The organism is Mesorhizobium comanense (genome assembly GCF_005503535.1).
Lineage (GTDB): Bacteria > Pseudomonadota > Alphaproteobacteria > Rhizobiales > Rhizobiaceae > Mesorhizobium > Mesorhizobium comanense.
Window position 1 is genome coordinate 1 of the sequence record NZ_SCNN01000031.1, and the last position, 54982, is coordinate 54982.

At 64.6% G+C, this 54982-nt stretch carries 58 protein-coding genes (1 of these 58 cut by a window edge); 28 read left to right on the forward strand and 30 right to left on the reverse strand.

Translation table 11 applies throughout. The annotated features are described in order from the left end of the window. Nucleotides 1-258 precede the first annotated feature (258 nt). The gene (locus FFS37_RS31555) at nt 259-1230 is read left to right on the forward strand and encodes a DUF3137 domain-containing protein (protein ID WP_171026502.1); all 972 of its coding nucleotides are present in this window, start codon (nt 259-261) and stop codon (nt 1228-1230) included. Nucleotides 1231-1242: 12 nt separating this feature from the next. Here the strand turns inward: FFS37_RS31555 and FFS37_RS31560 are convergent, their stop codons facing one another. Beyond that, nucleotides 1243-1737, reverse strand: coding sequence for a YegJ family protein (locus FFS37_RS31560; protein ID WP_137934865.1), 495 nt, complete (start codon nt 1735-1737; stop codon nt 1243-1245). Nucleotides 1738-2174: 437 nt separating this feature from the next. Here FFS37_RS31560 and FFS37_RS31565 point away from each other — a divergent pair, with 437 nt between their 5' ends. Next, nucleotides 2175-2417: a DUF1344 domain-containing protein gene (locus FFS37_RS31565; RefSeq protein ID WP_137934866.1), complete on the forward strand. Its 243-nt coding sequence runs from the start codon at nt 2175-2177 to the stop codon at nt 2415-2417. A 404-nt stretch (nt 2418-2821) separates the two neighbouring features. On the opposite strand, the gene FFS37_RS31570 is transcribed toward FFS37_RS31565, so the two are convergent. The 3 genes from FFS37_RS31570 to FFS37_RS31580 form a co-directional block, all read right to left on the reverse strand. Further along, nucleotides 2822-3343, reverse strand: a complete 522-nt coding sequence (locus FFS37_RS31570; protein WP_137934867.1) for a hypothetical protein — start codon at nt 3341-3343, stop codon at nt 2822-2824. 164 nt (nt 3344-3507) lie between these two features. Beyond that, nucleotides 3508-4635: a hypothetical protein gene (locus FFS37_RS31575; RefSeq protein WP_137934868.1), complete on the reverse strand. Its 1128-nt coding sequence runs from the start codon at nt 4633-4635 to the stop codon at nt 3508-3510. A gap of 6 nt (nt 4636-4641) precedes the next feature. Then, nucleotides 4642-4842 carry a hypothetical protein gene (locus tag FFS37_RS31580; protein ID WP_137934869.1) on the reverse strand — a complete coding sequence of 67 codons (201 nt, stop codon included), beginning with the start codon at nt 4840-4842 and terminating at the stop codon, nt 4642-4644. An 853-nt stretch (nt 4843-5695) separates the two neighbouring features. Between FFS37_RS31580 and FFS37_RS31585 the strand changes: the two genes are divergently transcribed. Further along, on the forward strand, nt 5696-6634 hold the full coding sequence (locus FFS37_RS31585; RefSeq protein WP_137934922.1) for a diacylglycerol/lipid kinase family protein: 939 nt from the start codon (nt 5696-5698) through the stop codon (nt 6632-6634). A 253-nt stretch (nt 6635-6887) separates the two neighbouring features. Here the strand turns inward: FFS37_RS31585 and FFS37_RS31590 are convergent, their stop codons facing one another. From FFS37_RS31590 to FFS37_RS31600, 3 genes are read right to left on the reverse strand one after another with little or no spacing between them, the layout of a single operon-like run. Continuing rightward, nucleotides 6888-7805, reverse strand: a complete 918-nt coding sequence (locus tag FFS37_RS31590) for an NAD(P)-dependent oxidoreductase (RefSeq protein ID WP_137934870.1) — start codon at nt 7803-7805, stop codon at nt 6888-6890. Next, the gene (locus tag FFS37_RS31595; protein ID WP_137934871.1) at nt 7802-9016 is read right to left on the reverse strand and encodes a mandelate racemase/muconate lactonizing enzyme family protein; all 1215 of its coding nucleotides are present in this window, start codon (nt 9014-9016) and stop codon (nt 7802-7804) included. The genes FFS37_RS31590 and FFS37_RS31595 overlap by 4 nt, the downstream gene beginning before the upstream one ends. Then, nucleotides 9013-10629, reverse strand: coding sequence for a GMC family oxidoreductase (locus FFS37_RS31600; RefSeq protein ID WP_137934872.1), 1617 nt, complete (start codon nt 10627-10629; stop codon nt 9013-9015). Before FFS37_RS31600 ends, FFS37_RS31595 begins: the two co-directional genes overlap by 4 nt. 206 nt (nt 10630-10835) lie before the next feature. On the opposite strand from FFS37_RS31600, the gene FFS37_RS31605 reads away from it, so the two are divergent. From FFS37_RS31605 to FFS37_RS31615, 3 genes are all read left to right on the forward strand, one after another. After that, nucleotides 10836-11777, forward strand: coding sequence for a phosphoribosylaminoimidazolesuccinocarboxamide synthase (locus FFS37_RS31605; RefSeq protein WP_137934873.1), 942 nt, complete (start codon nt 10836-10838; stop codon nt 11775-11777). A 372-nt stretch (nt 11778-12149) separates the two neighbouring features. Beyond that, a complete protein-coding gene (locus FFS37_RS31610) occupies nt 12150-12545 on the forward strand; it encodes an acyl-CoA thioesterase (protein WP_137934874.1) in 396 nt (131 codons plus the stop codon). A 113-nt stretch (nt 12546-12658) separates the two neighbouring features. After that, nucleotides 12659-12841, forward strand: a complete 183-nt coding sequence (locus tag FFS37_RS31615; RefSeq protein WP_232375845.1) for a hypothetical protein — start codon at nt 12659-12661, stop codon at nt 12839-12841. A gap of 6 nt (nt 12842-12847) precedes the next feature. On the opposite strand, the gene FFS37_RS31620 is transcribed toward FFS37_RS31615, so the two are convergent. Next, on the reverse strand, nt 12848-13216 hold the full coding sequence (locus FFS37_RS31620; RefSeq protein WP_171026503.1) for a winged helix-turn-helix transcriptional regulator: 369 nt from the start codon (nt 13214-13216) through the stop codon (nt 12848-12850). A gap of 91 nt (nt 13217-13307) precedes the next feature. Here FFS37_RS31620 and FFS37_RS31625 point away from each other — a divergent pair, with 91 nt between their 5' ends. After that, on the forward strand, nt 13308-13913 hold the full coding sequence (locus FFS37_RS31625) for an NADPH-dependent FMN reductase (protein WP_137934876.1): 606 nt from the start codon (nt 13308-13310) through the stop codon (nt 13911-13913). 142 nt (nt 13914-14055) lie between these two features. Here FFS37_RS31625 and FFS37_RS31630 read toward each other — a convergent pair whose 3' ends face one another. From FFS37_RS31630 to FFS37_RS31640, 3 genes are all read right to left on the reverse strand, one after another. Continuing rightward, nucleotides 14056-15072, reverse strand: a complete 1017-nt coding sequence (locus tag FFS37_RS31630; protein WP_137934877.1) for a zinc-dependent alcohol dehydrogenase family protein — start codon at nt 15070-15072, stop codon at nt 14056-14058. A gap of 81 nt (nt 15073-15153) precedes the next feature. After that, entirely contained in the window at nt 15154-15624 is a 471-nt protein-coding gene (locus tag FFS37_RS31635) for a cyclophilin-like fold protein (RefSeq protein ID WP_137934878.1), read from the reverse strand. A gap of 4 nt (nt 15625-15628) precedes the next feature. Then, nucleotides 15629-16810, reverse strand: coding sequence for an MFS transporter (locus tag FFS37_RS31640; protein ID WP_137934879.1), 1182 nt, complete (start codon nt 16808-16810; stop codon nt 15629-15631). 161 nt (nt 16811-16971) lie between these two features. Here FFS37_RS31640 and FFS37_RS31645 point away from each other — a divergent pair, with 161 nt between their 5' ends. Continuing rightward, nucleotides 16972-17865 (forward strand): LysR family transcriptional regulator, encoded by an 894-nt coding sequence (locus FFS37_RS31645; protein ID WP_137934880.1) that lies wholly within the window; start codon nt 16972-16974, stop codon nt 17863-17865. A gap of 50 nt (nt 17866-17915) precedes the next feature. Here FFS37_RS31645 and FFS37_RS31650 read toward each other — a convergent pair whose 3' ends face one another. Beyond that, on the reverse strand, nt 17916-19172 hold the full coding sequence (locus tag FFS37_RS31650; RefSeq protein ID WP_210240499.1) for an RNA polymerase sigma factor: 1257 nt from the start codon (nt 19170-19172) through the stop codon (nt 17916-17918). Then, a complete protein-coding gene (locus FFS37_RS31655; RefSeq protein WP_137934881.1) occupies nt 19169-19573 on the reverse strand; it encodes a YciI family protein in 405 nt (134 codons plus the stop codon). The genes FFS37_RS31650 and FFS37_RS31655 overlap by 4 nt, the downstream gene beginning before the upstream one ends. A 183-nt stretch (nt 19574-19756) precedes the next feature. Between FFS37_RS31655 and FFS37_RS31660 the strand changes: the two genes are divergently transcribed. Then, nucleotides 19757-20683: a DMT family transporter gene (locus tag FFS37_RS31660; protein WP_137934925.1), complete on the forward strand. Its 927-nt coding sequence runs from the start codon at nt 19757-19759 to the stop codon at nt 20681-20683. A gap of 19 nt (nt 20684-20702) precedes the next feature. Here the strand turns inward: FFS37_RS31660 and FFS37_RS31665 are convergent, their stop codons facing one another. Next, nucleotides 20703-22013, reverse strand: a complete 1311-nt coding sequence (locus FFS37_RS31665; RefSeq protein ID WP_137934882.1) for a hemolysin family protein — start codon at nt 22011-22013, stop codon at nt 20703-20705. Between the two features lie 251 nt (nt 22014-22264). Beyond that, nucleotides 22265-22972, reverse strand: coding sequence for an LssY C-terminal domain-containing protein (locus tag FFS37_RS31675; protein WP_137934883.1), 708 nt, complete (start codon nt 22970-22972; stop codon nt 22265-22267). A gap of 139 nt (nt 22973-23111) precedes the next feature. On the opposite strand from FFS37_RS31675, the gene FFS37_RS31680 reads away from it, so the two are divergent. Then, nucleotides 23112-23801 carry a gamma-glutamylcyclotransferase gene (locus FFS37_RS31680; RefSeq protein ID WP_210240500.1) on the forward strand — a complete coding sequence of 230 codons (690 nt, stop codon included), beginning with the start codon at nt 23112-23114 and terminating at the stop codon, nt 23799-23801. Here FFS37_RS31680 and FFS37_RS31685 read toward each other — a convergent pair whose 3' ends face one another. The 3 genes from FFS37_RS31685 to FFS37_RS31695 form a co-directional block, all read right to left on the reverse strand. Further along, nucleotides 23802-24608 carry an extensin-like domain-containing protein gene (locus FFS37_RS31685; RefSeq protein WP_137934884.1) on the reverse strand — a complete coding sequence of 269 codons (807 nt, stop codon included), beginning with the start codon at nt 24606-24608 and terminating at the stop codon, nt 23802-23804. Nucleotides 24609-24802: 194 nt separating this feature from the next. Beyond that, nucleotides 24803-25870 carry an extensin-like domain-containing protein gene (locus tag FFS37_RS31690; RefSeq protein ID WP_232375846.1) on the reverse strand — a complete coding sequence of 356 codons (1068 nt, stop codon included), beginning with the start codon at nt 25868-25870 and terminating at the stop codon, nt 24803-24805. Nucleotides 25871-26215: 345 nt separating this feature from the next. Then, on the reverse strand, nt 26216-26641 hold the full coding sequence (locus FFS37_RS31695) for a DUF3775 domain-containing protein (RefSeq protein ID WP_137934885.1): 426 nt from the start codon (nt 26639-26641) through the stop codon (nt 26216-26218). 154 nt (nt 26642-26795) lie between these two features. Here FFS37_RS31695 and FFS37_RS31700 point away from each other — a divergent pair, with 154 nt between their 5' ends. Next, nucleotides 26796-27341: a tetratricopeptide repeat protein gene (locus FFS37_RS31700; protein WP_137934886.1), complete on the forward strand. Its 546-nt coding sequence runs from the start codon at nt 26796-26798 to the stop codon at nt 27339-27341. 259 nt (nt 27342-27600) lie between these two features. Further along, nucleotides 27601-28074 (forward strand): transcription elongation factor GreA, encoded by a 474-nt coding sequence (greA, locus tag FFS37_RS31705; RefSeq protein WP_137934887.1) that lies wholly within the window; start codon nt 27601-27603, stop codon nt 28072-28074. Between the two features lie 247 nt (nt 28075-28321). Here the strand turns inward: greA and waaC are convergent, their stop codons facing one another. The 3 genes from waaC to rfaD are packed head-to-tail and all read right to left on the reverse strand — an operon-like array spanning nt 28322 to nt 31226. Next, the gene (gene waaC / locus FFS37_RS31715; protein ID WP_137934888.1) at nt 28322-29299 is read right to left on the reverse strand and encodes a lipopolysaccharide heptosyltransferase I; all 978 of its coding nucleotides are present in this window, start codon (nt 29297-29299) and stop codon (nt 28322-28324) included. Continuing rightward, nucleotides 29296-30303: a lipopolysaccharide heptosyltransferase II gene (gene waaF, locus FFS37_RS31720; RefSeq protein WP_137934889.1), complete on the reverse strand. Its 1008-nt coding sequence runs from the start codon at nt 30301-30303 to the stop codon at nt 29296-29298. The genes waaC and waaF overlap by 4 nt, the downstream gene beginning before the upstream one ends. Beyond that, entirely contained in the window at nt 30276-31226 is a 951-nt protein-coding gene (gene rfaD / locus FFS37_RS31725) for an ADP-glyceromanno-heptose 6-epimerase (protein WP_137934890.1), read from the reverse strand. The genes waaF and rfaD overlap by 28 nt, the downstream gene beginning before the upstream one ends. Before the next feature lie 144 nt (nt 31227-31370). Here rfaD and FFS37_RS31730 point away from each other — a divergent pair, with 144 nt between their 5' ends. From FFS37_RS31730 to FFS37_RS31755, 6 genes are all read left to right on the forward strand, one after another. Continuing rightward, nucleotides 31371-31607 (forward strand): type II toxin-antitoxin system Phd/YefM family antitoxin, encoded by a 237-nt coding sequence (locus tag FFS37_RS31730; RefSeq protein ID WP_137934891.1) that lies wholly within the window; start codon nt 31371-31373, stop codon nt 31605-31607. Then, nucleotides 31600-32013 (forward strand): hypothetical protein, encoded by a 414-nt coding sequence (locus FFS37_RS31735; protein ID WP_232375847.1) that lies wholly within the window; start codon nt 31600-31602, stop codon nt 32011-32013. Before FFS37_RS31730 ends, FFS37_RS31735 begins: the two co-directional genes overlap by 8 nt. Before the next feature lie 41 nt (nt 32014-32054). Continuing rightward, the gene (locus FFS37_RS31740; protein WP_137934892.1) at nt 32055-32687 is read left to right on the forward strand and encodes a LysE family translocator; all 633 of its coding nucleotides are present in this window, start codon (nt 32055-32057) and stop codon (nt 32685-32687) included. Between the two features lie 110 nt (nt 32688-32797). Next, the gene (gene rfaE1, locus FFS37_RS31745) at nt 32798-34288 is read left to right on the forward strand and encodes a D-glycero-beta-D-manno-heptose-7-phosphate kinase (protein ID WP_137934893.1); all 1491 of its coding nucleotides are present in this window, start codon (nt 32798-32800) and stop codon (nt 34286-34288) included. 7 nt (nt 34289-34295) lie between these two features. Then, nucleotides 34296-34868: a D-sedoheptulose-7-phosphate isomerase gene (locus tag FFS37_RS31750; protein ID WP_137934894.1), complete on the forward strand. Its 573-nt coding sequence runs from the start codon at nt 34296-34298 to the stop codon at nt 34866-34868. Continuing rightward, entirely contained in the window at nt 34861-35514 is a 654-nt protein-coding gene (locus FFS37_RS31755) for a D-glycero-alpha-D-manno-heptose-1,7-bisphosphate 7-phosphatase (RefSeq protein ID WP_137934895.1), read from the forward strand. The genes FFS37_RS31750 and FFS37_RS31755 overlap by 8 nt, the downstream gene beginning before the upstream one ends. A 3-nt stretch (nt 35515-35517) precedes the next feature. Here the strand turns inward: FFS37_RS31755 and FFS37_RS31760 are convergent, their stop codons facing one another. Together FFS37_RS31760 and FFS37_RS31765 are read right to left on the reverse strand one after the other, a co-directional pair. Continuing rightward, on the reverse strand, nt 35518-36312 hold the full coding sequence (locus tag FFS37_RS31760; RefSeq protein ID WP_137934896.1) for a glycosyltransferase family 2 protein: 795 nt from the start codon (nt 36310-36312) through the stop codon (nt 35518-35520). Between the two features lie 272 nt (nt 36313-36584). Beyond that, nucleotides 36585-37064, reverse strand: a complete 480-nt coding sequence (locus FFS37_RS31765) for an Lrp/AsnC family transcriptional regulator (protein ID WP_137934897.1) — start codon at nt 37062-37064, stop codon at nt 36585-36587. A 253-nt stretch (nt 37065-37317) separates the two neighbouring features. Here FFS37_RS31765 and trxB point away from each other — a divergent pair, with 253 nt between their 5' ends. Beyond that, on the forward strand, nt 37318-38292 hold the full coding sequence (gene trxB / locus FFS37_RS31770; protein WP_137934898.1) for a thioredoxin-disulfide reductase: 975 nt from the start codon (nt 37318-37320) through the stop codon (nt 38290-38292). Nucleotides 38293-38382: 90 nt separating this feature from the next. Beyond that, on the forward strand, nt 38383-39279 hold the full coding sequence (locus tag FFS37_RS31775; RefSeq protein ID WP_137934899.1) for a LysR family transcriptional regulator: 897 nt from the start codon (nt 38383-38385) through the stop codon (nt 39277-39279). A gap of 80 nt (nt 39280-39359) precedes the next feature. Here FFS37_RS31775 and FFS37_RS31780 read toward each other — a convergent pair whose 3' ends face one another. From FFS37_RS31780 to FFS37_RS31790, 3 genes are all read right to left on the reverse strand, one after another. Continuing rightward, nucleotides 39360-39857 carry a methyltransferase family protein gene (locus FFS37_RS31780; protein WP_137934900.1) on the reverse strand — a complete coding sequence of 166 codons (498 nt, stop codon included), beginning with the start codon at nt 39855-39857 and terminating at the stop codon, nt 39360-39362. A gap of 729 nt (nt 39858-40586) precedes the next feature. Then, nucleotides 40587-42638: an elongation factor G gene (locus FFS37_RS31785; protein ID WP_137934901.1), complete on the reverse strand. Its 2052-nt coding sequence runs from the start codon at nt 42636-42638 to the stop codon at nt 40587-40589. A 185-nt stretch (nt 42639-42823) separates the two neighbouring features. Continuing rightward, nucleotides 42824-44353 carry a putative bifunctional diguanylate cyclase/phosphodiesterase gene (locus tag FFS37_RS31790; RefSeq protein WP_137934902.1) on the reverse strand — a complete coding sequence of 510 codons (1530 nt, stop codon included), beginning with the start codon at nt 44351-44353 and terminating at the stop codon, nt 42824-42826. A gap of 244 nt (nt 44354-44597) precedes the next feature. On the opposite strand from FFS37_RS31790, the gene FFS37_RS31795 reads away from it, so the two are divergent. Beyond that, nucleotides 44598-44993 (forward strand): (R)-mandelonitrile lyase, encoded by a 396-nt coding sequence (locus FFS37_RS31795; protein ID WP_137934903.1) that lies wholly within the window; start codon nt 44598-44600, stop codon nt 44991-44993. 18 nt (nt 44994-45011) lie between these two features. On the opposite strand, the gene FFS37_RS31800 is transcribed toward FFS37_RS31795, so the two are convergent. Next, nucleotides 45012-45632, reverse strand: coding sequence for a TetR/AcrR family transcriptional regulator (locus tag FFS37_RS31800; RefSeq protein ID WP_137934904.1), 621 nt, complete (start codon nt 45630-45632; stop codon nt 45012-45014). Nucleotides 45633-45790: 158 nt separating this feature from the next. Between FFS37_RS31800 and FFS37_RS31805 the strand changes: the two genes are divergently transcribed. Further along, a complete protein-coding gene (locus FFS37_RS31805) occupies nt 45791-47305 on the forward strand; it encodes a DHA2 family efflux MFS transporter permease subunit (RefSeq protein ID WP_232375848.1) in 1515 nt (504 codons plus the stop codon). Nucleotides 47306-47376: 71 nt separating this feature from the next. On the opposite strand, the gene FFS37_RS31810 is transcribed toward FFS37_RS31805, so the two are convergent. Next, on the reverse strand, nt 47377-48579 hold the full coding sequence (locus FFS37_RS31810; RefSeq protein ID WP_137934929.1) for a pyridoxal phosphate-dependent aminotransferase: 1203 nt from the start codon (nt 48577-48579) through the stop codon (nt 47377-47379). A 266-nt stretch (nt 48580-48845) separates the two neighbouring features. On the opposite strand from FFS37_RS31810, the gene FFS37_RS31815 reads away from it, so the two are divergent. The 4 genes from FFS37_RS31815 (at nt 48846) to FFS37_RS31830 (ending at nt 52700) form a co-directional block, all read left to right on the forward strand. Then, entirely contained in the window at nt 48846-49742 is an 897-nt protein-coding gene (locus FFS37_RS31815; RefSeq protein WP_137934906.1) for an EAL domain-containing protein, read from the forward strand. Beyond that, on the forward strand, nt 49739-50587 hold the full coding sequence (locus tag FFS37_RS31820; protein WP_137934907.1) for an EAL domain-containing protein: 849 nt from the start codon (nt 49739-49741) through the stop codon (nt 50585-50587). Before FFS37_RS31815 ends, FFS37_RS31820 begins: the two co-directional genes overlap by 4 nt. A gap of 305 nt (nt 50588-50892) precedes the next feature. Beyond that, nucleotides 50893-51498 carry a glutathione S-transferase family protein gene (locus FFS37_RS31825; protein ID WP_137934908.1) on the forward strand — a complete coding sequence of 202 codons (606 nt, stop codon included), beginning with the start codon at nt 50893-50895 and terminating at the stop codon, nt 51496-51498. A 5-nt stretch (nt 51499-51503) separates the two neighbouring features. Then, nucleotides 51504-52700 carry a phosphotransferase family protein gene (locus tag FFS37_RS31830; RefSeq protein ID WP_137934909.1) on the forward strand — a complete coding sequence of 399 codons (1197 nt, stop codon included), beginning with the start codon at nt 51504-51506 and terminating at the stop codon, nt 52698-52700. A gap of 227 nt (nt 52701-52927) precedes the next feature. Here the strand turns inward: FFS37_RS31830 and FFS37_RS31835 are convergent, their stop codons facing one another. Then, nucleotides 52928-53140 carry a cold-shock protein gene (locus tag FFS37_RS31835; protein WP_137934910.1) on the reverse strand — a complete coding sequence of 71 codons (213 nt, stop codon included), beginning with the start codon at nt 53138-53140 and terminating at the stop codon, nt 52928-52930. Nucleotides 53141-53415: 275 nt separating this feature from the next. Here FFS37_RS31835 and FFS37_RS31840 point away from each other — a divergent pair, with 275 nt between their 5' ends. Continuing rightward, nucleotides 53416-53745, forward strand: a complete 330-nt coding sequence (locus FFS37_RS31840) for a hypothetical protein (protein WP_137934911.1) — start codon at nt 53416-53418, stop codon at nt 53743-53745. A gap of 10 nt (nt 53746-53755) precedes the next feature. On the opposite strand, the gene FFS37_RS31845 is transcribed toward FFS37_RS31840, so the two are convergent. Beyond that, nucleotides 53756-54325, reverse strand: a complete 570-nt coding sequence (locus FFS37_RS31845; protein WP_137934912.1) for a methylated-DNA--[protein]-cysteine S-methyltransferase — start codon at nt 54323-54325, stop codon at nt 53756-53758. 183 nt (nt 54326-54508) lie between these two features. Here FFS37_RS31845 and FFS37_RS31850 point away from each other — a divergent pair, with 183 nt between their 5' ends. Next, a protein-coding gene (locus FFS37_RS31850) for a lytic transglycosylase domain-containing protein (protein ID WP_137934913.1) crosses the window boundary here: on the forward strand, nt 54509-54982 show its 5' portion. It continues 504 nt past the right edge of the window; only the first 474 of its 978 coding nucleotides appear in the window; its start codon is at nt 54509-54511; its stop codon lies off the right edge, out of view.

Consider the following 54982-nt stretch of genomic DNA (forward strand, 5'->3'; position numbering starts at 1 on the left):
GGGGAAAGGTTGAGGGGCGGTTGGGCGCGATTTTCCCTTCTCCCCCTGTGGGAGAAGGTGGATCGGCGCGATAGCGCCGAGACGGATGAGGGGTGTTCCAGCGGAGTGAGACGTTGGTGTTCCCTGGAACACCCCTCATCCGTCACCTTCGGCGACACCTTCTCCCACAAGGGGAGAAGGGAGGTCGCGCCTGTTGCTTGCGGCTGGCGACTTTCCCTTGAATGCAGCTATCATGAGCCGATCAAGGCTTGCGGGGAGATGGCGGTGGAAACGGCGGATTTCATGCCCGGAGAGGCCGTCATCGCCGGCATCCGCCGGGATATCGAGGCTTATGAGGCGCGCAGGGCTTCGGTCGTTCGGCAAGTGCGCTGGCGGGTGCCGCTGTTCGTCGGCCTGGTGCTGGTGGCCGTGGCGCTGATCGCCTGGCTGTTCAACAAGGCCGCCGACCCCCACGAACAATGGGTTTCGACACCACATGTCTTTCTCTACATACTTGGCTTCGCGGCTTCGATCCTGGTGTATTTCCAGGCCATGAAGCCGGCGGCCCGGCTGCAGCAATCGTTCCGCGACACGTTGCTGCCCATCATCTTCGGCTTCGTCAGGGATTTCGGCTACCGGCATGGCGAAAGGCCGAACTCCTTCGACCGGCTGCCGCGCGAGGCGGTCGGGCCGTTCAACCGGCAATCCTTCGACGATGTCATCTCGGGCCGCTACGACGATTTTCCGTTCGAACTCTACGAAGCCGAATTGCGGGAAGGGACGGGCAAGGGCTCGTCCACGGCCTTCAAGGGCGTCATCGTCGCCTTCGAGGCGGTCGAGCCGTTCCCGGGCATATTGGTGGCGACACGGCGCAGCAACGCGGTGGTCAGCTTCTTCCGCGGCATGTTCGCCAGCAGGATGCAGGAATTGTCGAGCGGCGAGCCGCTGCTCGATGCGGCCTACGAATTCCGCAGCGACAATGTCGAGGCGGCGAGGCCGCTGGTGACGGGGCGGCTGGCGCAGGCGCTGAAATGGCTGGGCGAAACATGGCGCGACGATCCGGCGCGCGTCGCGCTCAACGGTGGCGACGGCTTCCTGCTCCTGCCGCAGGCCAACGATTTCTTCGAGCTGCCGCCGATTTCGGTGCCGCTGGACTACCAGACCCATGTGGCGCCGATGATCTCGGACATGGGAGCCATGCTGGCAACGGCGGCGCTGGTGCGCAAGGTTGGTGCGAAGGGCGGGGGTTAGCCGGCGTCCTTCTCAGCAATCGAAGCCGTATTTGTCGCGCATGTGGTCCGCCTCTTCCTTCGATATTCTTTGGAACATCACACAGACGGTGAAGCTGCCGACCTGTCGTCCGTCGCGGGTATATCCCCAGTCGGAAATGTCTTCCCTGCTGAATTCTATGTTCTGGCCGAGGACGACGTTGCGCACTTCTTCCGGCTGGTTCGCCAATATGCCGACAAAGCCGGTTTTGGTGCGCCGGAACGGGATCACCCAGAAATGTTCAGTGACATGCCCGTCGCGCACCTTGACCTTCAATTTGAACCTGTCCGTGCCGGAGGGCGGCGCTTCGGCCAGGGCCAGGAATTCATCCAGGCCGGCGAGCGCATGCGCCGTCGCCGCCGTCATTTCAGGATCGCCGGGAGCAAAAATAACCGTCTTGTCGTCACCCGGGTCGGCGCCTTGCGCGCCTGCCAATTCCGGAGCCAGCACCAGCATCAGCGATATGATGGTTCGGACTGCAAGTTTCATGGCTGGCCCCTCGTCGTGACGGTTTGCACCATCCTGCATCTATCCCGAATTTGCAACCATGGCGCGAGTCTTTGTTGGCATTCCGGGATAGCGGTTGAGCCGATCCATGAAACAAAACTTGTATCGATGGAAAGTCGGCAGGCGGTTTCGTGATGCAAGCCGAGGCAATTGCGGCGGCTGCATGATGGCCGCGAGGCGTCCGCCGCAATCGGCTAAACGACTCTTTTCGTGGAAGAACTGCACGCGTCGAGGCAAACCGTGTGCCTGGAAAGAGTGTCGGCCATAGGCAATGTGTCGGAATTAAGCCGCTGATTTTCTTGCTAAAATTCACCCAATGTGATTTGCGGGAGAGCAGGCTTCCGTTCCAGTTTCCGGGCGTTCGGCGCTGCCGCTTCGCAAGGCGGCCCGGAAAACCGAAACAGCACGGAGTGCTATCCATGAAGAAGACCCTCGCAACCACCGCCGCCCTGCTTGCCTTCCTCGGCACCGCCTACGCCGCGACCGTTCAGGGCACCATCCAGGCGGTCGATCCGACGACCAAGTCGATCACGCTGGATGACGGCAAGATCTACCAGCTTTCGCCCAAGGCCTCGGTCGGAAAATTCAAGGTCGGCGCCAAGGTGGCTGTGACGGTGGATGACAAGACCGGCATGGTGACGTCGATCAAGAAGGCCTCGTAGAGGTAAGGCATTCATCGCTCATCCTGGTCCTCTCCCCGTGAAGAACGGGGGGAGGGTGCATCTTGCGTGATGAGCCCTGACTGATCGGTCCAAGGCCTGATTGCGATGTGGTTCCCCCAATCCGTCGCTGCTTCGCAGCGCCACCTTTCCCCCTCCGGAGGGAAAGGAAGGGAGCATTTCTGGGCGAGCTTTGAGCGCAAAAGGCCTGGCGCCTTTCCTCTCCCCCGTCGATCGGGGGGGCCGAAGGACGGGCGAGACCCGTGGCTCGCCCCCGCTAGGTGTCTCGGCAAGGCCGAGACGGAGTGGGGGTCGACCAGCGCGGCATAAGAGGAATGGATGCGCCAAGTTGCCACGCACTCGGCCAACCGCCCAGGCCTGGCAGCCCTCAAGGCTGATTGAAGGACCTACAGCCCCGTCGGCATCAGGCCGGCCAGCCAGTTCACCGAGCGCTTGGCGGCGTCGGCGGTGGCGGAGGCGGCACGGCCGAGATCGCTCTTGACCACCGCATAGCCGTTCTTCGTGCGATAGAGCACGCCGGTGCCGCCATCGACCACCTGCTCATAGGCGACGGGCCGGGCTGCGGCGGCCTCCATGGCCGTCGTCGGCGAGCCCACGGGAACGCTCGGCCGGTGGCTGAGTTCGGGCGGCAGCGGCCGTTCCGGCTCGACGGTCCGGTCGGCGGGCTTGAGGTCCGGACGGGACGCGATCGCGGCCAGATGCGAGGAGGACGCCGAGCCCTTGGCGCGACAGATGCCGGACACCAGCGGATAGTTGAAATTGCGCTGGTGCAGGATCTGGCTTTTCATCGCGGCTTCGCATTCGGCGATGGTCGACCACTTGGCCGGCGTCTCGCCGATGTATTCGCAAAGCTTGGCGTCGCAGTCGCAGCCGACAATGGTCATGGCGACAAGGGCGGTCTTGATCACGGTCTTGTCCCTTCGAGATGCCCCCCGGCAACCCATTCAGGCGCATGCCGCGAGCGACATGCGAAATCCGGCACTCCTTCGCGCGCGATCAAGGCGGGATTTGGCCGCGATTATGGAATGAGCGTGGCGAAGCGGACAATCCCGGCCGGCGTGGCCGAAAGGCCTCAGTAATCGTACACATGCTCCAGCCTGGCGCCGGCCTTCATCAGCGCCGGCAGCACCAGATGCAGCCTGCGCACGGCAACCACCATGCCGGTGCGGCGCGTCGAGGGCTGCGCCGGGAGCGCGTAGCTGAACAGGATGCGCATGCCTTCCGGGACGGCGATCGCATCCGTGGACAGCACAGTGACCATGATCTGGTCATTGCCGCCGATCTCGACGAAGGAGACGCCCCTGTCGATCAGGCGCGGGATCATGTCGGTGAAGGTCTGGTCGCGCCTGGTGACGAAGATGGTGCCGTCGGCGCCATAGTCGCGTTCCAGCAAGGTGTCGGGCTCGTTGCGCGTGGCTTCGCCGACCGGCCCCCTGGCCCAGACATGGATGTCGAGCAGGGCGGGGTCGGCGGCGGTCTGTCCCTGCCTGATCAGGTCGGCATAGCCCTGCTTGATCGTGTCGGCCAGACCGAAGGCAAGCTTGCGTTCGCTGGTGCGGACCGCACTGTCGCCGGGCGCAGGCTGCACGGCAAACAGGCCGGCGCGCTTTTGCGCAAAGGGGAACTGGTACCATGGAGCCTGGTCGAGAGAGCCCGCATAGTCCGCCGCCACCCTGGCCTGGTAGATGTCGGCGGCGGTGCGCTTGCCCGCCATGGCCTCGGTAATGCGGCCGACCGTGTTCTCATAGGCCCATTGCACGATGTGCTCGATCGAGTTGCTGGTGCCGTTGACGACCAGCATCTGGTGGTCGTCATAGTTGAACCTGTCGGCGGAGCTGGCGCGGATCACAGTGGCATAATCCTGCCAGAAGTGGCCGACATAGGACCAGTAGGGAAAGCCGCTCGGCTGGTCCTTGGCGACAAAGCCGGCATAGTCGCGCGCGGCGTAGACGATCGCCCATTCGGGGTAGGTGAGGAAGGTCGATTCCTGCGGCCGCTGGTAGCCGGGGATCTCGGCGCGCACCTTGTCGGCCAGCACCTTGGGCGGCGCGCCGTCGGCGATACCGGGCAGCGGCGTCTTGTCGATCGAGGACGTGGTCAGGAAACCATAGGTCAACCCGACGACCGGGACGAGAATGACGATGACGACCAGCCAGAGGATCGTCTTGACGAGGCGCTTCAGCCAGCGGAACAGGAACATGGCCGGTCAGGCCGCGGCGAAGTGGTCAAGGACGCGCTTTGGCAGCGCGAAGCCGATACAGACGACGATGCCGCCAATCAGAATATGCGGCAGGCTGGTGAAGAAGCGGGGCGGGAATTCGATATTGCTGAGCGACCGGAAGCCGATGGCGACAACGCCGAAGAACAGGAACGCGTAGGCAACGGCAAGCTTCTGAACCGGCGTCATGAAGTACCCCCCTGCAGGGAGCCCGTTCGCTGACGCGTATATGCCGGCCGCCTGACGTGCTTCGCGGTTCCGATGCTCGCGGACCGGATGTCCGCCGCGTTCGGTCCCCGAACCCACGCCATGCACCTCGACAGAGCGCGCCCTCCAGCGGACTCCAACGACGCCGAACGTTAGCCGATTTTGGCGCAGGTTGCAGCCCCAACCGGAAACACCGTTAAAATTGCGGGGAATGGCCAAAAAACAGTCGGCGCCGGGATTTCTCCCAGCGCCTCCCTGTCAGATCAGGACACGGTCGCGGCAGCAACTTCCGTAAAGTCGTCGCGCCATGCCGGCCTTGATTTTGACGGTCCTGCCAGTCGCCACCCGGAGGCAGCGCCCGTTCCAGACCACGCCGGTCTCGACCCTTGCGGGCCTTGCCCTGCGTGCCATCGAAGGTTTTTGCCGTCCTTCATGGCAGCATCGGTCCGCCGTCGGCGTTGGCACGCTTTCCGCGGCCCCGTAGGTCTCGGCTTCCGTCCCTCCAGCAAGCGAACCTGCTCTTGTTCCGGGCCGTACGGGCCTCAGGAAATCCACCTCTCGCTTTCGCCTTTCGGCTGGGCGATCCGTAGCCGCCTGAGATGGGTTGAACTTACGCCGGGTAAGGGTCCTGGGGAATGCCCGCGCCCCTGTGGATAGCGGGATTATCGGGGACCAGTGCCAGAAGCCGAGGAAATTCAAGCGCCAAGGCATTAGACAGGCCGCCCCCGCTTTTCGGCGTCCCGCGCCCGGCGCCACTTGCCCCGCCAGCCCGTCCGGGTTTGAATGCCGGCAAAAGACCGGACGCCCCATGTCCGGCGCCGGGGAGGGCCAGCATTTGAAGGTCGGGGTGGTTCTCAATCCGATTGCCGGCGGCGGCCGGCTGAAGCGGCGTTGGCCCGAAGTCGCCGCCTCCCTGAAAAAGCACTTCGGCGATTTCGAACTGCGCGAGACGCAGGCCGAGGGGGATGCCGAACGGCTGGCGATCGATCTCGCGGCGAACGGCTTCGACCTGGTCATCGCGGCCGGCGGCGACGGCACTGCCAGCGAGGTGGCCGACGGACTGCTGCAGGCCCGCGCGGAGAGCGGCAGGACGGCCGAACTCGGTCTCCTGCCTTGCGGTACCGGCATCGATTTCGCGCGCGGCCTCGCTTTGCCGAAGGAGATCGACGCAACGTTGAAACGGATCGCCGAGGCGCAACCCAGGACGGTCGACGCCGGCCGTATCTGCTACATCGACGACCAGGGCGCGCTGGCCAGCCGCCACTTCATCAACATCGCCAGCCTGGGCCTGTCGGGGGCGACCGACCGCGCCGTCAACGCCGACAAGCGCAAGGGCAGGATGTCGGCCAAGACGCTGTTCCTGTGGCGCACCGTCGTCGAGTTCATCCGCTACCGCTTCCAGCATGTCAGGATCACCGTCGATGAAGGCGCGCCGGTCGAGGCGCGCATGGCGCTGGTGGCAGTGGCCAACGGAAGATTCTTCGGCGGCGGCATGATGATCGCGCCGGACGCGGAATTGACCGACGGGCAGTTCGACATCGTCATCCTGCGCGCCGCGGGCAAGCTGAAGCTGATCTGGGATATCCGCCTGCTCTATGGCGGCCGCCACCGCAACCATCCGGCCATCACCATATTGCGCGGCAGGAAAGTGGTTGTCGAACCGATTGGCGATGCCGAAAAGAACGGCGCCCTGGTCGATATAGACGGCGAGTCGCCCGGGCGTATACCGGCGACATTCGAGATCCTGCCCGGCGCGCTGACGCTGAGATATTGAGCGAAGGCGTTGCCTCTGGGTGGGGCGCCCCACAACGTCGTCATCCCAGGGTCTTCGCGACGGAGCTTCGCTCCTGCTTCGCCCGTGGATGACGAAGCGATAGGCGTTTCAGCCAATCGCCGAGGCATGCGGTTCGGTCGAAGCTCTACCCGACAAGACCAATCGCAATCTTGCAGCTCTGATTCAAGTTCCTACGGTCTTGATACTGAATGTCTGTCTAAATTATTGATTTCTATAACTAATATAATCGGCTTCATATCTCCAGCTTCGCCGGAAAGCCGGGCGCACGCAGGTCCGTGCCGACGGCATCCTCGAGCAGCTTGACGATCTGGGTCGACCAGGCGCCGCCGCCATAGGCGGCCTTGCCTTGCTCGAAAATCGTATTGACTTGCGAGGCAAGTTCCAGCGGCACGCCGAAATCCCGGCCCATGCCCAGCGCGAAGCCGAGGTCCTTCAGTGCCAGGTCCATGGTGAAGCCGATGTCGTAGGAACCGTTGAGCACGAGCTGGCTTTCGGTCTCGTGGACGAAGCTGTTGCCGGAGGAGGCAACGATCGCGTGATAGGACTGGGCAAGGTCGAGGCCACCTTGTTTGGCTAGCATCAGTGCCTCGCCGGCGGCGACGAGATGGATGAAGGCCAGCATGTTGGTGATGACCTTGATCACCGCCGCCGAGCCGACCGGTCCCATCAGGAAGGATTTCGCGCACATCGCCTCGATGGCGGCGCGATGGCGCTCGTAGAGTGCGGCATCGCCGCCGACCAGCGCGGTGATCTTTCCGGCCGCCGCCAGATGCACGCCGCCGGTAACCGGACACTCAAGCGTCTCGACACCGCCTGCAGAGGCGAGGGCGGCAAGGCGCACGATCTCGTCGCGACCATTGGTCGACATCTCGATCCAGGTGCCGCCCTTGGGCAAGCCTTCGAGCAGGCCGCCGGGGCCAGCCAGCACCTGTTCACTGACCTTGGGCGAGGGGAGGCAGGTCACGGCATTGCCGGCCCGCGCCGCCGCCTCGGCGGGGCTGTTGGCCGCAATGGCGCCCAGTCCCACGAGGCGCTCGACGGCAGTGCGATCACGATCGAAGACCGTGACCGCAAAGCCGTTGCGGACCAGGCTGGCGGCAAGGTTGCCGCCGAGATGGCCAAGGCCGATGAAGGCGTAGCTTTGGCTCACGGCATCAGCGGCGTCTGCATCATCTGCAGATGCAGGTCCTTGCCGGTGTAGGGATGCGCGTCGCAGACCGCCTCGTTGAGCTCGACGCCGAGGCCGGGTTCCTTCGACGGGATGACATTGCCGTCCTGCCACTCGATCTTCTTCTTCAGGAGCGTGGCGTGGAAGCCGTCCCACTGCTTCAGCGATTCCAGGATCAGGAAGTTGGGCAGTGTCACCGCCAGCTGGATGTTGGCGGCGCCCACGATCGGCCCGCAATAGCAATGCGGCGCGACCTGGATGTGGTAGGCCTCGGCCATGGCGGCGATCTTCTTGGTTTCCAGGATGCCGCCGGAGCGGCCAAGATCGGGCTGCAGGATGGTCGCGGCACGGTTCTCGATGACGCGGGCGAATTCGGACTTGGTGGTCAGCCGCTCGCCGGTGGCGATCGGGATTGAGGTGCCACGGGCGACCTGCGCCATCACCTCGGGCATATCCGGCGGCACCGGCTCCTCGAACCACAGCGGATCGTAGGGCTCGATGGCGCGTGCGATGCGCAGCGCGCCCGACGCGGTGAACTGGCCGTGCGTGCCGAACAGGATGTCGGCACGCGTGCCGACCGCCTCGCGGATCGCCTTGATCATGCGGGTCGAGACGTCGATGTCGAGCAGGCGCGGCTGGTGGCCGTCGAAAGCGGTGTAGGGACCGGCGGGATCGAGCTTGACTGCGTTGAACCCCTGCTCGACATATTCGGCCGCGCAGGCGGCGGCCATTTCGGGGTCGTTGTAGACATTCCTGCCGTCGGGTGCGTCTTCCGAATGGACGCTGCCGGTATGCGGGTAGAGATAGGTGTAGGAGCGCAGCGTCTCGTGCACCTGACCGCCGAGCAGCTTGTAGACCGGCTTGCCGGCCTCCTTGCCGATGATGTCCCAGCAGGCCATTTCGAGCGCCGAGAAGCAGCCCATGCCGGTCACATCGGGGCGCTGGGTGAAGCCGGAGGAATAGGCGCGGCGGAAGAAGTTCTCGATGTCGTGCGGATCGTGGCCGATCAGATAACGCTCGGCCATGTCCTCGACCAGCTTGGCCGTGATGTGGGCGGAGAAGGTGGCGTTGTAGGCTTCGCCATAACCGACCACGCCGCCATCGGTGGTCAGCTTGACGAAGATGAAGTACTTGCCGCCGATGCCGGGCGGTGGGTTGCCAACAACCCAGGTCTTGACGTCGGTGATCTTCATGCGTGGTCCTCCAGAACCAGTTCGGCGCCTTTCCAACCGGTCATGACCGAGGCGGCGTTGGTGTTGCCGGTGATGTTGTCGGGAAAGATCGAGGCGTCGATGACGCGCAGGCCGTCGAGCCCGTGCACTTTCAGCCGCGGATCGACGACGGATCGCGAGGCGTCCGGCCCCATGCGGCAGGTCGAGACGGGGTGATACACGGTGCCTGAGCGCTTCCTGAAATCGGTGATCAGGTCGGCGTCGGACTGGATCGACGGGCCGGGCAGCACCTCCTCGGCGATGATCTCGGCCATGGCCGGCATCGAGGCGATCTTGCGCACGAACTTCACAGCCGCCAGCATCTCCTCGACATCGGCGTTGGTCGAATAGGCGTTGGCGACGATCCTGGGATAATCCAGCGGATTCTTCGAGCGTATCATGATCTCGCCGCGGCTCGACGGGCGGCAGTTGGACAGGCCGATGGAGAAGCCAGGCCAGGGGTCGGGCGTCAGGATCGGGCGCTCGCCGCTCTTCGGGATGACGGTCGAGAAGGCCTGGAAATAGAGCTGCATGTTGGGGCGCGAGAACGCCGGGTCGGTGCGGAAGAAGCCGCCGCCGTGGTTCATCGACAGCGACAGCGGGCCGGATCGGGTCAGGATGTACTGCATGCCGACCAGGAGCTTGCCCCACCAGGGGCGCAGGATCTGGTTGAGCGTCGGCACCTTGCCCTTGAACGTGTAGTTGATGCCGACATGGTCCTGCAGGTTGGCGCCGACATTCTCGTTGGCATGGACGACAGGGATGCCAAGTCCCTTGAGCAGCTCGGCCGGGCCGACGCCGGAAAGCTGCATGAGCTGCGGCGAGTTGATCGAACCGGCGGAGAGGATCACCTCGCGGCCGGCGCGCGCCGTCGTCGTCTGGCCATTCTGCAGATACTCGATGCCGACGGCGCGCTTGCCCTCGAACAGGATCTTCGTCGCCAGCGCATTGGTCTCGACGCGGACATTGGCGCGCTTCATCGCCGGGCGCAGGAAGGCGCGCGCCGCCGACATGCGGCGGCCGTTCTTCGTCGAAATCTGATAGGTGCCGACGCCTTCCTGGGCGGCACCATTGAAATCGCGGTTGAGCGGCAGGCCGGCCTGCTGGCCGGCGGCGAGGTAACGCTTCGTCAGCGGGTGGACGGCGTTGGTCGTGTCGGTGATGTGCAGCGGGCCGCCGGTGCCGCGCCATTTGTCGGCGCCGGCCTCATTGTCTTCCAGCGCCTTGAAGGCCGGCAGCAGATCATCGTAGCCCCAGCCGGGGTTGCCGGCGTCGCGCCAGTCGTCGAAATCCTCGCGCGCGCCGCGGATCCAGACCATGGCGTTGATCGAACTCGACCCGCCGAGCAGCTTGCCGCGCGGCCAGTGGTCGACATTGCCGCCCAAACCGGGATCGGGCTCCGGCTTGTAGTTCCAATTCACCGCCGGGTCGAAGAAGGTCTTGCCGTAGCCGAGCGGCATCTGGACGTAGAAGCGGCGGTCCGTGCCGCCGGCCTCGAGCACCAATACCGAAAAACGGCCCGAGGCCGACAGTTTGTCGGCAAGCACCGAGCCGGCCGAGCCGGAGCCGACGATGATGAAGTCGTAAGTCTGCATGATGGGCGCGGGTAGCTCCTGAAACCGGGGCGCAGCCTAGACGCCACGGGTTCGCCGCGTCACCGGACCTTCCGGCATCGGTTGTGAAAAAAGCGACTGGTATATCCAGTCGGCTTGCGTGGAATCCCGACAATCGCGCTTGAAATGCACCGGCTCGACGGCCTATGCGGTGGCATGGCTCAATCTGCGGAAGGCAGGTCATCATCATGCGCACCCTGTCGGATGCTTTCATTCCGGAATTGCCGGGTTACTACAAAGGCAAGGTGCGCGAGAATTACGACCTGGCGGACGGGCGGCGCATCATCATCGCCACCGACCGCCTCAGCGCCTTCGACACCATCCTGACCTCGATCCCGTTCAAGGGCGAGATCCTCACCCAGACCGCGCGCTACTGGTTCGAGCAAACCGCCGACATCTGCCCCAACCATGTGCTCGAATATCCCGACCCGAATGTCGTGGTCGGCACAAGGCTGGACATCCTGCCTGTCGAGATCGTCGTGCGCGGCTATCTGGCGGGGACCACCAGCACCTCGATCCTGACGCGTTACAAGCGCGGCGAGCGGGAGATGTACGGCATGCGCCTGCCGGACGGAATGCGCGACAATGAGAAGCTGGCGGAAGCGATCATCACGCCAACGAGCAAGGCGGCGGACGGCGGCCATGACGAACCGCTGTCGAAGGCCGAGATCATCGGGCAGGGGCTGCTCACGCAGGCGCAGTGGGACACGGTATCAGGTTACGCCTTGAAGCTGTTCGCGCGCGGCCAGGCGCGCGCCGCCGAGCGCGGCCTGATCCTCGCTGACACGAAATATGAATTTGGCACCGACGCGAACGGCACCATCATCCTGGCCGACGAGATCCATACACCCGATAGCAGCCGCTACTGGATCGCTGCGAGTTATGAACAGGCGCTGGCCAGCGGCACGCGGCCGGAGAGCTTCGACAAGGATTTCATCCGCTCCTGGGTGGCCGCGCGCTGCGATCCCTACAAGGACCCGATCCCGACAATTCCAGACGAAATCGTCGAGCAGGCTTCGCGGGTCTATGCCCAGGCTTACGAGGCGATCACGGGCAGGACGTTTATGCCAGACTTGTCGGGTAACACGGTTCTGGACCGCATCCGGGCCAACCTTGCCGGTTATTTCTGAGACGCGGCCTTTCGTTTGGCGCTCTGGTTCGAAGCCGCGCTGGTCGACCCCCACTCCGTCTCGGCTTCGCCGAGCCACCTATCCCCCGATCGACGGGGGAGAGGAAAGGCGCCTGGCTTTTTTGCGCTCGACGCTTGTCCAGCAAGGCTCCCTTCCTTTCCCTCCGGAGGGGGAAAGGTGGCGCTGCGAAGCAGCGACGGATTGGGGGAAGCCCGCTCCAAAACCCGCAATCATCGAAAGTTGACGCCCCCGGCGAGCGCCAAGGTTTGCCTTTTACCCATGGTGGCGAGGAAATAGCACCCTCGGCGCGTTGACCTGTTCCAGCGGCGGCGGTACGGGATCGATGACCATCACCTCACGAGGATTTTGCCCATGGTGCATTACGCGGACGGACGGCCGATCGGAGACCTGACGCTGCGCACGCTGGCCATGCCTTCGGACGCCAATGCGGCCGGCGACATTTTCGGCGGCTGGGTGATGGCGCAGATGGATCTGGCCTGCGGCATTCGCGCCGCCGAGCGCGCCAGGGGCCGCGTGGTGACGGCGGCGGTCAAGGAAATGTCCTTCGCCAAGCCGATGAAGATCGGCGACACGCTGTGCATCTACACCCATGTCGAACGCGTCGGCCGCACCTCGATGACGCTCAAGGTCGAGGCCTGGGCGCAGCGCTACCTCTCCGACCTGATGGAAAAGGTTACCCATGCCGATTTCGTCATGGTGGCGCTGGACGGCGAGGGCAAGCCGAAGGCCGTGCCGGCCGAAGCTTGACGAGAGGCGGTTCCACCGCTCCCCGGCGTTTGTAACACCGCCCGCGCCTGACGATGTTTCCGCGACATCCAACGGTTTCCTTCGCGCCCGATCCTGGCGGCGCAGGAGGACACATGATGCGTCAATACATGCTGACCGGCTGGCTGGTGGCAGCCCTTGTGGCCCTTGTCTGCCTGCTCGGCGTGACAGCCTATGCCGAGGTCAAGCAGGATCTCCCGCGCACTGCCTGCCTGCATGTCAATACGGACATAAGGAAGCCGGCGGCGTCCTGCGAAGGCATGGCCCCACGAGTCTAGAGCTCTTCAGCCTCGGACGCCGTCGAACTTTTCGCGCGCCGCCCTGACGCGCTGCGTGTTCCTGCGCGCCCATTCGCCCAGCGCGCTGACAGGGATCAGCAAGTCGTGGCCGAGTTCGGTCAGCTCATAGTCGACGCGTGGCGGGATCGTCGGGAACACGGTGCGGGTGACGAAGCCGTCGCGCTCGAGACCGCGCAGCGTCGTGGTCAGCATCTTTTGCGAGATGCCACCGACGGCGGCGCGCAACTCGTTGAACCGCAACGACCCGGCACCCAGCTTGCCGACCACGAGAACGGTCCATTTGTCACCGATATGCTGGAGGATTTCCGAAACCGCGCGGCAGTCCTCGGTGTTGTGTGGGTGCCTCAGTAACAAAACGGTGCCTCCTTGCGTCGGGAGCTGACAGTATCTCATATAGCGCCGGTATCTAAATGATACCAGCTTTTTACTGGAATGGAGAGCCCCCATGTCAAAGCCGAAAATCGCCATCATCGTCGGTTCGACGCGCGCCGCGCGCTTCGCCGACGTGCCTACCCAATGGATCGCCAAGATCGCCAAGTCGCATGCCGACATCGACGTCGAGGTGGTCGACCTCAGGGATTTCCCGTTGCCCTTCTTCGATGAAGTCGCCTCTTCCGCCTGGGTGCCGTCGACCAACGAAGTGGCGCAGCGCTGGCAGAAGAAGGTCGCCGAATATGACGGCTTCATCTTCACCGCCGCCGAATACAATCACGGCCCGACGGCGGTGCTGAAGAACGCCATCGACTACGCCGCCAACGAATGGAACAAGAAGCCGGCCGGCTTTGTCGGCTATGGCAGCGTCGGCGGCGCGCGTGCTGTCGAGCAGCTGCGCCTGCATGCCGTCGAGTTGCAGATGGCGCCGGTCAAGTCAGCCGTCCACATCGCCTGGGGCGACTTCCTGGCCGTGCGCCAGGGCGAGAAGAAGCTCGAGGAACTCGAGCATCTGAACCAGGCCGCGACCGCGCTGGTCAACGATGTCGCTTGGTGGGCCAAGGCGCTCAAGAGTGCGCGTCAGGCTGACGCGCTGGCCGAGGAAATCAAGGCCGCCTGACCATCGCAACCATCCTCCCAAGGATATAGGGGTGGCGCTTGCGCCGCCCCCTGGAGCTGTTCATCACTGAACGGCTCGAGATCCTTGCGGCAGGCAATTCCGGGAAACCGTTTCACACTTTCCTGGAATTGTCTCCAATCGGTCAGACGCGAAGCAGCGTCTTGATCGCGCGCCTTTCGTCCATCGCACGGTAGCCTTCCGCGACCTCGGCCAGCGGCAGTTGAAGGTCGAACACCTTGCCGGGCTTGATCTTGCCCTTCAGCACGCGATCCAGGAGATCGGGCAGGAATCGCCGCACGGGAGCCGGTCCGCCGAGCATGCGCTTTTGGCCGAAGAAGAGGTTCTGACCATCGAAGGTGACGCCGTGCGGCACACCGACATAGCCGATCGTGCCGCCGGGGCGAGAACAGGCCAGCGCCTGGTCGAACGATTCCCTCGTGCCGACGCATTCCAGCACCGAGTCCGCGCCGACGCCCTTGGTGAGGTCCTTGATGCGGGCCACGCCTTCCTCGCCGCGCTCCACGACGATGTCGGTGGCACCGAAGTCGCGGGCGAGTTTCTGGCGGCTGGCGTGGCGGCTCATGGCGATGATGCGTTCCGCGCCCATCTCCCTGGCCGCGAGGACGCCCATCAGGCCGACGGCGCCGTCACCGACCACGACAACCGTCGATCCTTCCCGCACCTCGGCCGCGTCGGCCGCATACCAGCCGGTGCCCAGCACATCCGACACGGCCAAAAGGTCGGGCACGAGTTCGTCTGGCGGAACCTCGGCCGTCGCCACCAGCGTGCCGTCCGCCAGCGCCACGCGGGCATAGGGGGCCTGCGCACCCGTCATGAACTCGCGTTGCACACAGGAAGACTGGAAGCCGAAGCGGCAATGCGGACAGGTGTTGTCGGATAGGCAGAAGGAGCCGACGACGAACTGGCCGGGACGGACCGTGCGGACTTCACTGCCGACCTCAACGACGATGCCGCAATATTCGTGGCCCATATGCATGGGGCCGTCGACAGTCTGGAGCCCACGATACGGCCACAGGTCCGACCCGCAGATGCAACTGGCCGAAAGCTTGATGATGGCATCTGTAGGATGAATGATCTTGGGGTCCGCGACTTCCTCGCAGCGGATGTCGCCTGGCTTGTGAAGGATGGTTGCGAGCATCTTTATTTCCTTTCGTTCCATGGGAGAGGGGCAAGGGCGAATTCGGCTCCTTGACATGGCCGTCCGCCCCTCCCGCGGCGGTCAAATGCGTTCGATGTGAAGCGGGAATTTGCCGGGCACGTGCAAAGCCTCGTGGCCTCCGTCGAACCGGCCAAGCCTGATCAGACCGGGATGGCGGTAGTCGGCGTAGAACATCGCCAGATTGCCCCATGGCATGAAGTAGCAGAGGTCGTAGGGCCGCTCATCGCCGAACGGACCGCTTCCCTCTTCGGTGAGCTTGCGTGGCAGGTAGGCGATCTTTTCATTGTGGGCATAGTTCTCGATCGTTAGATCGAGCGGCAGCATCGAGAAGAAATCGCGCGCCGACGGATTGTCATGCAGGGTGGCGGTCATGGTCCGGCCGTCGAAGGTCATGCTGATCCTCATGTCGGTGGGCTCCCGGCTGGCTGCATCCTTGCGCTGCTGGCTTGCGGCGGGACGCGGGAGGATCGTCGCCGCAAGCACCGTACCGAACACTATCCGGCGGGTGAACAGGCTGCCTTGGGAAGCCATGTCTTCAGCCTTCCGTTGTGCGCCATGCCGCCACAGCGAGCACGGATGATCCGCATAAAAGGACCGCGCCGAATGCGAACGCCCCGGACCAGCCGATCCTATCGAACAGCATGCCGCCGATCGCGGCGCCGCCGGTGATGGCGAACTGGATGGTGGCGACTTGCAGTCCGCCGCCGGCTTCGGCATCGTCGGGCAGCACGCGGCTCAGCCATGTCCCCCAGCCGACAGGTGCCGCGGTGCCGAAGAAGCCCCAGGCGACGAGCAGAAGCGACACCGCAACGGGCGCGGCGCTGAAGGCGATCAGCTCGGTGGCAAGGACAGCCATGGCAAGCGGAATGACGATCAGGATGCTGAACAGGCGCGTGCGCAGCAGCCGGCCGATGCACCAGGTGCCCGCCACGCCCGCCAGCCCCATGGCCAGCAGCATCGCGGAGAGCACCGGGATGCCGACGCCAGTGACGGTTTCGAGAAACGGGCGTAGATAGGTGAAGAGCGCGAACTGGCCCATGAAGAACAACAGGATGGAGGCCATTCCCATCGCGACCGGGCGGCGGCCAAGCAGCGACAGCGCGTTGGCGGAAGCCGCCCTGTTGCGCGGGGGCAGGGGCGGCAGGCTGATCCATTGCCAGACAAGCGCCAGCAGGCCGAGCGGGACGACAAGGAAGAAGGCGCCCCGCCAGCCGACATAAGCGCCGAGCAAGCTGCCCAGAGGGGCGGCGATCGTCGCGGCGATGGCATTGCCCGCGTTCAGCATGGCAAGCCCCTTCGGCACCATGTCTTGCGATACGAGCCGCATGACGATCGACGTCGACATCGACCAGAAACCACCGATCGCGACCCCCAGCAAGGCGCGCCCTACCATCAACAGCGCGTAGTTCGGGGCGAAGGTCACGGCGAGGCCGGAGACGATGAGGAGCAAGGTGAATCCGGTCACGACGATGCGACGGTCGATCCGGCGCGTGAGGCCGGCGACCAGCAGGCTGGTCAGCACCGCGAACGCGCCCGAGATCGATATGGCCTGGCCTGTCTGGCCTTCGGTGATGGCGAGATCGGCCGCGATCGGCGAGAGCAGGCTGACGGGCATGAATTCGGATGCGATCAGGACGGCAACGCACAGCGCCATCGAAAACACCGCCCCCCATGCGGGGCGGGTATCGACAAGCCGTGAGTCGTAGGTGGTTTCCATTGCCGGGTATCCTTGCTGGGCAGCGGCTCGCCCGATGGATCGGGACCGAAGGCCGCTGCCGCCAAGCCGGGAAGATATCGCCGGCAAGCTTGTCTGATTAGTGGAGATAATCTGCATGGACTTATCGGGCTGTGATATGAATTTGAGTCCGGAGGCAGTCCATGCAGCGCGACGACATGAAGGATCTGCTCTGGTTTCTGGCCGTCGCCAGGGAGAAGAGCTTCACCAGGGCGGCCGCCAGGCTCGGAACCTCGCAATCGACGCTCAGCCACACCATCAAGCAATTGGAAGCCCGTCTCGGGGTGCGCCTGCTGACGCGCACCACGCGGAGTGTTGCGCCCACCGAGGCGGGCGAGCGGCTGTTCCGGTCGGTCGCGCCGCGCATCGAGGACATCGAAGCCGATCTGACGAGCCTGGCGGCATTTCGCGACAAACCGTCTGGAACAGTGCGCATCACGCTGTCGGATCATGCGCTGCAGACCACGGTATGGCCGAAGCTGCGGCCAGTGCTGCTCGACTATCCGGATCTGCGCGTCGAGCTCTACAGCGACAATGGCATGCGAAACATCGTGGAAGAGCGGTTCGATGCCGGGGTGCGGCTCGGCGAAAGCATCGACAGGGACATGATCGCCGTCCGCATCGGCCCGGACTGGCGGCTGGTGGCAGTGGCGTCGCCGGACTACTTTCGCCGTCGCCCGGCTCCGAAAACGCCGCAGGATCTCGTCGGGCACGACTGCATCAACATGCGCCAGACCACCTTTGGCGGGCTCTATGCCTGGGAGTTCACGAAGGACGGCCGTGACCTCCGGGTCCGGGTGGAAGGCCAGCTCACCTTCAACACGTCAATTGCCATGATCGACGCCGCGATGAGCGGCTACGGCATCGCCTACGTGCCCGAGGACCTCGTCAGCCGCCATCTTTCGGAAGGGCGGCTGGAACTTGCGCTGGGCGACTGGAGCCTGCCTTTCCCGGGCTATCACCTCTACTATCCAAGCCGGCGGCAGATTTCCCCGGCCATGGCGGTGATCGTCGATGCGTTGCGCCATCGAAGCTGAGACAGGCGATGTCCGGGAGGATCAGGTTGCCGGAGGCGCGATTGTTCCGCCTAATCGCCTGCGCGGGCGAGCAGCAGCGCGCGCTCCCTGTCATTACCGGTCAATTGCGCGGCCTGGCGGAAGGCGGCGCGGGCTTCCACTGGGCGCCCCAGCTTTTCCAGGAGATCGCCTCGCACGGTCGGCAACAGATGCGAATCCTTCAGGCGCGGCTCGTCCCGCAACGCCTCGACGATGGCCAGACCCTGTGCCGGGCCGAACGCCATGGAGACGGCCGCGGCCCGGTTGATCTCGACGATCGGCGAGGGGGCAGCCAGGGAAAGCGCCTGATAATAGGCCGATATCGCTATCCAGTCGGTGTCGCCCGGCGTCGCCGCGCGGGCATGGCAGGCCGCGATCATCGCCTGCAGCAGATAGGGGCCGGGCGTCGGCGTCAGGGCCATGGCCCGGTTCAGGCCGTCGAGGCCGCGCCGGATGAGCGACCAGTCCCATCGGCCGCGGTCCTGGTCGAGCAGCAGGACCGGATCGCCGGTTTTGCCGGTGCGCGCGGGAAAACGTGAGGCGCTGAACTCCATCAGCGACACCAGCCCCCGCACCTCGGGCTCATCCGGTATCAGCGCCGTCAGGGAGCGGCCGAGGCGCAACGCCTCGCCGCAGAGATCGGCGCGCAGCCAGTCCGGTCCGGTTGTCGCCACGTAGCCCTCGTTGAAGATGAGATAGACCACTTCCAGCACGGCGGCGAGGCGTTCGCGCCGTTCGTCGGCGCGCGGCGTCTCGAACGGGATCGCGGCATCACGCAGCGTTCGCTTGGCGCGCACGATGCGTTGGGCGGCGGTGGCTTCAGGCACCAGGAAGGCGCGGGCGATCTGCGGCGTCGACAGCCCGCCCAGGAGGCGCAAGGCAAGGGCCGCGCGCTGCTCGGCGGGCAAGACAGGGTGACAGGCGGTGAAGATCAGCCGCAAGAGGTCGTCGTCAATATCCTCGTCGAGCGTGGTTTCGATGTCGGGCATTTCGCGCTCGAGTTCGGCAAGGTCGATGGCGAGTTCGCGATGCTTGCCGTCGATCATGGTGGTGCGGCGCAGCCGGTCGAGCGCGCGGTTCCTGGCGACCTCGGTCAGCCAGGCGGCCGGGTTGCGCGGAATGCCGTCCCGGGGCCAGCGCTCGAGCGCCAGCACAAAGGCGTCCTGCGCGATCTCCTCGGCCAGCCCGATATCCCTGACATAACGGGCGAGCCTGGCGGTGAGCTTCGGCTGCTCGATCCGCCAAACCGCTTCGATGGTGGCCGCTTCGATGGTGGCTGTGGCTGTCAATCTTTCAACTCGATGAAGCCTTCCGCCACCTTCTGGACGTCCTCGGGGAACTCGCTGATTTCAAAGACCCGGCGAATCTCGATCACGTCATTCTCCCCGGCCGGGCAGCGGCGGGCCCATTCGATGGCTTCTTCACGCGAGCGCACGTCGATCACCCAATAGCCGCCGAGCACCTCCTTGACCTCCGCGAAGGGCCCGTCGGTGACGACGGGCTTGCCGCCCTTGAAGCTGACCCGCGCGCCCGATGACGGCGGATGCAGCCCGTCGAGCGCCAGCAAGATGCCTGCCTTCTTCAGCTCCTCATTGTATTTCATCATCCCTTCCACCGCCTTGGCATCGGGCATGACATCGGGCGCCGCCTCTGCGTAGCCCCCGGGAATCATCAGCATCATGAACCGCATTGTCTTCTCCTTGGTTGGATTGGTTCGATGATACGACGAACGGACAACAACGGAATCGACAAGGCGGCGAAAAAAGTTCTGATCTCGATCATGCCGCAGGCCAGGGCGTTGGACCGCCACATGGGCGGGGCTGCCATCTGGCCACGCCATCGCGCCCTGATATATCCGGCTGCAATCCGTCAACTGAGCATATCCGTGAAGTCATCCAGCCTCGCCGGCGCAGCATCCCCCGCAATTCCCGTGCTCGTCTGCGCGCTCGCCATCTTCCTCCTGTCCGGCATGGACGCGGCGATGAAGGTGCTGGTCATCGCGGTCGGCGTCTACAACACGGTGCTGTGGCGCAGCATGCTGGCGACCGTTGTGGCGGGCGCGGGCTGGCTGGCAGGGGGGCGCTCGCTGCCTTCCCCTTCCGTGCTGAGGCTGCACGCGCTGCGCGCCGTGGTGGTCGGCATCGTGCTTCTGTCGTTCTTCTGGGGCTTGGCCAGGCTTCCGCTCGCCGAGGCGATCGGGCTGAGTTTCGTTGCGCCGCTGTTCGCGCTGCTGCTTGCCGCGCTGCTGCTTGGCGAGCGCATCCAGCGTCGGGCGATATGGGCTTCGCTCGCCGGAATAGCCGGTGTCGCGATCATCGTTGCCGGACAGTTCGGCCACGCCACCTATGCACGCGATGCGCTTCTGGGCACGATCGCGGTGCTGGCTTCTACCGTGTTCTACGCCTACAACCTGATCCTCGCGCGGCAGCAGGCGATGGTGGCCAAGCCGATCGAGATCATGCTTTTCCAGAACCTGAGCATCGCGATCATACTGGGCCTCGCGGCGCCATGGCTCGCCGTGGCGTTGCCGAGAGATCTGTGGCTTCCGCTGGCCGGTGTCACGGCGCTGTCGCTCGCCGGCCAGTTCCTGATGAGCTGGGCCTATGCGCGCGCCGAAGCGCAATATCTGATCCCGACCGAATACTCGGCCTTCATCTGGGCGATCGCGCTCGGCTGGTTCTTCTTCGACGAGGCGGTGACGTGGACGACACTGGCGGGAGCCGGCCTGATCGTGGCCAGCTGCCTGATCGCGGCGCGTTCGAACCCGAAGCTGGCCGAGCCGATCGAAGCCGCCGTTTGAGGCCGGGCGGGCGTTCGTCTCAGCGCGCCACCGGGCGATGGCCGTCGGGCAGGCGGGTGGCGATCAGCTTGTCGATACGGCGGCCGTCGAGATCGACCACCTCGAAGCGCCATCCCTGCGCGTCGACGCATTCGCCGGTCGCCGGCAGATGGTGCATGTGCGACAGGACATAGCCGGCGACGGTCTCGTAGTCGCGGTTTTCCGGCAGGTCGATGCCCAGCACCTCGGCCATCTCGTCGGCCTGCATGTAGCCGGCGAGCAGCCAGGATCCATCCTCGCGCTGGACGGCGTTCTCCTCCTCGCCGGCCTCCAGGTCGGAGCGGAAGACGCCGGTGATGGCTTCCAGGATGTCGGCCGGCGTGACGACGCCTTCGAAATGGCCGTATTCGTCATGCACCAGCGCCATCGGCACATCGCTTTCCTTCAACTTCTGCAAGACGTCGAGCGCATCGGCCTGGTCGTGAACGATGGGTGCGGCGCGCACATATTTGCGCGGGTCGAGCACATGGCCGCCAAGCAGCGCCGCCAGGACGTCGCGCGTCTGGATGACACCGACCATGGCGTCGACGCTGCCATCGCCGGCGGGCAGGCGCGAATGCTGGGTCTCCATCAAGAGTCTGCGGATCGTGGCTTCATCGGATTGCAGATTGATCCAGTCGACATCCGTGCGCGGCGACATCACGGCGCGCACGGCGCGGTCGCCAAGCCGCATGACGCCGGCGATCATGCGCCGCTCGTCGGATTCGATGGTGCCGTGATGTTCGGCCTCGGCGACCAGCATCTTGATCTCCTCGTCGGTGACCTTTTCCTCGGCTTCGCCGCGTTGGCCAAGCAGCCACAGGACGGTCCGGCCGGACATATCGAGCAGGAACACCAGCGGGGCCGAGATCGTGGCAAGAATGGTCATGGCGGGGGCCGCTCTGGCAGCAACCCGCTCGGGATCGCGTAGCGCTATCTGCTTGGGAACCAGTTCGCCGATGATCAGCGAGAAATAGGTGATGACGGCAACGACAATGCCGACGCCGAGCGGATCGGCGATGCTCTCGCGCATGCCGGTGGAGGCCAGGAACACGGCAAGCCGGTCGCCCAGAGTGGCGCCGGAGAAGGCGCCGGAAAGCACGCCCACCAGGGTGATGCCGATCTGCACCGAGGAGAGGAATTTGCCGGGATTGGAACCGAGCGCCAAGGCGCGGCCGGCGCCGCTGACATTGCGGTCGATCATTGCCTTGAGCCGGGCTGGCCGCGAAGAAACGATGGCGAGTTCGGACATTGCCAGAAGGCCGTTCACGCAGATGAGGACGACCACGATAGCGATTTCGACGTATAGCATGTGGGCTCAATAGCATTGTGGCGGGGCGCTCGAAAATAGTCCGTCGTTATTTTTGGAATATGACGGGTGACTTTCAGGCATCGTCCCAGTGCGGCGCCGAAAAACGCTCGATGAGGGCGTCGACGACGACGCGTACCTTTGGCGTGAGCGTGCGCGTCACTGGTCAGACGGCGTGAATGACGATGTTTTTCCCGCCCGAGGTTCCCGGCCGCCGGCTCGGCAAGATCGTGATCACCACGACCCGACCGGCGTCAGGGCAAGTCCTTCAGCACGCCAATCACCGCCTTGCCGTCGGTGAAATAAGGATCGCCGCCACCATTGCGGCCGGTTCTGGTGGCGCCGATTCCGGCGAAGTCGCTGGTCGAGATCATCTGGCCGGCGCCGTCGAGGCTCTGAATGATGAAATTGCGTTCCGCATCGATATCGGGGCCGATGTGATGGGTGATGGCGCCGGTGTCGTGGCTCAGGCCCACGCCGCGGTCAAAGCTGGCGGAGCCCAGCCATAGCGGCCGGCCATCGTCGCCTGTGGCGCCGGTCTGCCAGAACCGGACATGATGGCGCCGGTCGGCGCTGATGCCGGCCGGGAGCTCGAAGGCAAGGTTCTGGGGCCGGCCCTCAAACAACAATCGGCTGATCGGCGCGTCCGGGTAGGGGCGGGAGAACAGGACGCTTTCGCCGATATCGATGGCGGTCCTCAGCGTGACCGCGTCGGCGGTGTCCCAGCCGGCGAGCGCGAAGGCGTGGACGACCTCCCTTTCCGTACCGACAAGGCCGATATTGATCGGGTCGCCGGGAATGCCTTGCGGCGTATGCGTCACCATCTCGAAGCGCTGGTTGCGAAAGCCGCGATCGCGCCACGTCCAGAACCCGGGCGCGGCGACATAGGCCAATGCCAGATAGGCGGCGCAGATCGCCAGGAACCAGGTCGTCGCGCGTCGTCGAAGGCTTCGTTGGCTCATCATGTCACCCGAAACTCGGCGCATCTCTTGCCTGCCAAGCCCGGGAAATCAATGGCAAGCGATGCCTGACGGGGTTATCGTCGATCACAGTTTGGCGCGTATGGGGGCAAGAGTGGGAAAACCAGCACGCCGTGGGCCAATGGCGTTGAATGCCGAACTCGTTGCACGGGTGGAGCGCATAGAGCCCGATCCAGGTCCCGATCCTGGGACCAGCGAACATACCGACGGCGAGTTCGATGCCGTCGTCGAGCAATTGCTTGGCGAGCATCGGCCGGAGGCGCTCTGGGTGTTCGCCTACGGATCGCTGATCTGGAATCCCGAATTCACATTTGTCGAACAGCGTCTGGCCACCGCGCCTGGATGGCACCGTTCATTCTGCATGCGGCTGACACGCTGGCGCGGCACCCGTGAATTTCCGGCGCTGATGCTGGCCCTGGACCGGGGTGGCAGTTGCAACGGCATCGTCTACCGGTTGCCTGACCAGGATCATTTCGGGCAGCTCGGCCTGTTGATGCGCCGGGAGATCGATGCCAATCCGCCAACCAACATACCGCGCTGGATCAAGGTGAAGACAAAGGACGGCCCGTTGCTTGCCCTGGCTTTCGTCGCGGCTCCCGAAGGTCCGGCCTATGCCGGACGGCTGCCGCTGGAGCGGGTGGCGCATACTCTGGCGCACGCCGCCGGGCACTGGGGCTCCTCCGCACAATATCTGTTCCGGACCGTCAGCAAACTGGAGGAAAACGGTATCCGCGACCGTAACCTGTGGCGGATACAGGACATGGTCGCGGGTCGGATCATCGCTTCGACGGCGTCACATTCAAAGGCCTGATCAGCGGCAGGCGCGATAGCCGCTCTTGCGGTTCTTGATGTCGAAGTGGAAATGGTTGCGGTGGTCGTAATTGTAGCCCGGGCCGAGCACCGTGGTGAAATACTGGCAGCCGTCGGCGCGCACATTGTTGAGGAAGCCTCGGGTGCGGAAAGCGAACAGGCCGGGCTTGCGCACGTCGATGTCGTCGCCATTGTTGAGTTCGATGCTCATGACGTCGAGCGCGTTGCCCTTGCCGTGCTCGGACAAAACACCTTCGCCGGCGATATTGCGGCAGGAATAGCTGGAGCCCTGGTGGATGGTCTTGACGCCGGAGAAATAGCGCCAGCGGGCGGAGGGAACGAGCTCGTTCTTCGTCCAGGCGGCGAAAGTGGCGGCCATGTTGCAGGTGAGCGTGGCTGCCGGTTTCATCTCGACGCTGCCGATGGCCGAGACCTTGACGGGGAAATCGATGCCGCACTGGCCCTGGTGGATGGGCTGTATGTCGGTGTAGACGACGCCGAGGCGCTTCAACTCATTGCGGCAGTCGATCTCGCCGGCCGGCATCTGCTCCGGCTGCGACAGCGGCTCGTCCATGCGGGGATAGGCGGCTTGCGTCATATAGGGGTTGGAGGGCACAAGCCTCTGCATGCCCTGATATTGCGGCACGGCCGATGTCTGCGCTCCGACATCGACGGCCGGCTGCAGCGACAGTACGCTGCCGGTGTTGCAGGCGGAGACCGCCGCAAGCGCCAGGGCCGCGGAAAGCAGCGTCGCGGGTTTCAGTCGGCGCGCGGTGGCGAGGAACACTGCGCGAAATCTGCCGGCCATTGGCGGAAATCCTGGTTCGAACCTGATCTGTGGTCAGGTTCGAACTTTGCCTGACCATGATCTTTTCCGAAAACCGGTTCCCGTTTTTCGGGGTCATGGTTCGGATACCAGGCATTTTAACGATCAAGGGTAAAGGAAAGCTCAGCGCCCGCATTCATGCCTGCGGCCGAATTGCGGCGGCCGGCTGGGCTTTCCTACTGGCAGAAGGTGCCGCCGTGGCGGCGCGGCTCCAGATCGAGGTGGAAGTGGAATGTGTGGTCGGCATCGGCGCCGGGGCCAAGCACCGTCTTGAACGGACCGCAGGCGGCCTTGCGCACGGCGTTCAGGAATTTCGCATCCTTTTCCGGTGGCGTCGGGCCGACCTTGATCTCCGTGCCGTCCGACAGCTTGAAGCTGGCAATGTCGAGCGCGTTGCCGAAGGCGTGTTCGGACAGCTTGCGGGTGCCGTGGCGGGGCCGGCAGACGAAGGCCGAAGCCTGATCGATCGATTTCAGCTCGGCGCCGAAGTCGGCTTTCGCCGCCGGCTGGATCACGTCGGCGGCAAAACGCGCCGCCGCCTCGGCCATGGGACAGTTGAGTTCGGTGCCCGGCGAGATCGCGATCGACTTGCCCAGGCTCTTCAGCACGATGGGGTAGGGGATGGAGCAGCCGATCTCGGGGTCGCTTTCGGCCTTGTGCTCCTCGAATTCGACGCCAAGCGCCTTCAGTCGTTCACGACAGGCGACTTCCCCCTCGGGCATCTTGTCGGCAGGACGGTCGGCCGAACGCGGATCGGGGAGCATTTTCTTGCTGCCGTCCGCATCAGCCGGCTTCTCCGGCGGCTTTGGCGCCGTAAGTGGCGTCTGGGCCTCAGGCTCGGCGGCACCGGGCTCGGCCGCGCCGGGCTTCGCCGCGTCAGGCCCGGAAGTGTCGGGCTTGGACTTGTCGGGCTTGGGCGTCGGCGTGGGCGCGATTTCGGGCGGTTCGGGCTCGTTCTCGACGCCTGGTTCCGGGGCGGCAGGTTCGGGACGGGCCTGCCTTTGCGGACGGGATTTTTCCTCGTTGAGCAGGTTGGATGCGTCGTGTGACGCACGAGCGCGCTTGTCCTGTTCAAGATTGCGCCCGGCCGTGGCATCCCCATTATCGGGGGCAGCCTTATCATCGTGGGCAGCGTTATCATCGTGGGCAACCTCGGGGCGCGGCTCCGGCACCGGAACGACCGCCGGTGCAACGGTCTGGTCCGGCTTCTCCGGTTGCGCAGGCTGGGGAGCTTCCGGTTGCACGGGTTGGGGAGCCTCCGGTTGCACGGGTTGGGGAGCCTCCGGTTGCACAGGCTGCGGAGCGACATGCTGCCTGCCGCGCGGCTTCACGCGGTGCTTGTATCGAGGTCTTGCCGGCTGATCCGCTCGCTGGGTCAGCGGCTGCTCCATGCGAGGCGTAAGCGGCTGGTGGTATTTGTGACGATGCCTGGCGTCTGCCGGCGTCGCCAGCAGAGCCGTGGCCGCCAGAGGCAGCGCCAAAGCGCAAAGTCGGGAAAAGCTCAGCGTTGCCATCGTTCCCAAACGGCGCCGGCGTGCCGAAGTTGCCTGCATGGGCGCTTGCCGCGATCACAATCGGTAACCGCACCGTTACGCGCCGATGGCTTCGAGGCCTTCCTCCAGCCAGTCGGCGAGCAAGGGCATGCCGAGCAGGTATTTCGCCGTGCGCTTGTTGGCGCGTTCGCGCGCGGCCGTCACGGCGTCCGCCCATTCCGAAGCGTCGTAGTCGCCACGCCCGACCCAGGCGAGGGCGATGAGTTCGGCCGCTTCATCGACATTGAGGTCGTTGATCAGCTCGCGCAGCTCCTCCTCGGTGAGGTTTTCCGAGCTTTCCTCGGCGAGGCCGTCATGATGGTGATTGTCGTTGATGTCGCCGTCGAGCTCGATCTCGTGTTCGGCGCCGTCGGCATAGTCCTCGTTGACGGCGGCGCTCAGCGCCTTGGCCTTGAGGATGAACAGGCGCACGGTGTCGGGGCCGATCGAAAGTTCCCAGTCCTTTTCAAGCCGCCGCTGCACTGGCCGTCTCCGTGGGCTCAGTCCTTGTCGGCGGCGATGATAACGGATTTGCCGCGTCCGTCACCTGATCATCTGCGGTCCCCATGTTTTTCCGGGATGAAACGCGGGCCGTGCCGCGTTAGTGTTGTAATTCTCACCCCTCCAGGAGGCTTCGATGCATAAAAGAGTGCTGATCCAGGCGGCGAGCGCGCTTATCGCTCTGCAGTTCATAGCGGTTCCGGCCTTTGCCGCGGGCGGCGATACTTCCGGCGGCGGCGGCAACCAGACCGTCACGCAATGCAAGAAAGGCGAGGTCTGGGACAAGAAGAAGAAAAAGTGCGTTGCGCCCCAGGAAGGCATGCTGGACGACGACAGCATCTATGACGCCGGGCATGACCTGGCCATGGCCGGACGCTATGACGAGGCGATCACGGTGCTCACCCTTGCCGCCAACAAGCAGGATCCGCGCATCCTCAACTATCTCGGCTACTCGCACCGCCATTCGGGCCGCGTCGCCGTCGGGCTGGGCTACTACGAGGAGGCGCTGCGCATCGACCCGAACTACACGCTGGTGCGGGAATATCTGGGCGAGGCCCATCTGCAGATCGGCGATCTGGCCGGCGCCCAGCAGCAATTGTCCGAAATCGAGAAGCGCACCGGCAAGGGATCGCGCGAATACGGCATGCTGGCCGAGCAGATCGAGCATTTCATGAGGAGCTGACAGGCCCTTCAGGCTCCTCGAAGCGGCCGCGATCGCTCGTGGCCGCTTTTTTGCTGCCGCGGGCTTGTCTCCGCGAAAGTGGTGAGGATTTTAACAAAACCGATTTTTGGGCGTGAAAAACCCGCCAAGATTGCTATATCTTGGGAAATTGCGGTGAAACGGTTCCGTTAGCCCGAGGCTGGCGGACCGTTTTCTTTTTATACCCAACGACAAGGCTTCCCCCGAAACGCGGGGGCGGCGGCAGGAAAGGTCAGGCATCATGAACAAGGTCCCGATGACAGGCGACGGGTTCGCGTCATTGAAGGAAGAACTGCGCTGGCGCCAGCAGGAAGAGCGGCCGCGCATCATCGAGGCGATCTCCGAAGCGCGCTCGCATGGCGACCTGTCCGAAAATGCCGAATACCATGCCGCCAAGGAAGCGCAGAGCCTCAATGAAGGCCGCGTCAACGAGCTCGAGGACCTGATCGCGCGCGCCGAGGTCATCGACGTCACCAAGCTCAGCGGCGACAAGGTCAAGTTCGGCGCCACCGTGGTTCTGGTCGACGAAGATACCGAGGAAAAGAAGACCTACCAGATCGTCGGCGACCAGGAGGCGGACGTGAAGTCGGGCCGCATCTCGATCTCCTCGCCCATTGCCCGCGCGCTGATCGGCAAGGAAGTCGGCGATGCCATCGAGGTCAACGCGCCCGGCGGCGCCCGGGGCTACGAGATCGTCCAGGTGCAATTTATTTAAGGGACTTTGGCGCAGGCGCCTATTCAAGCGAAGGTTTGCGCTGCCCCTCATTGCCCTGCCGGGCATTTCTCCCCGTATAGTGACGGGGAGAAAGACGCTGTCACCTATGATTTCGCCAATCTCAACGTTGCCGGCAGGGCGCTAGCTTTGCGCGCAGCTCCCTTCTCCCCGTCACTATACGGGGAGAAGGTGCCGGCAGGCGGATGAGGGGCGGCGCTAACTCTTCCGATTGAATCGATTGGATAAATCACTCGCTGCCGGTGCGGACCTTAAGCTCCAGCAACCTTTCCGCCTCGGCCACGACCTCCGCTGGCGTGACACGCTCGCCTGCCGCCGCAAGCAGCGTCGACGCGTAGGGTCCGCGCGGACCCGTCAAGCCTGGCTCCGTCGCCAAAAACACCGCGACCGTCGGCAGGCCGAAGGCGCTGGCCAGATGGGTCAATCCCGTGTCGGCGCCGATGACCAGCGTCGAGCGGCCGAGGATGGCGGCAATGTCGGCCAGCGGCGATTTTGGCACCACGACCGCCGATGGCACGGCCTTGGCGATTGCCTCCGCCACGGCCTTTTCACGTTCGTTCGACCAGGTCGTGACCGGCGTCAGGCCGCGCTCGACCAGCAGGCGGGCGGTGCCGATCCAGTCTTGAACCGGCCATTTCTTGTCCTCGCGGCTGGTGCCGTGCAGCAGGAAGGCGGTTTTCCCGGTGATGCCGGCCAGACCACCGGGCGGCGACACGATCCCCGAAGCAAGTGTCGACAGATCGGGCTGGTAGCCAAGCGCCAGTCCGAACAACCGGCGCGTCCGTTCGATGGCGTGCAGGTCGCGCGGCACGCGGTAGGTAACGTCGTAAAACAGCGTCGCCGATGGCTCGCGCGCGCTCGAGCGGTCGAAGCCGGCGATCGGCGCGCGCGCCTGCCGTGCCACCAAGGCCGACTTCAGCAGTCCCTGCGCATCGATGACCAGGTCGTACCGGCAGTCGCGCAAGGTTCGGCGCAAAGCGGCCGCCTCGCGCCAGGTGCCGCCCTCGAGCAGCGCCTTGCGCCAGCGCCGGATGGCGACGGTGTGGATCGTGCCGATCGCCGGATGCAGCGCGACAATGCCGGCGAATGCCTCTTCGACGCACCAGTCGAAGGAGACGTCCGGCCTGGCGAGGCTTGCATCCTCGACCGCCGGAAAGGTGTGGATGACATCGCCCATCGACGATGTCTTGACGATCAGCACCTTCATGCCGCGGCCGGAAGTTCCAGCAGTCGCTCGGCCGCTGCCGCGACCTGCCCGACTTCCAATGTCCTGAGGCAATCGAGGTGGCCAAGCGGGCAGATCTTCTGGTGGCAGGGCGAGCAGGACAAATGCAGCCAGACCAGCTCGCGGCGCTCCGCCAGCGGCGGCGTGTTCTCAGGCGAGGTCGAACCGTAGACGGCAACGATCGGCGTGCCGACCGCCGCCGCGACATGCATGAGCCCGCTGTCGTTGGAGACCGCCAGCCTCGCCGCCGCGATCAGGTCGATGGCATCCTCCAGCCTGGTCTGACCGGCGAGATCGACGGCACCGGGTGCGAGGGCTGCGATCTCCGCCGTCACATCGCGATCGTTCTTCGAGCCGAACAGGGCAACCTTCAAGCCCTTGCTCATGAAGTCGCGGGCCAGGCCGGCATAGTGCTCGCTCGGCCAGCGCTTTGCGGGTCCGAACTCAGCACCGGGCATGAGGGCCACGAATTTCTGCCGGGCGAGGCCGAAGCGGTCGAGCAGGGCAGCCTGATTGATGGAATCCACGGTCAGGTGTGGCGCGCGGAAAGTGCCGCCCTGGGCGAGGCCGAAATAAGCCTGCGCGGTGCGCCGTTTCAAAGCGTCGGGCAGCGGTACGATGTCGGTCAAAAGGCCGTAGCGCATTTCCCTCAGGTTGCCGACGCGGCGGCGAATGCGGGCAAAGAACGGGATCAGCGCCGATTTCCAGCTGCCGGGCAGAATGTAGGCCATGTCGTAGCGGCCCCGCAGCAGGCGGCCGAAGCGGCGACGATGGGTGAATTCGAGCGCGCCGGGCTTGAGCGGAAAGTCTATCTGCTGGCGGATCTCCGGCATGCGCTTGACCAGGGGTGCCGCCCAGGCGGGCGCCAGCACGTCGATCGCGGCATCGGGATGGCGTTCCTTCAGCGCCGAGAACAGGCACTGCGCCATCACCATATCGCCCACCCAGCGGGGGCCGATCACGAGGATCGCTGGGCTTTCAGCCATTCGACATAGTCTCTGACGCCGGTTTCGACGCTTCGGAATTGGCCATTATAACCGGCCGCGCGCAAACGGGACATATCAGCTTGCGTAAAGCTCTGGTAGCTGCCCTTGAGATGATCGGGGAAGGGGATGAACTCGATCTCACCCTTGCCCAGCGTGTCGATGACGGTTTCGGCGATGGCTCGGAAAGGCTGGGCACGGCCGGTGCCGCAATTGAAGATGCCGCTCGATCCGCGTTTCCACAGCCACAGATTGACGTCGGCGACGTCGCCGACATGGATGAAGTCGCGGCTTTGTTCGCCCGGCCCGAAACCGTCATAGGCGCCGAAGAGTTTCGGATTCTGGCCTTGCTCGACCTGGTTGAACAGGTGGAAGGCGACCGAGGCCATGGTGCCCTTGTGCGCCTCGCGCGGGCCATAGACGTTGAAGTAGCGCAGACCCGCGACCTGCGAATGATCGGTGTCGAACACGGTGCGCCTGATATAGTCGTCGAACAGCTTTTTCGAATAGGCATAGACGTTGAGTGGCCGCTCCAGCGCCGGTTCCTCGCGGAACTCCGAACCACCGCCATAGACGGAGGCCGAGGAGGCGTAGAGGAAGGGTACGCGCAGCGTCTGGCAGGCATGCAGCAGACGCTTGGAATAGGCGTAGTTGACCTCCATCATGAATTTGCCGTTCCACTCGGTGGTGGTCGAGCAGGCGCCCTGGTGGAAGACGGCCTCGATACGGCCGAGCGAACCGGCCTCCGCGCGCGGCAGGAAATCGTCCTTGTCGAGATAGTCGGATATTTTCAGGTCGGCGAGATTGGCGATCTTGTGGCCGTCGGTCAGATCGTCGACCACGAGGATGTCGTCATGCCCCTCGGCATTGAGCGCGGCGACGATGTTGGAGCCGATCATGCCGGCGCCGCCCGTGACGATGATCATGAAGGCCTCTGGCTGCTTGCGATTCCGGTCCTTATAAGGGAGCCCGGCCGGGCTGTCGACAAAGCAGGTGGTCGCGCTGTAGTCGCCTTTGAAGCTTGTCTGCTTTGTCTATTTTGTCTATTATGGACGAAAACAGGATGCCCCATGAAACACTATCCATCGACAGATTTGAAACAGAATCTTGGTGACGTGCTTGCGGCCGCCAGCCAGCAGCCCGTCTCCATCACCCGTCACAACAAGCCGCGATATGTCCTGATGAGTATCGAGGCTTATGAAGCTCGCTTCGTCAACGACAGTCGCCGCGTCTATGCGGCGCAGGATGCTCCTCCCGAACATGTCGAGATGCTTGAGGAATACGCTGCGGAACTGGACCGTGATTAAACCCATCGCCGCGGATGTTTGGCGATATCCATATCTGTGGCATCGCCAACATGGAGACGGCGAGACAGAAGGCCGCAAGACGAGGCCCGTCGCCTTCGTCGCCGTTCTCCCCGGGAAAACCGGAGGCACGAACCTTTTTATTCTTGCAATCACCTCCACACAGCCGAGCCGTGGTCGCGTGGCCATTGGCGTTCCCGAAATTGAGCGCCATCGTGCTGGCCTTGACCCTATACCGCTTTGGGTCATAGTCGACGAGTACAACCACGATATTCTGGAATCGTCGGCCTATTTCGAACCGGGTGCGCGCATCGGTGCCTTCAGTCCGTCATTGCACAAAAAAATTATGTCGGCTTTCATCGCGGCTGTTCGCGCAGGCCAATCCAAAGCTATCCCGCGAGCTGACTGAACGGCCTGCAATCGGGTAGGGCAGGACCATAAGGGACAAAAATGCCGTCGACCGAACTTCTCATCGCATTCTTCGCCACCACGGCGATCTTCGCCTATATTCCCGGCCCCGCCATGCTCTACGCCGCCGCGCAGACGATGGCGCGCGGGCGTTGGTCGGGACTGACGGCGGCACTCGGCATCCATCTCGGCGGCTATTTCCATGTCTTTGCCGCCGCAGCCGGCCTGTCGGTGCTGTTCCACGCCGTGCCGCCGCTCTACATGGCGGTCAAGCTGGTCGGCGCGCTCTATCTGATCTGGCTCGGTGTTTCGCTGTTCCGCAAGCGCGTCGAGGGCGAGATGGCACTGCCCGTTCTCGAGCGCAAATCGGCGCGCCGCGCCTTTTTCGAAAGCATCACGGTCGAGGTTCTCAACCCCAAGACGGCGATCTTCTTCATGGCCTTCCTGCCGCAGTTCATCGATACCTCCGCCTCGTTTCCGGTTTGGGTGCAGTTCGTGATCCTGGGCACCATCGTCAATCTGATGTTCTCGTCGGCCGACGTCGCCTGCGTGTTCCTGGCTGGGCTTGTCGTCGGACGGCTGCGGCGTTCGAGCCGTGCCCAACGCCTGATGCAGCGCGCCGGCGGCGCGGTGCTGGTCGGGCTTGGCGTCCACGTTGCCCTGCAGAGGAGCTGACGGGGCGACGTTGCGCCGGCTCCAATTGCGGTATATCGGCATCGCGATGAACCGCTGGTCTTCGACCCCTATATATCCCTCAGACGTTCTCACAGCGCGCTGCCAGTGACATGATCAAGCACAATCCGCCTTCTCCCGAACCGCTGCACCGCGCCATCGCACGCTTTGGCGACGTCACCGTGCTGGTGGTGGGCGACCTCATCCTCGACCGCTTCGTCAATGGCGTCATCGAGCGGATTTCGCCCGAGGCGCCGATCCCGGTGCTGCACGGGCGCGGCGAAAGCTCGGCCATGGGCGGCGCCGGCAACGTCGTCGCCAACATCGTTTCGCTTGGCGCGCGCGCCGTTCCGGTCTCTGTGCTCGGTACCGATGCCGCCGGCGACAGCCTGGTGCGGATGCTGGGCGAACTTGGCGCCGAGACAGCGGGCCTTTCGCAGCAGCGCGGACGCATGACCTCCTCCAAGAGCCGGTTCAGCGCGCTGAACCAGCAGGTGCTGCGCTTCGACGAGGAAGAGATCAAGCCGCTCGGGCAAGCGGAGCGGGCCGAACTGGTCCGGCACTTCCGCGCCGCGCTGGCAGCCGCCGACATCGTCATCCTGTCCGACTACGGCAAGGGTATATTGCTGGACGGTGTCGCGGCGGAACTGATCGCCATCTGCCGCGAGGCGGGAAAACCGGTGCTGGTCGACCCCAAGGGGCGCGACTATTCCCGCTATGCCGGGGCGACCGCCATTACCCCCAACCGCAAGGAACTGGGCGAGGCCGTGGGCCACGCGGTGTTCGCCGATGACGAGATCGTTGAGGCCGCCCGCGACCTGATCTCGGCACACGGCTTCGACTTCGTCGTCGCCACCCGCAGCGAGAAGGGCATGACCGTGGTAGGCCCGCAGGAAGCGCGCCACATCGCTACCCAGGCGCGTGAAGTGTTCGACGTCTCCGGCGCCGGCGACACAGTCATAGCAACCTTCGCGCTGGCGCTTGCCGGCGGCGCCGATCCCGTCGCGGCAGCCTCGATCGCCAATGCCGCAGGCGGCGTCGTCGTCGGCAAGCGTGGCACTGCCCGGCTGAGCGTCGAGGAACTCACGGGGGCGCTGTTTCGCTCGCATGGGCCGACCTCCCACAAGGATGCCATTCTCGACGCCTCGTCGGCCGCGCGCATGGTTGCGGCGTGGAAGGAAGAAGGCTTGAGCGTCGGTTTCACCAATGGCTGTTTCGACATATTGCATGCCGGCCATGTCAGCCTGCTGCACGCGGCGCGCAGCCAGTGCGACCGGCTGGTGCTGGGGCTCAACAGCGATGCCTCGGTGCGGCGGCTGAAAGGCCCGGGCCGCCCGGTCAACGACCAGCACGACCGCGCCTGCGTGCTGGCGGCGCTCGCCTCCGTCGATGCCGTCGTGGTGTTCGACGAGGATACGCCGCTCAAGCTGATCGAGGCGCTGCTGCCCGACATTCTGGTCAAGGGCGCCGACTACACGATCGACACAGTGGTCGGCGCCGATGTGGTGCAAAAGGCCGGCGGACGCGTCGTGCTTGTCGATCTCGTCGCCGGCAAAAGCACCACCAGCACCATCGGCAAACTGCGCGCCGGCTCCACAAACTGAGGATTTCATGTCCGAACTGAACGACTATCTGGTCCGCTCGGCGGCAGCCATCACTGCAATGGTCGAGCGCGACCTGACCGGCGAGATGGAACGGGCGGCGAGCGCCGTCGTGACGGCGCTTTCCCAAGGGAAAGCCTTCCTGATCGCCGGCAATGGCGGCTCGGCCAGCGACGCCATCCATATCGCCGGCGAGCTCGTCGGCCGCTTCCTCAAGGAGCGGAAGGCCTACAATGTCATCGCGCTGCCGGCCAACGCCGCCGTGCTGACCGCCTGGGGCAATGATTACGGCTTCGACACGGTGTTCTCGCGTCAGGTCGAGGCGCATGGCGCGGCCGGCGGCGTGCTCCTGGCAATTTCCACCAGCGGCAATTCGCCGAGCATTCTCGCCGCCGCCGAACAGGCGCGGATGATGGACATGACGGTGATCGGCCTGACCGGCGACACCGGCGGCAAGCTCGCGCCGCTCTGCGACATCCTGCTCAACGTGCCTTCGACCTCGACGCCGATCATCCAGCAGGGGCACCTGTGCCTTTATCACTATCTTTGCGAAGTGGTCGAAACGCGCCTCTCGAATGGCTGACGGACAACAGGCGCCATACGGGCTGACCGAGCCGGGCCTGTGGGTCGAACGGGTCGGAGCGCAGGTCTTCGCCAGGGGCGTGCCCGCATTGTTTCTCGACCGCGACGGCACGATCAATGTCGATACCGACTATCCCAGCGACCCGGCCGGCATCGTGCTCAGGCCGCAGATATTGCCGGCGATCGCGGCCGCCAACCGGATCGGCATCCCCGTTGTCGTCGTCACCAACCAGTCCGGCATCGCGCGCGGCTATTTCGGCTGGAGTACTTTCGCCGCGGTGAACGGCCGGGTGCTGGACCTGCTGCGTGCGCAGGGCGTGTTCGTCGATCTGGTGCTTGCCTGCGCCTACCACGAGGCCGGCACGGGGTCGCTCGGGATTGCCGATCACCCGATGCGCAAGCCCAATCCCGGCATGCTGGTCGAGGCCGCCAAACGCCTCGATCTTGATCTCCCGCAATCCCTGATCGTCGGCGACAAGCTGGCCGACATGCAGGCGGGGCAACGTGCCGGCCTGGCGCAAGGCTGGCTTGTGGACGGCGAAGCCTCGGCCCGGTCCGGCTTCGCGATCAGGCGCCTGGGTGATCAGGACGATCTCGACGGCCTCGTGGCGGCCATCGAAAATCTCGGACGGGGCGCCGGATCCTGAAGGCTACACGGGGCCGTCGCGGTCCGAGGCCTCGTAGAGCTTGGCCTCGGTGGCGAAGGAATAGATCATCACCGACATCGAGTAGACGAAGCCGTGCCGGCCGCACAGGAAGTAGCGCTTGGCCAGGTAGAATTTCAGGAAGTTGCCGAGTGGCGAGAGCACCAGCCTCACCAGGCCGGGCTTCTTGCCCTTCTCGACCAGCGTGACGGCCTTGAGGCCGGAATAGCTGTTGGCGCGCGCCAGGTCTTCCTCGACCGATATTTCGCGGCGGTGCAGCAGCACGCCGTCCTCGATCGTGGCGGTTTCTCCCGGCACGCGGAAGGATTCATGCACCCGGGCGCCGAGGTCTATGGTGGCGCCCTGCCGGCGGAAGAGGCGCAGCAGCCTGTTGTGCAGCACCCAGCGATGCGCGTAGCCATAGCCTTTCAGCCAATCGCGGCGGCGGATGTACCATCCGTCGATCTTGTTGTCGCTCGCTTGCGTCGCGGCCACGATCGACTGCCGCAGTCGTTCGTCGACGCGCTCGTCCGGGTCGATCGAGAGACACCAGGGCTGGTTGGCGTGCTCGAGCGAGAACTGGCGCTGGCGCGGAAAGCCCGGCCAGTCATTGTGCAGCAGCTTTATCGGATAGCCCTTGGCGATATAGCCCTGCACGCATTCGATGGTGCCGTCGGTCGACCCGGAATCGACGATGATGATCTCGGCGCAGAAATCGATGCTTTCCAGGCACGGGCCGATCATGTCGGCCTCGTTGACGCAGATGATGAGCGCCGAGACCGGGCTTGCAAATCGTGTCATGGACCCCTTCCCATGGCGGGTCGTCCCCGGAGTCGCTGCCTGCACCGTCTGTTCCACGCAGTCCCCCTGAGGGAAATCGTTACGCGCCTACCCCGGGAAAACCGTTACATACTTTTTCCCGGAATTGCTTGAGAAACCATCAAGCGCCCAGTCAAGCAGTCCGGCATTGCCACTCATCCCTTGTATATGAGCGTCTGCCGAACGCCAACGCGGCGGACGTGCGGCTGCGGCACGGATTTTGCGGGCAAGGGTACTGCCGGATTGGCGCCGGTTCAGGGCCGTTCGAAGGAAACCAGCCCCTCGTCCTTGACCCGGCGAATGGTGAGCGCGGTGCGCACGGTGTCGACATTGGGCGTCGAGGTCAGTTCCTCGATGACGAAGGTCTGGAAGGTGCCGAGGTCGCTTGCCACGCAATGCAGCAGGAAATCGGATTCGCCCGACACCATCCAGGCATCGCGCACGATCGGCCAGCCGCGCGTACGCTCGGCAAAGGTGCGCAGCTCGGCATCGGCCTGATGGTGCAGCCCGACCAGGCAGAAGGCGACGACGTCGAGGCCCAGCGCCTGCGCGTTGAGCAGCGCGCGATAGCCGCGGATGATGCCGGTCTCCTCCAGGCGCTTGACCCGGCGCAGGCAAGGCGGCGCCGAAATGCCGACGCGGTTGGACAACTCGACATTGGTCATGCGCCCGTCCGCCTGCAACTCGCGCAGGATCTTCCAGTCGATGGCGTCGAGGTCGGCTTTCAGGGGCATCGTGTCTCAGCTCGGCGCAAGAATCTTTCGCGATTTTGTAATTAAACGACTTTTGTGTCGGCGCCAGCCCTTCTCAACGCGATTTTTGACCCGTAACGAAAACGGCCGCCGCGCGAATATCCACATGGGCCGAAGCTTTCCGGGGACGACGGCCCGTTCGTCTTGCTGGCGTGGTTGGCAACCCTTACATTACGCCGGACATTCCACGTCTTTTTCCAAGGCACATCCGTTGTCTGCCCCGCAGAGGCTTCAAATGACCATTAAGCACGCGCCCGTTCTCATCATCGGTTCCGGTCCGGCCGGCTACACGGCGGCGGTCTATGCCGCTCGCGCCATGCTGAAGCCGATGCTCGTCGCCGGCCTGCAGCAGGGCGGCCAGCTGATGATCACCACCGATGTCGAGAATTATCCGGGCTTCGCCGACCCGATCCAGGGGCCGTGGCTGATGGAGCAGATGCTCAAGCAGGCCGAGCATGTCGGCACCGACATCATCAACGACATCATCACCGAGGTCGACCTCAATGTGCGCCCGTTCCGCGCCAAGGGCGATTCCGGCACGACCTACACGGCCGACGCCCTGATCATCGCCACCGGCGCGCAGGCGAAGTGGCTGGGCATTCCCACCGAGCAGGATTTCATGGGCTTCGGCGTGTCCGCCTGCGCCACCTGCGACGGTTTCTTCTATCGCGGCAAGGATGTCGCTGTCGTGGGCGGCGGCAACTCGGCGGTGGAAGAGGCGCTCTATCTGTCGAACCTGGCCAAGAGCGTCACCGTCATCCACAGGCGCTCGGACTTCCGGGCCGAGCGCATCCTGCGCGAGCGGCTGCTGAAGAAGGACAATGTCCGGGTGATCTGGGACACGATCGTCGACGAGATCACCGGGCGTCCGGGCAAGGCGCCGCTGCCGCCGTCGGTCGAAGGGCTGAAGCTCAAGCATGCGGTGACCGGCGCCGAAAGCCACCTCAAGGTCGACGGTGTCTTCGTGGCCATCGGCCACGCGCCGGCGGTCGAGCTGTTCGCCGGCAAGCTCAAGCAGAAGCCGAACGGCTATCTGTGGACGGCGCCGGATTCGACGCGCACCGACGTGCCCGGCGTTTTCGCCGCCGGCGACGTGACCGACGATATCTATCGCCAGGCGGTGACGGCGGCGGGGCTTGGCTGCATGGCGGCGCTCGAGGCGGAGAAGTATCTGGCGGGTATCGAAGTGCACCGCGAGGCGGCCGAATAGGCCGCTTATAAAACTGTTAAAAAAACGGCTTAGAGACGCCGTGTAAAAGCCTGATTTTGCATTCAGACGCCAAGCAGAAAGAGGGGAATCATGGCGTTGGACTGGGACAAGCTACGCGTGTTTCACGCTGCGGCGGAGGCGGGGTCGTTCACACACGCGGCCGAGACGCTGCATCTATCGCAATCGGCGATATCGCGGCAGGTCAGCGCGCTCGAACATGATGTCGGCGTGCCGCTGTTCAACCGCCACGCGCGCGGCCTGGTGCTGACCGAGCAGGGCGAGATGCTGTTCCGCACGGCGCATGACGTGCTGATGAAGCTCGAGACCATCAAGTCGCGCCTGACGGAAACCAAGGACCGCCCCTCCGGCGTGCTTCGCGTGACGACGACCGTCGGCCTCGGCGCCGGCTGGCTGACCGAGCGGGTGCAGGAATTCATCGAGCTCTATCCGGAGATCAGCCTGCAGCTGATCCTCGCCAATGAGGAACTCGACCTCACCATGCGCCAGGCGGACTGCGCCATCCGGCTGCGTCAGCCGCAGCAGCCGGACCTGATCCAGCGCCGCCTGTTCACGGTGCATTTCCATCTCTACGCGGCGCCTTCCTATGTCGCCAAGCACGGCAAGCCGGCCTCGGTCGCCGAGCTCAGGAACCACCGCATCGTCACCTTCGGCCTGCCGGTGCCCTCGCATCTGTCGGAGCTGAACTGGCTGGAAACCGTCGGCGATTTCGAGGGTGGCCAGCGGGTGCCATCGCTGCAGATCAACGACATCCTGTCGATCAAGCGCGCCGTGCAGGGCGGCGCCGGCATCGCCATGCTGCCGGATTATGTGATCTCCAAGGATGCAGGGCTGGTGCAGCTTCTGCCAGAGACCGAGGTGCCGTCCTTCGACACCTATTTCGCCTATCCCGACGCCATGAAGAACCAGGCTAAGCTGCATGTCTTCCGCGATTTCATCATCGCAAAGGCGCGCAGCTGGTCGTTCTGAGCCCCGGAGGCACGCTGCCTTCGCCAGCCGGCATCACCTGAATATCGACATGGCCTGAGCGGCGCTGCTCGCTGTTCGGCTTACCCCTGCCAGGGCGTCAGGCGCGGCAGCCAGCCGGGGACGTTGCGGCGATAGGTTTCGTACTCGCTGCCGTAGCGGCCGGCGAGCGTCGGTTCCTCGTAAAGCTTGACGAAGGTTGCCATGGTCGCGGCGGCGATGACGGCGTAGATGGCGATCGGCCAGCTCGAGAACAGCAGCGCCTGGCCGATGATGATCGACAGCACGGCGACATACATGGGGTTGCGGACGTGGCGGTAGATGCCGCCGACCACCAGCCTCTCGGTCGGAGCGACAGGGGCAGGGGTGCCCATCCCCTCCAGCGCGAAGCGGCCGAAGGCATGCAGCAGCACGGCGGTCGCCGCGGCCACGAGAACGCCGCCCACGGGCACGAAGCCCGGCACGGGTGACCACGGCGAGCCCCAGCGGTCGCTCAGCAGCCATGGCACGAGGCCGGCGACCACGCCTGGCGCCACGATGAGGAAAAAGCCGCTGCCGGCAATCGCCGAAAAACGACGCATTGAACGTTTCTCCCCTGTTTGCCTCAGAATTAAACGGCTCCTGCCCGTTTGCAGGTCATCAGGCATTTTCCGGTATTTCGCAGCAGAATTGCTTGGCGCCGGCGTTTTTTCAGCGGCAATGGCGCGGCTATGCGTTCCAATTCGACGATTCTGTTGGTCCTATTGGCTTTGGGAATGGGTTGGACCACAGCCTATGCCTTTTTGCATGCGTGTGTTGCAAAATAGATGCTTGTTTCTTGGGCATGATGAGCAGATATATAGATCATCTCCTGGGCGCGTTCTCCTCCCATTAGCGCCCTCGAGTGTTCCCCTCTGGAGGTTAGCCTTAACAGGCACTTCCAATCAAACTCAGCCGGATCTTCGTTGATCCGGCTTTTTTGTTGCCTTGAGGTCATCGGGCGGGCTGAAAAAACCATCGGAATAGCCGCGTAACAGTGACATGTAACCTCTGGTAACATGACAAGGGCATGCTCGACCTGCTAAGCAGATCATAGGACGCGGTGTGGTTCGGACGGGAGATGGGGGCATCACTCGGACGGCCCGGGCTCAGGCGGCTACCGCGTCCGAACCATTTCCGCCGGACTTCGGCGACCACCCATATGCGGCGGACCTGCCGTTTCTCCTCCCAAGAAAACGGTCCGCAAAACAAAACGGCGTCCGGCCCCCCGGGCGTCGTTTTTGGTTTTTGTCCCCTCGAACGCGGGTTCGAGGGGACAATGCGCTGGTGGCTCAGGCGGCCTTGCCGTTGGCGTTCATCGCTTCGTCGGCGAGACGGCCGGTGAGTTCGGCCATGTGGTCGAAGGCGGCGCGATAGCTGGCAACCCCCGACGTGGCCGAGCGCAGTTCGATGATCAGGTCGCCGATCTCGGACTGCGGCATGGTCGCCTCGACGACGTCCCAGCCCGGCCAGCCGGGCCGCGCGTCATAGCCGAGGATCTGGCCGCGCCGCTGCGGGATCAGCGCGATGATCTTGGAGGTCGCGTCCGACGGCGTGACGATCTCGACCTTCATCACCGGCTCCAAAAGCACCGGCGAACAGGCGGCCATGCCTTCCTTCATGGCCAGCTTCGCCGCCATCTGGAAGGCCATGTCGGAGGAATCGACCGCATGGTAGGAACCATCGGACAGGTTGACCGCGACGTCGACGACGGGGAAGCCGAGCGGGCCGGATTTCAGGTAATCGCGCACGCCGGTCTCGACCGACTGGATGTAGGTCTTGGGCACGACACCGCCGGTGATGGTGTCGGTGAACTGGAAGCCGGAGCCGCGCGGCAGCGGCTTGATCTCCACCACGACATCGCCGAACTGGCCATGGCCGCCCGACTGCTTCTTGTGGCGGCCGCGCTGCTGCGCCGATTTGCGGATCGTCTCGCGATAGGGCACGGCCGGCGCATGGCCCTCGACCGGGATCTGGTTCTTGCCCTCCAGCCGTTCGCGCACGACGCGCAGATGCATCTCGCCGTGGCCCGACAGCACGGTCTCGGCCGAGTCCTGGTTGTGGCGCAGGCTAAGCGAGGGGTCCTCCTCCGCCAGCCGCTGGATGGCGGCCGACATCTTGACCTCGTCCTTGCGCTCCTTGGGGCGCAGCGCGAAGGCGAAGACCGGCTGCGGCGGTTCGACGTCGAAGAGCTGCCTGCTACCGCCCTTGGCGGAGGTCAGCGTCTGGCCGGTCTTGACGTCGTCCAGCTTGCCGAGCGCCACGGTGTCGCCGGTCCTGGCGGCGGTGAGCTTGACCTGATCCTTGCCGAGAAGCTTGTAGACCCCCGACACCTTGGCAGTGCCGCCGCCGGGCAGCCACAGTTCCAGGCCGTCCGCGACCTGGCCGGACAGGATGCGTGACACCGACAGCTTGCCGCCATGCGGCGTGTGGATGGTCTTCATCACCTGGACCACGGTCGCATTGCCATCGGGCGCGCCGAGCCGCTTGCGGGTCGCGTCGATGTCGGGCGCGTCGTGGCGGATCGTCTTCAGCAGGCGCAGCACGCCATTGCCCTTCTCGGCGGTGCCGATCAGCACCGGCGTCACCGAGCCGTCGCGCAGGTCGGCGGCGAGATCGTCGAAGATCGCGTCCTTCGGCGGCTCGATCTCCTCGAGCAGCTGTTCCATCAGATGATCGTCGTGGTCGGCGAGCGTCTCCAGCATGGAGAAACGCGCTTCCAGTTCGCGCGCCTTGTCGTCGTCCGGTATCCCGGCCACCTCGCTCTCGGCATATTCGCGGTAGATGTAGGCGCGCTCCAGGGCCAGATCGATCGAGCCGATGACGACGCCATCCTTGCGCAGCGGAATCTGGCGCAGCAGGAGCGGCGCCGAGCTTGCGGGCTGCAGCATCTTCAGCGTGTCTCGCACGCCCGCGATCGCCTTGTCGACCTTGTTGAGGAAGAGGATGCGCGGCACGCCGAGATCGTCGAGCTTGCGCATGATGAGCTGCAGGGCGGGAATCTTCTTTTCGTCCGCCTCGGCCACGACCACGGCGACGTCGCAGGCGGCCAGGACTGGCTCGGCCTCGAAGGAGAATTCGATCGAGCCGGGACAGTCGACGAAGGTGAATTGCTCGCCCATGAATTCGGTGGTGGCGATCGATGCCTCGACGCTCATGGCGTGGGCGCGCGCCTCGGGCGAATGGTCTGAAACGGTGTTGCCCGAGGAAACCGGGTTCTGGCGCGGAATGGCGCCCGTGCGGGCCAATATGGCTTCGAGAAGTGTCGTCTTACCGCTTGCGAAGGGACCGACTATGGCGATGCATTTCGGTCCCGTGCGTCGTCCTCCGGCGCGATTACCCATGGCTGACCTCCACTCAGGCGTTTCCCTGGGGACCGACTGGCATTCATGGTTCAGGCGAAGGTCAATCGGTCCTCTAGCGGCGGCCGGCCTGTTCGACCGTCGCGGGCGGGCCTGTTTGCGACCTGCCCGCAATCATCGTCCCACTTGTTTGGCGGGAGGGCAAGAAAAATAGGAAGCCGGCGCGATCAGGCGCTGAGCGCGAGCGCTTCGGCCGATTGCCGGGCAAGCGTCAGGAGCTTGTCGCGCTGCGCGGGCCGGCCAAAGAAATAGCCCTGGAAACGGTTGCAGCCGGCGGCCTTGGCGAGCGCGAATTCCTCCTGCGTTTCCACGCCTTCCGCCACGATGGTGACGTCCTGGATGCGGGCGATCTGCGCCAGCGCCGAAACGAAGATCTGTGCCACCTGGTCGTGCGCGAGGCTGCGGATATAGGAGCGATCGATCTTGATGATGTCGATGGGCAAGGTCTTGAGATAGTTGAAGCCGCAATGCCCCGTGCCGAAATCGTCGAGCGCGATGTGGAAGCCAAGGCCGCGCAACGCTTCGAGGCGCCGCAGGACCTCCGGCGAGGCGGCGGTCGCCACGGTCTCGGTGATCTCGATGATGAACTGCGCCGCGGAGCAGCCTGTTTCCTTCAGCACGCGGTCGCACATGGTGACGATCTCGTCGCGCTTGAGCTGTTCGCCCGAAACGTTGATCGAGATGCGGCGCCCCGGGAAATGGCTGATGTCGGCGCAGGCCCGCTTGAACACCCATTCGCCGAGCATGTCGATCAGGGTCGAGCGCTCGGCGATGGTGATGAACTCGGCCGGCGCGATCAGGCCCCGAACCGGATGGCGCCAGCGGATCAGTCCCTCGAGCGCATGTGTGGACCCATCGGGGTTGACGATCGGCTGGTAATGCAGCTCGAGTTCGCCGAGATAGATCGCGGCGCGCAGTTCCCGTTCGACCAGGCGCCGGTAGCGCTTGTCGGACAGCATCTCCTCGTCGAAGACGGTGACGCGGCCGCGGCCCGCCGCCTTGCTCTCATAGAGTGCCAGATCGGCAACGAGCATCAGCTCGGTGGTGTTCGAGGCGTGGGCTGGCGCCAGCGCCACGCCGACCGAAATGGACAGCGGAATGATCTTGCCCTCATGCGACTTGCCGGCGCGCATGGCGTCAAGCAACTGCCGGACATTCCGGTTGATGGCGGTGAGGTCGCTGTGCGGAATGATGACGCCGAATTCGTCGCCGCCCAGACGCCCGACCATGCTGCCAGAGAAGATGCGCTCGGAGGTCTTGACCAGATGCGTCAGGGTGAGGTCGCCGAACTGGTGCCCGAACGTGTCGTTGAGCTGTTTGAAATGATCGAGGTCGATCAGCAGCAGGGTCGCTTCGCGCCTGTCGCGCATGGTGCCGAGGCTGTCGCGCAGCGCTTCCAGGAAATAGCGCCGGGTCATTGCCCCGGTCATCGCGTCCCGGGTCAGGAAATGATGCTTTTCGGCTTCCGCGGCCTCCGCCGATCGCAGGCGATGGACGATGCTGCTGCGCATGTACATCAGCGCCAGCAAAGCCAGGCCGGTCGCCAGGGTGGAGATGGCGAAAGCGTTGCTCGAGGGCAGGTGCCGCGATATGTCCAAGGCGCCGAGCGCCGCCGTGCCGATGCTGAGCACGAGCAGCGCCTGGATGCCGCGATAGATCCGGCCGCTGTGGTCCTTGATCGTCGCCAGTATGCTCATCCGCCAGCCCCCGCAATGCAGGCTCACGGCTAGTGCGCAGCCGTTAAGAAGACATTGAATTCGCCATCCTTTTGCCTTGCCGGGCAGTGTCGGGCAGGTTCATGGTTAAGGAGAAAAAACCAGGCTGCCGCGATGGTGGGCGAAACGTCCGGTTGCGCACCGGCCGATATCGTCCGAGAATGGTTCGTGCCTCGCGGGCGGCGTCGCTGCCTATCCCTTCACACCAGCCAATCAGGGCCAGACGATGAAGATCATTGCTTGTGGCGGGGTGCCGACGATCATAGCGCCGGACAGGTATTTCACCGGCCGCGTCCTGCAGACACCGATCATCGAGGCAGAGGCGCCGGCGCGGCTCAGGGCCACGCTGGTGAGTTTCGAACCCGGCGCCCGCACGCATTGGCACACGCACCCGCTCGGCCAGACGCTTTACGTGACGTCGGGCGCCGGTCTTGCCCAGACCTGGGGCGGCCCGATCCAGGCGATCAGGGCAGGGGATGTCGTCTCCTTCGCGCCCGGCGAGAAGCACTGGCATGGCGCCGCGCCGAAGGCGGCGATGACGCATATCGCCATGCAGGAAGCCGCGGACGGCGTCCATGTCGACTGGCTGGAAGCGGTTTCCGGCGAGCAGTATGGCGGCTGAGCGCAGACAGCTTGCCGCCTAGCCGGGACGCAGCATCCTGAGGAACAGCGCCGAGAGGTTTTCGGCAAGCTCGCCGCCATCCAGCACGCCTTGCTCGATTGCATGGTCGACGATGCCGTGCAGTCCGTTGAACAGCACGATGGCGGCCAGATCCGGGTGATCGACCGACCAGGCGCCCGCTCGCGCGCCGGAGGCCAGCAGATCGGAGAGATCGCCAAGCAGGGGATTGTCGCCCTTCATCTGGCGCTGGTCGGGCCGGTGGTCATGAAAGACGACGTCGTGCAGCTGATAGTCATCGAGATAGGCCGCGATGCCGGCACTCACGAAGCTTTTCAGCCGCGCGGTCCAGTCTTGCGCCGGGCAAGCTTCGATGGCGCCGTGGATGCGGGCGCGAAATCCGGTGACGAAGCGCTCGCGCAACGCGGCGACGACGTCCTCCTTGGAGGTGAAATAGAGATAGAAGGTCCCCTTGGCCACGTCGGCGCGGGCGGCGATCTCGTCGATGGTCGTGGTGCCGACGCCCTTGGCGATGAACAGCGCGGTCGCGGCGCGAAGAATGTCCTCGCGGCGCACCTCGGCCGGCTTGGTGCGGGGTTTCAGCACTTTCCTGGCAATGACAGGCTTGGGACGTGCGCTCATCATCCGGTTCTTGGGGCAGGTGTTGGCTCAGTCGCTTTCCTATCCTGCTTCTGGCAGACAAGACAAGCTTTTTATAATGATTCTAAAATGACTTACTATTATTGACTGACCGTCGGTCAGTGAGATAGATGGCTGCGAAGCCCGCATATGGATACGTCATGTCGAACCGTCTGCCTCTCGTCGCCGCCGTCTATCTCGGCTCCTTCGTCGCCCTGCTCGACGTCAGCATCGTCAATGTCGCGCTGCCGACCATCCAGCAGGCGCTGAACACCGATTTCGGCGGCCTGCAATGGGTGGTGGATGCCTACACGCTGTGCCTGTCGGCCTTCATGCTGTCTTCGGGTCTCATCGGCGACCGCTATGGCCGCAAGCGTTCCTGGCTGGCCGGCGTCGGCATCTTCGTGGCCGGCTCGCTGATCTGCGCCGTGGCGCCGAACCTGGCGGTGCTGCTGGCAGGCCGGGTGGTGCAGGGCGTTGCCGGATCGCTGCTGATACCGGGCGCGCTGTCCATCCTGACGCAGGCTTTCCCCGATCCGCGCGAGCGTGCCGGCGTCATCGGCGGCTGGGCGTCCTTCGCCGCCATTTCGCTGGTGGTCGGCCCGGTGCTGGGCGGCATCCTGGTGGAGACGGTGGGCTGGCAGAGCATCTTCCTGATCAACCTGCCGCTCGGCCTGGTCACCATCGTGCTCGGCGCGCTGTCGATCGGCGAGACGGCGCATCCCGAACATGCCCATCTCGACCTTGTCGGGCTGGCGCTCAGCATCGTGTGGCTGGGTGCGCTGACCTTCGGCCTGATCTCGGCCGGCGAGAATGGCTGGGGCGATGCCAGGACCATCGTGGCGCTGGTCGCCGGCGTCACCGGGCTTGCGGCCTTCCTCGCCTTCGAGGCGCGCACACCCCGGCCCATGCTGCCGCTCGGACTGTTCGGCGATGTGCGCTTCGCGGTCGCCAACGTCGCCTCCTTTTCACTCGGCTTCGCCTCCTACAGCAGCGTCTTCTTCTTCTCCATGTTCCTGCAGCAGGTGCAGGGCTGGTCGCCGACGCAGACCGGCCTGCGTATGGCGCCCGCCTTCATCGTCCAGATCGTTCTGTCGCCCTGGATCGGCAGGCTGAGCGCGCGCTTTGGCCATTCGGCGCTGATGACGCTGGGCTATGCCGGCATAGGCGTCTCCATGCTCGGCATGTGCTGGGCCGGGGCGTCGACACCCTATGCGTTTCTCTGCCTCCTGTTCGTCGTCAATGGGATCGGCAATTCGCTGGCGATCCCAACAGGCAGCGCCGCCGCCATGTCCTACGCGCCACGCGAACGCTCGGGGATGGTGTCGGCGGTCATCAACGCCACGCGCCAGAGCGGCCTTGCCATCGGCATTGCGCTGCTCGGCGCGCTTATGAGCATGCGGGCGACCAGCCTGCTTGCCGGCTATCTCGGCGATGCAGGCGTCGCCAATGCCGATGCGGCGGCCCGGGCGGCGGTTTCCCGGCACGATTTCGCGACCGACGCCGCGATCGGCGAAAGCGGGGTGCGAGAGCTCTTCGCCACCGCCTATGCCGGCGGCTTCCACGCCGCCATGCTGACGGCGGCGATCGTCGCCTTCCTTACCGCCGCGTTGCTGATCACCGTGCTGGCGCCGGCCGAGGCGCGCATGGCCCGGGCGGGCAAGCAGCAGGCCTAGAGCAAGACGGCAACAACAAAAAACCCGGCATCGAGCCGGGTTTTCCGATGGATCAGTCCGGTTCGGTCCGATCAGGTCAGCGATGCCGTGAAACGCTGGATGCGCGTGCAGGCCTCTTCCAGCAGCGCGTCGGAAGTGGCGTAGGAGATGCGGAAGTTCGGGCCAAGGCCGAAGGCCGAGCCGAACACCACCGCCACGCCCTCGGCCTCGAGCAGTTCGGAGCAGAAGGCCTCGTCGGTGTCGATGACCTTGCCGGCCTTGGTCTTCTTGCCGATCAGCCGCGCGCAGGACGGATAGACATAGAAAGCGCCCTCGGGCGAAGGGCAGGTGATGCCGCGCGCCTGGTTCAGCATCGACACCACGAGGTCGCGCCGTCCCTGGAAGATGGCTTTGTTCTTGGCGATGAAGTCCTGCGGGCCGTTCAGCGCCTCCACGGAAGCCCATTGGGCGATGGTGCAGGCGCCCGAGGTCTGCTGGCCCTGGATCATGTCCATCGCCTTGATCAGCTGGACAGGGCCGGCGGCATAGCCGATGCGCCAGCCGGTCATGGCATAGGCCTTCGACACGCCGTTCATGGTCAGCGTGCGCTCATAGAGCTTCGGCTCGACCTCGGCGATGGTCTTGAAGACGAAGTCGCCATAGGTCAGGTGCTCGTACATGTCGTCGGTCAGCGTCCAGACATGCGGATGCTTGAGCAGCACGTCGGCCAGCGCGCGCAGTTCGCTCTCGGTATAGGCAGCGCCCGACGGGTTGGATGGCGAATTCATCAACAGCCATTTGGTCTTCGGCGTGATCGCCTTCTCCAGCACCTGCGCCGTCAATTTGAAGCCGTTCTCGATCGATGTGTCGGCGAACACCGAGGTGCCGCCGCAGATCGCCACCATTTCGGGGTAGCTGACCCAGTAGGGGCGGGGGATGATGACTTCGTCGCCGGGGTTCAGCGTCGCCATGAAGGCGTTGAACAGGATCTGCTTGCCGCCGGTGCCGACAATGGTCTGCTCCGGCTTGTAGTCGAGATTGTTCTCGCGCTTGAATTTCTTGGCGATCGCCTCGCGCAGCGGCACGATGCCCGAAACCGGCGGGTACTTGGTCTCGCCGCGGCGGATGGCCTCGATCGCCGCATTCTTGATGTTGTCGGGCGTGTCGAAGTCCGGCTCGCCGGCGCCGAGGCCGATAATGTCACGGCCGGCATTTTTCAGCTCGCGGGCTTTCTGCGTCACCGCGATGGTGGCGGAAGGCTTTACGCGGGAAAGGGTGTCGGCAAGGAAGGCCATGACCTTGTATCTCTCCTTGAGATCGGCGCGGCCAGGAGCGGCCGCGGCGCTTCTCATGTCGCATGAATCCCGACAGTGCAAGCCTTGTCGTCTGGGCCAGGTGGGCAGGCGCGGTCAATGAGCCGTGATTGGGAGCCGTGATCGGGAGCCGTGATTTTGAAGCACGGTCGGGAGCGTCGTCGGCAACAGAAAGTTCATTAACGGGCGGTAGAGGCTTGCATGTCAGGATCGCATTCCAATTCCGCCGGTTCGCGGAGCGAGGAACAGTGTCGCGCAGCATCGGGCTCGCCCATATCATCCGTCATGATGACGGCACCTCCAGCGGTGTCTGGGGCATCTATACGCTGCAGAGCGCCTTCCAGCCGATCTTTGCCTTCAACGACGGCAAGCTGTCCGTTGCCGCCTTCGAAGGGCTGATCCGGCCGTTCCGTGACGGCGAGCCGCAGTCGCCGATGACCTTCTTCTCGACCTGTCCGGCCGCCGACCGCCTGCATATCGAGGCGCTTACCAGGACGCTGCATCTGCTGAATGCCGGCGCCTGCCTGCCGCAGGAAGCGTCGATCTTCGTCAATTTCGATCCGTCGGTGTTCACCGAGCGGTCTATCGCCGACAATGCCCTGCGCGAAATGCGCCTGGTGCTGCACGAGGCCGGCATCGATCCGGGCCGCGTGGTGTGCGAGGTCACCGAGCAGCGGTCGGCGTCGCAGGAGACGCTGCACAGCTTCGTCGCGGCGCTCAAGGCCAGCGGCTTCCGCATCGCCGTCGATGACTACGGCGCCGACGATTCCGATATCAAGCGCATCAAGGAACTGAAGCCCGATATCGTCAAGTTCGACGCCCACTGGATCACGCAACTGATGGAATCCGGCGCCGGCTTCGCGCTGTTGACCACCATGGTGAGAACCTTCGAGGCGCAAGGCATCCGCACCGTGTTCGAGGGCATCGAGGAAGGCTGGCAGCTGGAGCTCGCCGAGAAGTCGGGCGCCTCGATGGTGCAGGGCTACGTGCTGGCCCGCCCGGAACTGGCGCCGACAAGTTTCCGCGTCTTCGGCAAGAGCAGCCCGGCGCCGGCCGCCGCCGCCAGCGGTGCGCCGGCAGCGCTGCCTGTCGCTCCGCGTACAGCCCGGCCGGCCAAGGCCTTCGGGCGCAGGGTGGCGCCATGAAGGTCGAGCGGCGGCGCAATGTCGGCGATTCGATCTTCGTCGACGAGGTCGGCATCGAATATGGCGTGCATGGCGACTTTCGCCTGCGCAGCGCCTACCAGCCGATCTTCTCGCCGCATGGCCATTTCCTGCACCCGGTGGCGGTCGAAGGCCTGATCGAGCCGCACCGCGCCGGCCGGCCGGTGGCGCCGCAGGCCTTCTTCGAAAGCGTCGCGCCCACGGATCGGCTGTTCGTCGAAACCATGTGCCGGATGCTGCATCTGCGGAATTTCAGCAATATAGGCGTCGACAGCCTCGACCTGTTCTTCAATTACAACCCGCTGGTCAACGACCATCCGGGGCGGGCATTGGCCGAGATCCGGCTGATGAGCAGGCATCTTGGCGAGCTTGGGCTGGCGCCCGGCATGCTTGTCTGCGAAATCACCGAACAGGCGGCCGACGATGCGCTGCTTGCCCGGCTGGTGCACGAAATGCGGCGCGACGGCATCCGCATCGCCATCGACGATTTCGGCACTGGTCACTCGACCGAGGAGAGGGTGAACCTGCTCAAGCCCGATATCGTCAAGATCGACGGCGACTGGTTCGCCGAGTTCTGCCGCCACGCTGCTGCGGAGCGGTTCTTCCGGCCGCTGGTCTCCAGCTTGCACGACCGGGGCGCCAGGGTGCTGGTGGAGGGCATCGAGCAGCCCAACCATCTTCGCGTCGCGCTCGATGCCGGCGCCGATCTGCTGCAGGGTTTCCTGCTCGCGCGGCCGGCGCTCGCCGGCACGATCTTCAAGGAAGAACCGCTCGCCGTGGATGGGCTGCTGGGTCGGGACAACAAGATCGTGCCGCTGTTCGGTTAGTTGGCGAAGTCCGCGGTGAGAGCGGCCTTCTCCCCGTCTCTATACGGGGAGAAGATGGCGGCAGCCAGATGAGGGGCAGCGCCGCCCTCATGCAGGTTGTGTGACGAACCGCGCAAATATGCTGATACGCCGCGCCGCCCCTCATCGCCCTGCCGGGCACTTCTCCCCGTATAGAGACGGGGAGAAGGCAGCTGTCGCTGCCGGTTTCGCCAATCATCAGCGTTCCTGATCGGCACAGACCAAAAGAAATGATTGGATGAAGCTACCGCCGCGGCGATAATTACGTCTCCAGGTGAGGACCGCCCATGATACTTTACGACATGATCGACAGCGGCAATTGCTACAAGCCGCGCCTGTTGATGGCCAAGCTTGGGCTCGCCTTCACCAGCATCGAGGTGAGTTCGCATACCGGAGACACGCGAAAGGCCGATTTCGTCGCCAAGAACCCGAATGCCATGGTGCCGCTGCTCGAGCTCGACGACGGCCGGCGGCTGGCCGAGTCCAACGCCATCCTGCTCTATCTCGCCGAGGGCACGCGCTTCCTGCCGGCGGACAGGTACGAGCGCGGGCTTGCCTATCAGTGGCTGTTCTTCGAACAATACAGCCACGAACCCTATATCGCCGTGCGCAAGGCGCTGCTGACCTTTCCCGAAAGGGCCAAGGACGCGACGCCGGAGCGGCTGGCGGTGACGCTGGAGCGCGGCAACAAGGCGCTCGGCGTGATGAACAGATATCTGGAAAGCCATGCCTTCTTCGCCGGCGCGTTCAGCGTCGCCGACATCGCCCTCTATGCCTACACGCACACGGCGGAGCAGGGGGGCTTCCAGCTCGACGCCTATCCCGCGGTGGCGGCCTGGCTGAAGCGCGTGGAGGCGGATCCCGGCCATGTGCCGATCGGGTGGGCCGGCTGAACACGGTGCCGCAGCGTACAGCCCGGCTGGTGCTGGTGACGCCGGACGGCGCGGTTGTCGGCAGCCTGCCGCCATTTCCCGTCGACGTTCCCTGGTGGCAGGAGGTGGAGTCCGTCGTGCGCGCCGCGCGCGAGCAGCATCGCGTCGACGTGACGATCCTGCGCCTGCTCGAAGCAACCCGCGACCAGGGGCCCGGCGGGGAAGTGACCTATCTGGCCGAAGTCGCCAAACCGGTGCCGGCGCAGGTCTGGACAGGGAAGACCGAAGCCCATCCGCTGCGCCAGGCCTATGCCAAGCCAGGCGGTCCCGCTGCCGACCTCGCCTGGGCGCAGCGTGTCCTTGCCGGACATGGTCTGGCGCCGACCGCCCGGCCGGTGCAGATCCGCAGTTGGAACCTCTCCAGCGTGTGGCGCATACCCATCGGACGCCACTCGGCGTGGCTGAAGGTCGTGCCGCCCTTCCTGGCGCACGAGGCGGCAATCATCACCGCGCTGGCCGGCCGGCATGTTCCGACGCTGCTTGGCCACGATGAAGGCGGACGGGCCCTGCTTGCCGAGATTCCCGGCGAGGACATGTATGAGGCCACGCTGCCGCAACTGCTCGCCATGGTGACATTGCTCGTCGATATCCAGGCTTCCTGGATCGGCCGGGTCGAGGAACTGCGCGCCATGCGGCTGCCCGATTGGAGGGGGCCAAGCCTGTCGGGCGCGATCGCCGACGTGGTGCGGCGGACGGGCCGGGAGCTTTCGGCGGACGAACAGGCGTCGCTGCTCGGCTTCGTAGACGGCCTCGCCGCCCGGTTTGCCGAACTCGAAGCCTGCGGACTGCCCGATACGCTTGTCCATGGCGATTGCCATCCCGGCAATTTTCGCGGGACGGGGCAAGAGTTCACATTGCTCGACTGGGGAGACAGCGGCATCGGCCATCCCCTGCTTGACCAGTCGGCCTTTCTCGAGGTGGTGCCGCCGCAGCAGGCCAAGACAGTCAGGGATCACTGGAATGGCGAGTGGCTGGCCCGGGTGCCTGGTTGTGATCCCACCCGCGCCGCCGCCCTGCTGGCGCCGATCGCCACGGCCAGACGGGCGGTGATCTACCAGATGTTCCTCGACAATATCGAACCGTCGGAGCGGATCTATCATCGCGGCGATCCGGCGGACTGGCTGCGCCAGACCGCGGCGCTCGTAAAAAACCGGGCTAACTGAGCCCGGCCGGGGCGGCCCGCTGAATTCCGGGCAAATAAAAAGGCGGGACAAAGCCCGCCTTCCCATTTTCGGTAGCCTGATCGGGAGCGTCCGGTCCGGGCTGGCAGCTATCTGCTGATCCAGCTTGTCGGGTCTTTCCGCTCCGGCGCGCTTCTCGCGCGACCGTCAGTACATCCGTGACTTGCCGCGCGCCCCGGGGTCTCACCCGGCGCGCGCCTTGTGCAAAATCAGGCTGCCTTGCTCAGAGAACCAGCGGACGACTTGCCGGTGCGGCGGTCCTGCTCGATCTCGAAGTTGATTTTCTGGCCTTCGACCAGGGTCGACATGCCAGCGCGCTCGACAGCGGAGATGTGGACGAAAACGTCCGCGCCGCCGGTGTCAGGCTGGATGAAACCGAAGCCCTTGGTGGCGTTGAACCACTTGACCGTTCCAGTTGCCATTTTAGATAGTCCTTCAACATTTGCTTAGTTTGACCAGACAAAGCCCGGCCGGTGTGCATCGAAATTTTGGAGATAGACGTCAGCAAACGCGAAGATCGCGAGGCCCGGATCGATCGGCCGAAATATCAATGGGGCTGATATAGGCTGCTTTCGTTCAAAAAACAAGACTGCGTGAGAAAGCTGTGATGCGGGGGTTGCCCAACGGAAGCCCCAATCTGGTGAAAGCGTTAATCGGGATCGCGCCGTCCACAGGCCATCGATCAGGGGAGGAAGCCATGAAAACCATTCTGCTCGCCGCTTGCCTGACGCTGGTGGCCGCCGAGGCGCAGGCGATCTCGCGCTACGATCCGACCCGTATGAGCTGCGGCAAGGTCCAGTCGACGATCGCGCGCCGGGGCGCGGTCATCCTGCGCTACCAGTCGACGCGCGTGCCGGGACTGCCGCTCTACGACCGTTATGTGCAGAGCCAGCAGTTCTGCACCATGGGCGAGGTGAAGACGCGCGCCTATGTGCCGAGCGCCGACACCAAGTCGTGCCCCGTCTACAACTGCAAGCGGCCCGACAATGACCGGCATTTCCGCCGGCGCTTCTTTCACAACAACTAGAGCCGGCGGCTCAGAATCCGAAAGATACCTGCGCGGGTGGCGGCGGGCCGACGCGCACGCCTTCCATGGCCAGCATCTTTTCCTTGGTGACCGAACCGCCGGGCGCCGAGAAGCCGCCGATCTTGCCGCCGGCGGCCAGGATGCGGTGGCAGGGGATGACCAGCGGCACCGGATTGGCGCCAAGGGCCGCCCCCGTTTCGCGCGGCAGGCCGGCATGGCCGGCGCGCCTGGCCAGTTCGCCATAGGTGGTGGTTTCGCCATAGCTCAGCTTTCGCGCGGCGCCATAGATGGCGAGGCGGAAATCGTCGATGCCGTCGAGGTCGACGGGAACGCCGGTGAAATCGACATCCTCGCCCGCCGCATAGGCCTTGATCGAGGCGATGAGTTCGACCACCCAGGGCGGCTGGACCGTGGAGGCGGAAACGCCGGCATGGCGCATCAGCCGGCGCTCGATCGCCTCGCGGCTGCGCTCGGGCAGGCAGAGCCTGATCAGGCCCTTCTCGCTCCAGGCAATGCCCATGAAGCCGATCACTGTTTCTAACACTGCGTGGCCTGATGTGATCGAAGGCGTCTTTTCCATGATGCGCTCCTTTCCGCAAAGCTGGCGAAAACCGGCATTTCCGCCAGTACATATCAGGAACAATATGGCATTGCCGCCCGCGTGCCGCCACCCGAAAACCATCAGATGGCCCCGATTGCTACCCAGGAATCGCTGGTGTAAGGGAAATCTTAACGACCCGACAAACCGGACTTCGAGCGCGGCTTGCCAGCAAAACAAACCCTTATCGCCATCGGCGTGATCGTGGCGGCTGCCGGCATGAGCGGCTGCACCTCGACCTCGCAGATGAAAACCGCGCCGTCTCTCACAGAAACAGCGACCGTTGCCGGCAGCGATGCCGGCTTCACCGTGCCGCTGCCCGAGACGGTTTCGGTGCTGCCGCAATCCTCGGGCATCGCCCCCGTCCAGACCGCCGAACTCGCGCCCGGCGCCGTCATCTCGGAAGGTGAGGCGGCAGTCGCACCAGCCAGCCAGCCGGCCGCCGTGACCGCGGCCTTTGCCGGCGCGACGCCGACGGCTCCGGCCGTGCCCGCCATCATGGTCGTCGGCACCAATGCCTGGCAGGCGCCGCCGCCCTCCAAGGCAGGTCAGCCGGTCAAGGCGGCTCAGCCCGTGATCAAGTCCGCCGAGACCTACACGACAGCCGGCCTCGTCGTGCCGGCGGTCGCCGGCGGCCAG

Coding starts and splice junctions, on each gene's coding strand:
- FFS37_RS31555 (WP_171026502.1), top strand. CDS start 259: ATGGCGGTGGAAACGGCGGATTTCATGCCCGGAGAGGCCGTCATCGCC.
- FFS37_RS31560 (WP_137934865.1), bottom strand. CDS start 1,737: ATGAAACTTGCAGTCCGAACCATCATATCGCTGATGCTGGTGCTGGCT.
- FFS37_RS31565 (WP_137934866.1), top strand. CDS start 2,175: ATGAAGAAGACCCTCGCAACCACCGCCGCCCTGCTTGCCTTCCTCGGC.
- FFS37_RS31575 (WP_137934868.1), bottom strand. CDS start 4,635: ATGTTCCTGTTCCGCTGGCTGAAGCGCCTCGTCAAGACGATCCTCTGG.
- FFS37_RS31580 (WP_137934869.1), bottom strand. CDS start 4,842: ATGACGCCGGTTCAGAAGCTTGCCGTTGCCTACGCGTTCCTGTTCTTC.
- FFS37_RS31595 (WP_137934871.1), bottom strand. CDS start 9,016: ATGAAGATCACCGACGTCAAGACCTGGGTTGTTGGCAACCCACCGCCC.
- FFS37_RS31600 (WP_137934872.1), bottom strand. CDS start 10,629: ATGCAGACTTACGACTTCATCATCGTCGGCTCCGGCTCGGCCGGCTCG.
- FFS37_RS31605 (WP_137934873.1), top strand. CDS start 10,836: ATGCGCACCCTGTCGGATGCTTTCATTCCGGAATTGCCGGGTTACTAC.
- FFS37_RS31610 (WP_137934874.1), top strand. CDS start 12,150: ATGGTGCATTACGCGGACGGACGGCCGATCGGAGACCTGACGCTGCGC.
- FFS37_RS31615 (WP_232375845.1), top strand. CDS start 12,659: ATGATGCGTCAATACATGCTGACCGGCTGGCTGGTGGCAGCCCTTGTG.
- FFS37_RS31625 (WP_137934876.1), top strand. CDS start 13,308: ATGTCAAAGCCGAAAATCGCCATCATCGTCGGTTCGACGCGCGCCGCG.
- FFS37_RS31630 (WP_137934877.1), bottom strand. CDS start 15,072: ATGCTCGCAACCATCCTTCACAAGCCAGGCGACATCCGCTGCGAGGAA.
- FFS37_RS31635 (WP_137934878.1), bottom strand. CDS start 15,624: ATGGCTTCCCAAGGCAGCCTGTTCACCCGCCGGATAGTGTTCGGTACG.
- FFS37_RS31640 (WP_137934879.1), bottom strand. CDS start 16,810: ATGGAAACCACCTACGACTCACGGCTTGTCGATACCCGCCCCGCATGG.
- FFS37_RS31645 (WP_137934880.1), top strand. CDS start 16,972: ATGCAGCGCGACGACATGAAGGATCTGCTCTGGTTTCTGGCCGTCGCC.
- FFS37_RS31655 (WP_137934881.1), bottom strand. CDS start 19,573: ATGCGGTTCATGATGCTGATGATTCCCGGGGGCTACGCAGAGGCGGCG.
- FFS37_RS31665 (WP_137934882.1), bottom strand. CDS start 22,013: ATGCTATACGTCGAAATCGCTATCGTGGTCGTCCTCATCTGCGTGAAC.
- FFS37_RS31675 (WP_137934883.1), bottom strand. CDS start 22,972: ATGAGCCAACGAAGCCTTCGACGACGCGCGACGACCTGGTTCCTGGCG.
- FFS37_RS31680 (WP_210240500.1), top strand. CDS start 23,112: ATGGCGTTGAATGCCGAACTCGTTGCACGGGTGGAGCGCATAGAGCCC.
- FFS37_RS31685 (WP_137934884.1), bottom strand. CDS start 24,608: ATGGCCGGCAGATTTCGCGCAGTGTTCCTCGCCACCGCGCGCCGACTG.
- FFS37_RS31700 (WP_137934886.1), top strand. CDS start 26,796: ATGCATAAAAGAGTGCTGATCCAGGCGGCGAGCGCGCTTATCGCTCTG.
- greA (WP_137934887.1), top strand. CDS start 27,601: ATGAACAAGGTCCCGATGACAGGCGACGGGTTCGCGTCATTGAAGGAA.
- waaC (WP_137934888.1), bottom strand. CDS start 29,299: ATGAAGGTGCTGATCGTCAAGACATCGTCGATGGGCGATGTCATCCAC.
- waaF (WP_137934889.1), bottom strand. CDS start 30,303: ATGGCTGAAAGCCCAGCGATCCTCGTGATCGGCCCCCGCTGGGTGGGC.
- rfaD (WP_137934890.1), bottom strand. CDS start 31,226: ATGATCATCGTCACGGGCGGCGCCGGCATGATCGGCTCCAACATCGTC.
- FFS37_RS31730 (WP_137934891.1), top strand. CDS start 31,371: ATGAAACACTATCCATCGACAGATTTGAAACAGAATCTTGGTGACGTG.
- FFS37_RS31740 (WP_137934892.1), top strand. CDS start 32,055: ATGCCGTCGACCGAACTTCTCATCGCATTCTTCGCCACCACGGCGATC.
- rfaE1 (WP_137934893.1), top strand. CDS start 32,798: ATGATCAAGCACAATCCGCCTTCTCCCGAACCGCTGCACCGCGCCATC.
- FFS37_RS31750 (WP_137934894.1), top strand. CDS start 34,296: ATGTCCGAACTGAACGACTATCTGGTCCGCTCGGCGGCAGCCATCACT.
- FFS37_RS31755 (WP_137934895.1), top strand. CDS start 34,861: ATGGCTGACGGACAACAGGCGCCATACGGGCTGACCGAGCCGGGCCTG.
- FFS37_RS31760 (WP_137934896.1), bottom strand. CDS start 36,312: ATGACACGATTTGCAAGCCCGGTCTCGGCGCTCATCATCTGCGTCAAC.
- FFS37_RS31765 (WP_137934897.1), bottom strand. CDS start 37,064: ATGCCCCTGAAAGCCGACCTCGACGCCATCGACTGGAAGATCCTGCGC.
- trxB (WP_137934898.1), top strand. CDS start 37,318: ATGACCATTAAGCACGCGCCCGTTCTCATCATCGGTTCCGGTCCGGCC.
- FFS37_RS31775 (WP_137934899.1), top strand. CDS start 38,383: ATGGCGTTGGACTGGGACAAGCTACGCGTGTTTCACGCTGCGGCGGAG.
- FFS37_RS31780 (WP_137934900.1), bottom strand. CDS start 39,857: ATGCGTCGTTTTTCGGCGATTGCCGGCAGCGGCTTTTTCCTCATCGTG.
- FFS37_RS31785 (WP_137934901.1), bottom strand. CDS start 42,638: ATGGGTAATCGCGCCGGAGGACGACGCACGGGACCGAAATGCATCGCC.
- FFS37_RS31790 (WP_137934902.1), bottom strand. CDS start 44,353: ATGAGCATACTGGCGACGATCAAGGACCACAGCGGCCGGATCTATCGC.
- FFS37_RS31795 (WP_137934903.1), top strand. CDS start 44,598: ATGAAGATCATTGCTTGTGGCGGGGTGCCGACGATCATAGCGCCGGAC.
- FFS37_RS31800 (WP_137934904.1), bottom strand. CDS start 45,632: ATGAGCGCACGTCCCAAGCCTGTCATTGCCAGGAAAGTGCTGAAACCC.
- FFS37_RS31805 (WP_232375848.1), top strand. CDS start 45,791: ATGTCGAACCGTCTGCCTCTCGTCGCCGCCGTCTATCTCGGCTCCTTC.
- FFS37_RS31810 (WP_137934929.1), bottom strand. CDS start 48,579: ATGGCCTTCCTTGCCGACACCCTTTCCCGCGTAAAGCCTTCCGCCACC.
- FFS37_RS31820 (WP_137934907.1), top strand. CDS start 49,739: ATGAAGGTCGAGCGGCGGCGCAATGTCGGCGATTCGATCTTCGTCGAC.
- FFS37_RS31825 (WP_137934908.1), top strand. CDS start 50,893: ATGATACTTTACGACATGATCGACAGCGGCAATTGCTACAAGCCGCGC.
- FFS37_RS31835 (WP_137934910.1), bottom strand. CDS start 53,140: ATGGCAACTGGAACGGTCAAGTGGTTCAACGCCACCAAGGGCTTCGGT.
- FFS37_RS31840 (WP_137934911.1), top strand. CDS start 53,416: ATGAAAACCATTCTGCTCGCCGCTTGCCTGACGCTGGTGGCCGCCGAG.
- FFS37_RS31845 (WP_137934912.1), bottom strand. CDS start 54,325: ATGGAAAAGACGCCTTCGATCACATCAGGCCACGCAGTGTTAGAAACA.